The 57,671-nt window shown below is 26.1% G+C and carries 46 protein-coding genes, 7 tRNA genes, 2 rRNA genes and 1 other annotated feature (1 of these 56 running past the window's edge); of the genes, 44 read left to right on the forward strand and 11 right to left on the reverse strand.

Going from position 1 to position 57,671, the window contains the following annotated elements; translation table 11 throughout:
* The 9 genes from CLTHE_RS10835 to serS form a co-directional block, all read left to right on the forward strand.
* Window positions 1–125 (forward strand): 23S ribosomal RNA (locus tag CLTHE_RS10835); the annotation flags it as partial.
* Between the two features lie 57 nt (window positions 126–182).
* Window positions 183–299, forward strand: a 5S ribosomal RNA gene (gene rrf, locus CLTHE_RS10840).
* Between the two features lie 3 nt (window positions 300–302).
* Window positions 303–379 (forward strand) — tRNA-Ile (locus CLTHE_RS10845).
* Window positions 380–383: 4 nt separating this feature from the next.
* A tRNA-Ala gene (locus CLTHE_RS10850) sits at window positions 384–459 on the forward strand.
* 290 nt (window positions 460–749) lie between these two features.
* Window positions 750–1,298 (forward strand): HD domain-containing protein, encoded by a 549-nt coding sequence (locus CLTHE_RS10855; RefSeq protein ID WP_080023440.1) that lies wholly within the window; start codon window positions 750–752, stop codon window positions 1,296–1,298.
* Between the two features lie 35 nt (window positions 1,299–1,333).
* Window positions 1,334–1,840, forward strand: a complete 507-nt coding sequence (locus tag CLTHE_RS10860; RefSeq protein WP_080023442.1) for a transcription repressor NadR — start codon at window positions 1,334–1,336, stop codon at window positions 1,838–1,840.
* Window positions 1,841–1,883: 43 nt separating this feature from the next.
* Entirely contained in the window at window positions 1,884–3,293 is a 1,410-nt protein-coding gene (locus CLTHE_RS10865) for an NAD(P)/FAD-dependent oxidoreductase (protein ID WP_080023444.1), read from the forward strand.
* A 14-nt stretch (window positions 3,294–3,307) separates the two neighbouring features.
* Window positions 3,308–3,535, forward strand: coding sequence for a DUF1667 domain-containing protein (locus CLTHE_RS10870; protein ID WP_080023445.1), 228 nt, complete (start codon window positions 3,308–3,310; stop codon window positions 3,533–3,535).
* A 110-nt stretch (window positions 3,536–3,645) separates the two neighbouring features.
* Window positions 3,646–3,846, forward strand: a binding site (T-box leader).
* A 78-nt stretch (window positions 3,847–3,924) separates the two neighbouring features.
* A complete protein-coding gene (gene serS, locus CLTHE_RS10875) occupies window positions 3,925–5,202 on the forward strand; it encodes a serine--tRNA ligase (RefSeq protein WP_080023446.1) in 1,278 nt (425 codons plus the stop codon).
* Between the two features lie 83 nt (window positions 5,203–5,285).
* Here the strand turns inward: serS and CLTHE_RS10880 are convergent, their stop codons facing one another.
* On the reverse strand, window positions 5,286–6,107 hold the full coding sequence (locus CLTHE_RS10880) for a Cof-type HAD-IIB family hydrolase (RefSeq protein ID WP_080023448.1): 822 nt from the start codon (window positions 6,105–6,107) through the stop codon (window positions 5,286–5,288).
* 289 nt (window positions 6,108–6,396) lie between these two features.
* Between CLTHE_RS10880 and CLTHE_RS10885 the strand changes: the two genes are divergently transcribed.
* Together CLTHE_RS10885 and CLTHE_RS10890 are read left to right on the forward strand one after the other, a co-directional pair.
* Window positions 6,397–6,487, forward strand: a tRNA-Ser gene (locus CLTHE_RS10885).
* Window positions 6,488–6,523: 36 nt separating this feature from the next.
* Window positions 6,524–6,614 (forward strand) — tRNA-Ser (locus CLTHE_RS10890).
* A gap of 102 nt (window positions 6,615–6,716) precedes the next feature.
* On the opposite strand, the gene CLTHE_RS10895 is transcribed toward CLTHE_RS10890, so the two are convergent.
* On the reverse strand, window positions 6,717–7,073 hold the full coding sequence (locus CLTHE_RS10895; RefSeq protein ID WP_002599123.1) for a C-GCAxxG-C-C family (seleno)protein: 357 nt from the start codon (window positions 7,071–7,073) through the stop codon (window positions 6,717–6,719).
* 502 nt (window positions 7,074–7,575) lie between these two features.
* Entirely contained in the window at window positions 7,576–8,907 is a 1,332-nt protein-coding gene (locus CLTHE_RS10900) for an FAD-dependent oxidoreductase (RefSeq protein ID WP_080023450.1), read from the reverse strand.
* Window positions 8,908–9,207: 300 nt separating this feature from the next.
* Here CLTHE_RS10900 and CLTHE_RS10905 point away from each other — a divergent pair.
* From CLTHE_RS10905 to addA, 4 genes are all read left to right on the forward strand, one after another.
* Window positions 9,208–9,298, forward strand: a tRNA-Ser gene (locus CLTHE_RS10905).
* A gap of 24 nt (window positions 9,299–9,322) precedes the next feature.
* Window positions 9,323–9,413 (forward strand) — tRNA-Ser (locus CLTHE_RS10910).
* A 294-nt stretch (window positions 9,414–9,707) separates the two neighbouring features.
* On the forward strand, window positions 9,708–13,166 hold the full coding sequence (addB, locus tag CLTHE_RS10915; RefSeq protein ID WP_080023452.1) for a helicase-exonuclease AddAB subunit AddB: 3,459 nt from the start codon (window positions 9,708–9,710) through the stop codon (window positions 13,164–13,166).
* The gene (gene addA, locus CLTHE_RS10920) at window positions 13,147–16,848 is read left to right on the forward strand and encodes a helicase-exonuclease AddAB subunit AddA (protein WP_080023453.1); all 3,702 of its coding nucleotides are present in this window, start codon (window positions 13,147–13,149) and stop codon (window positions 16,846–16,848) included. Before addB ends, addA begins: the two co-directional genes overlap by 20 nt.
* A 103-nt stretch (window positions 16,849–16,951) precedes the next feature.
* Here the strand turns inward: addA and CLTHE_RS10925 are convergent, their stop codons facing one another.
* Together CLTHE_RS10925 and CLTHE_RS10930 are read right to left on the reverse strand one after the other, a co-directional pair.
* Window positions 16,952–18,298 (reverse strand): CCA tRNA nucleotidyltransferase, encoded by a 1,347-nt coding sequence (locus CLTHE_RS10925; RefSeq protein ID WP_080023455.1) that lies wholly within the window; start codon window positions 18,296–18,298, stop codon window positions 16,952–16,954.
* 75 nt (window positions 18,299–18,373) lie between these two features.
* Window positions 18,374–19,126, reverse strand: a complete 753-nt coding sequence (locus CLTHE_RS10930; RefSeq protein WP_080023457.1) for a hypothetical protein — start codon at window positions 19,124–19,126, stop codon at window positions 18,374–18,376.
* Window positions 19,127–19,273: 147 nt separating this feature from the next.
* Here CLTHE_RS10930 and CLTHE_RS10935 point away from each other — a divergent pair, with 147 nt between their 5' ends.
* The 9 genes from CLTHE_RS10935 to CLTHE_RS10975 all read left to right on the forward strand — a co-directional run bounded on the left by CLTHE_RS10935 (window position 19,274) and on the right by CLTHE_RS10975 (window position 26,780).
* Window positions 19,274–20,110 carry a DUF1189 domain-containing protein gene (locus tag CLTHE_RS10935; RefSeq protein WP_080023459.1) on the forward strand — a complete coding sequence of 279 codons (837 nt, stop codon included), beginning with the start codon at window positions 19,274–19,276 and terminating at the stop codon, window positions 20,108–20,110.
* A gap of 166 nt (window positions 20,111–20,276) precedes the next feature.
* Window positions 20,277–20,351, forward strand: a tRNA-Arg gene (locus CLTHE_RS10940).
* A gap of 141 nt (window positions 20,352–20,492) precedes the next feature.
* A complete protein-coding gene (locus tag CLTHE_RS10945; RefSeq protein WP_080023460.1) occupies window positions 20,493–21,542 on the forward strand; it encodes a glycosyltransferase family 2 protein in 1,050 nt (349 codons plus the stop codon).
* A gap of 131 nt (window positions 21,543–21,673) precedes the next feature.
* Entirely contained in the window at window positions 21,674–22,396 is a 723-nt protein-coding gene (locus CLTHE_RS10950; protein WP_080023462.1) for an IspD/TarI family cytidylyltransferase, read from the forward strand.
* Window positions 22,386–23,405 (forward strand): zinc-binding dehydrogenase, encoded by a 1,020-nt coding sequence (locus CLTHE_RS10955; RefSeq protein ID WP_080023464.1) that lies wholly within the window; start codon window positions 22,386–22,388, stop codon window positions 23,403–23,405. Before CLTHE_RS10950 ends, CLTHE_RS10955 begins: the two co-directional genes overlap by 11 nt.
* 53 nt (window positions 23,406–23,458) lie before the next feature.
* A complete protein-coding gene (locus CLTHE_RS10960) occupies window positions 23,459–24,604 on the forward strand; it encodes a CDP-glycerol glycerophosphotransferase family protein (RefSeq protein WP_080023466.1) in 1,146 nt (381 codons plus the stop codon).
* A 1-nt stretch (window position 24,605) separates the two neighbouring features.
* A complete protein-coding gene (gene pssD / locus CLTHE_RS10965; RefSeq protein WP_242945643.1) occupies window positions 24,606–25,085 on the forward strand; it encodes a PssD/Cps14F family polysaccharide biosynthesis glycosyltransferase in 480 nt (159 codons plus the stop codon).
* The gene (gene pssE, locus CLTHE_RS10970; protein WP_002599111.1) at window positions 25,085–25,552 is read left to right on the forward strand and encodes a PssE/Cps14G family polysaccharide biosynthesis glycosyltransferase; all 468 of its coding nucleotides are present in this window, start codon (window positions 25,085–25,087) and stop codon (window positions 25,550–25,552) included. Before pssD ends, pssE begins: the two co-directional genes overlap by 1 nt.
* A gap of 103 nt (window positions 25,553–25,655) precedes the next feature.
* Complete coding sequence (locus CLTHE_RS10975) at window positions 25,656–26,780, forward strand: Card1-like endonuclease domain-containing protein (protein ID WP_080023470.1); 1,125 nt, start codon at window positions 25,656–25,658, stop codon at window positions 26,778–26,780.
* A gap of 29 nt (window positions 26,781–26,809) precedes the next feature.
* Here the strand turns inward: CLTHE_RS10975 and CLTHE_RS10980 are convergent, their stop codons facing one another.
* Window positions 26,810–27,700 (reverse strand): phosphatidylserine decarboxylase, encoded by an 891-nt coding sequence (locus CLTHE_RS10980; RefSeq protein WP_080023471.1) that lies wholly within the window; start codon window positions 27,698–27,700, stop codon window positions 26,810–26,812.
* 336 nt (window positions 27,701–28,036) lie between these two features.
* Between CLTHE_RS10980 and CLTHE_RS10985 the strand changes: the two genes are divergently transcribed.
* The 11 genes from CLTHE_RS10985 to CLTHE_RS11035 all read left to right on the forward strand — a co-directional run bounded on the left by CLTHE_RS10985 (window position 28,037) and on the right by CLTHE_RS11035 (window position 42,285).
* The gene (locus tag CLTHE_RS10985; RefSeq protein ID WP_080023472.1) at window positions 28,037–29,764 is read left to right on the forward strand and encodes a ferredoxin hydrogenase; all 1,728 of its coding nucleotides are present in this window, start codon (window positions 28,037–28,039) and stop codon (window positions 29,762–29,764) included.
* A 95-nt stretch (window positions 29,765–29,859) separates the two neighbouring features.
* Window positions 29,860–30,648, forward strand: coding sequence for a Cof-type HAD-IIB family hydrolase (locus tag CLTHE_RS10990; protein WP_080023474.1), 789 nt, complete (start codon window positions 29,860–29,862; stop codon window positions 30,646–30,648).
* Window positions 30,649–30,828: 180 nt separating this feature from the next.
* Window positions 30,829–32,310 carry a glycan biosynthesis hexose transferase WsfD gene (gene wsfD / locus CLTHE_RS10995; protein WP_080023475.1) on the forward strand — a complete coding sequence of 494 codons (1,482 nt, stop codon included), beginning with the start codon at window positions 30,829–30,831 and terminating at the stop codon, window positions 32,308–32,310.
* A complete protein-coding gene (locus CLTHE_RS11000) occupies window positions 32,291–33,142 on the forward strand; it encodes a diguanylate cyclase domain-containing protein (RefSeq protein ID WP_080023476.1) in 852 nt (283 codons plus the stop codon). Before wsfD ends, CLTHE_RS11000 begins: the two co-directional genes overlap by 20 nt.
* The gene (locus CLTHE_RS11005) at window positions 33,135–34,460 is read left to right on the forward strand and encodes a DUF2334 domain-containing protein (protein WP_080023477.1); all 1,326 of its coding nucleotides are present in this window, start codon (window positions 33,135–33,137) and stop codon (window positions 34,458–34,460) included. Before CLTHE_RS11000 ends, CLTHE_RS11005 begins: the two co-directional genes overlap by 8 nt.
* Before the next feature lie 14 nt (window positions 34,461–34,474).
* Window positions 34,475–35,719: a glycosyltransferase family 2 protein gene (locus CLTHE_RS11010; protein WP_080023478.1), complete on the forward strand. Its 1,245-nt coding sequence runs from the start codon at window positions 34,475–34,477 to the stop codon at window positions 35,717–35,719.
* A gap of 17 nt (window positions 35,720–35,736) precedes the next feature.
* Window positions 35,737–37,881: a cellulose biosynthesis cyclic di-GMP-binding regulatory protein BcsB gene (locus tag CLTHE_RS11015; protein ID WP_080023479.1), complete on the forward strand. Its 2,145-nt coding sequence runs from the start codon at window positions 35,737–35,739 to the stop codon at window positions 37,879–37,881.
* Between the two features lie 189 nt (window positions 37,882–38,070).
* On the forward strand, window positions 38,071–39,417 hold the full coding sequence (locus tag CLTHE_RS11020) for a hypothetical protein (RefSeq protein ID WP_080023480.1): 1,347 nt from the start codon (window positions 38,071–38,073) through the stop codon (window positions 39,415–39,417).
* 38 nt (window positions 39,418–39,455) lie between these two features.
* Window positions 39,456–40,232, forward strand: a complete 777-nt coding sequence (locus CLTHE_RS11025; protein ID WP_080023481.1) for an ABC transporter ATP-binding protein — start codon at window positions 39,456–39,458, stop codon at window positions 40,230–40,232.
* Between the two features lie 56 nt (window positions 40,233–40,288).
* Window positions 40,289–41,635 (forward strand): sensor histidine kinase, encoded by a 1,347-nt coding sequence (locus tag CLTHE_RS11030; protein ID WP_080023482.1) that lies wholly within the window; start codon window positions 40,289–40,291, stop codon window positions 41,633–41,635.
* The gene (locus CLTHE_RS11035) at window positions 41,626–42,285 is read left to right on the forward strand and encodes a response regulator transcription factor (protein ID WP_080023483.1); all 660 of its coding nucleotides are present in this window, start codon (window positions 41,626–41,628) and stop codon (window positions 42,283–42,285) included. Before CLTHE_RS11030 ends, CLTHE_RS11035 begins: the two co-directional genes overlap by 10 nt.
* A gap of 27 nt (window positions 42,286–42,312) precedes the next feature.
* On the opposite strand, the gene CLTHE_RS11040 is transcribed toward CLTHE_RS11035, so the two are convergent.
* Complete coding sequence (locus CLTHE_RS11040) at window positions 42,313–43,902, reverse strand: ABC-F family ATP-binding cassette domain-containing protein (RefSeq protein ID WP_002599097.1); 1,590 nt, start codon at window positions 43,900–43,902, stop codon at window positions 42,313–42,315.
* 344 nt (window positions 43,903–44,246) lie between these two features.
* On the opposite strand from CLTHE_RS11040, the gene CLTHE_RS11045 reads away from it, so the two are divergent.
* The gene (locus tag CLTHE_RS11045) at window positions 44,247–45,146 is read left to right on the forward strand and encodes a CPBP family intramembrane glutamic endopeptidase (protein WP_080023484.1); all 900 of its coding nucleotides are present in this window, start codon (window positions 44,247–44,249) and stop codon (window positions 45,144–45,146) included.
* A gap of 105 nt (window positions 45,147–45,251) precedes the next feature.
* Entirely contained in the window at window positions 45,252–45,731 is a 480-nt protein-coding gene (gene ybaK / locus CLTHE_RS11050) for a Cys-tRNA(Pro) deacylase (RefSeq protein ID WP_080023603.1), read from the forward strand.
* 38 nt (window positions 45,732–45,769) lie between these two features.
* Here ybaK and CLTHE_RS11055 read toward each other — a convergent pair whose 3' ends face one another.
* From CLTHE_RS11055 to trhA, 3 genes are all read right to left on the reverse strand, one after another.
* Window positions 45,770–46,573, reverse strand: a complete 804-nt coding sequence (locus CLTHE_RS11055) for an ABC transporter ATP-binding protein (RefSeq protein WP_080023485.1) — start codon at window positions 46,571–46,573, stop codon at window positions 45,770–45,772.
* A gap of 14 nt (window positions 46,574–46,587) precedes the next feature.
* Window positions 46,588–47,856 carry an ABC transporter permease family protein gene (locus tag CLTHE_RS11060; RefSeq protein ID WP_080023486.1) on the reverse strand — a complete coding sequence of 423 codons (1,269 nt, stop codon included), beginning with the start codon at window positions 47,854–47,856 and terminating at the stop codon, window positions 46,588–46,590.
* Window positions 47,857–48,029: 173 nt separating this feature from the next.
* Window positions 48,030–48,677: a PAQR family membrane homeostasis protein TrhA gene (trhA, locus tag CLTHE_RS11065; RefSeq protein WP_080023487.1), complete on the reverse strand. Its 648-nt coding sequence runs from the start codon at window positions 48,675–48,677 to the stop codon at window positions 48,030–48,032.
* A 217-nt stretch (window positions 48,678–48,894) separates the two neighbouring features.
* Here trhA and CLTHE_RS11070 point away from each other — a divergent pair, with 217 nt between their 5' ends.
* The 3 genes from CLTHE_RS11070 (at window position 48,895) to CLTHE_RS11080 (ending at window position 52,701) form a co-directional block, all read left to right on the forward strand.
* Complete coding sequence (locus CLTHE_RS11070; RefSeq protein ID WP_080023488.1) at window positions 48,895–49,458, forward strand: DUF1836 domain-containing protein; 564 nt, start codon at window positions 48,895–48,897, stop codon at window positions 49,456–49,458.
* Window positions 49,458–51,161, forward strand: coding sequence for an ABC-ATPase domain-containing protein (locus CLTHE_RS11075; RefSeq protein WP_080023489.1), 1,704 nt, complete (start codon window positions 49,458–49,460; stop codon window positions 51,159–51,161). Before CLTHE_RS11070 ends, CLTHE_RS11075 begins: the two co-directional genes overlap by 1 nt.
* 109 nt (window positions 51,162–51,270) lie before the next feature.
* On the forward strand, window positions 51,271–52,701 hold the full coding sequence (locus CLTHE_RS11080; protein ID WP_080023490.1) for an MDR family MFS transporter: 1,431 nt from the start codon (window positions 51,271–51,273) through the stop codon (window positions 52,699–52,701).
* Between the two features lie 50 nt (window positions 52,702–52,751).
* Here CLTHE_RS11080 and CLTHE_RS11085 read toward each other — a convergent pair whose 3' ends face one another.
* Window positions 52,752–54,101 carry a YjiH family protein gene (locus CLTHE_RS11085; protein WP_080023491.1) on the reverse strand — a complete coding sequence of 450 codons (1,350 nt, stop codon included), beginning with the start codon at window positions 54,099–54,101 and terminating at the stop codon, window positions 52,752–52,754.
* Window positions 54,102–54,320: 219 nt separating this feature from the next.
* Here CLTHE_RS11085 and CLTHE_RS11090 point away from each other — a divergent pair, with 219 nt between their 5' ends.
* The 4 genes from CLTHE_RS11090 to CLTHE_RS11105 form a co-directional block, all read left to right on the forward strand.
* Complete coding sequence (locus CLTHE_RS11090) at window positions 54,321–54,515, forward strand: hypothetical protein (protein ID WP_080023492.1); 195 nt, start codon at window positions 54,321–54,323, stop codon at window positions 54,513–54,515.
* A 209-nt stretch (window positions 54,516–54,724) separates the two neighbouring features.
* Window positions 54,725–55,534 carry a glutamate 5-kinase gene (proB, locus tag CLTHE_RS11095; RefSeq protein WP_080023493.1) on the forward strand — a complete coding sequence of 270 codons (810 nt, stop codon included), beginning with the start codon at window positions 54,725–54,727 and terminating at the stop codon, window positions 55,532–55,534.
* Between the two features lie 15 nt (window positions 55,535–55,549).
* Window positions 55,550–56,794 (forward strand): glutamate-5-semialdehyde dehydrogenase, encoded by a 1,245-nt coding sequence (locus tag CLTHE_RS11100; protein WP_080023494.1) that lies wholly within the window; start codon window positions 55,550–55,552, stop codon window positions 56,792–56,794.
* 300 nt (window positions 56,795–57,094) lie between these two features.
* On the forward strand, window positions 57,095–57,671 hold the 5' portion of the coding sequence (locus CLTHE_RS11105; RefSeq protein ID WP_080023495.1) for a TraB/GumN family protein. It continues 335 nt past the right edge of the window; only the first 577 of its 912 coding nucleotides appear in the window; the start codon lies at window positions 57,095–57,097; the stop codon falls past the right edge of the window.

Raw genomic sequence — 57,671 nt, forward strand, 5'->3', positions numbered from 1 at the left:
AAGATTAGATTTCCCATAGCGTAAGCTAGTAAGATCCCTTGAAGAACACAAGGTTGATAGGTTAGGGGTGTAAGCATGGTGACATGTTCAGCTGACTAATACTAATAGATCGAGGGCTTGACCAATAAAAATATCAACAGAATTTGATGTGTAATTTTCAGAGAACAATAAATTTCTGAATATCTAGTGATGATGGCATAGAGGAAACACTCCTTCCCATTCCGAACAGGAAAGTTAAGCTCTATAACGCCGATGGTACTGCATGGGAGACTGTGTGGGAGAGTAGGAAGTTGCTAGGTAATGGATCTTTAGCTCAGTTGGTTAGAGCAACCGGCTCATAACCGGTAGGTCCGGGGTTCGAGTCCCTGAAGGTCCACCATTTTGGGGGTATAGCTCAGTTGGGAGAGCACCTGCCTTGCACGCAGGGGGTCAGGAGTTCGAATCTCCTTACCTCCACCAAAGAGGTGGAAAAGTCATGAATTTTATTCATGGCTTTTTTTTTATAAAATTTTATATAGAAATTGATATGCAATATATATAATGATATTATATATATAATGATAAAAGTAAGTATAAATTTATAAAAACATAATTAAGGCATAATAAACTAGATGTTTATATGGTCTATAATAGAAAAATAATATTCAAAGGAAAATAGATTAATTAAAAAAATACTACCAAAATTATTATAGTTATACATTAAGAAAAATATCAGATATATAATTTAATATTATTATGAGGAGAAGTATATGTATAGAGTTAAGCAATTCATATGGGCTATAACTGGTGCGGTTAAACGCGTAGATTATGAGTTGGTAGAAAAATATTTAGATAAAGAAGAAATGCTTATATTTAAGAAATTAAAAAAATCAGAACAACATCACTGTATTAGAGTATGTAATGATGCAATACAAATGTTGAAAGATCATAATAAAAAATTAGAAATGAAAATTTCCAATAAAATACAAGAAGAGACAACAGTTAGTATTAATCAATACAAATTAGGTAAAATTGCATTATTGCATGATGTTGGCAAATCAATTTTTCCTATAACAATTATTGATAAATCAATAATTGTTATATTAGATAAATTAACTAAAGGTAGGCTTAGAAACTATGATAAATATGAAAAGGTAAGTTCTTATTATAATCATCCAATAAGAGGGGTGAAAATACTTTCACAATTGAAAAAATATGATAATGAATTTTTAGATATCATAGGTAATCATCATAAAATTTTAAATGAGAATGATAACTTATATTTAAGAATTATAAAAAAGTGTGATGATATGAATTAATTATTTAATGTAAAAGGGAATATAAGGTGTTTTTTATGAATTCTAAAGAGAGAAGAGAAAAATTAATTATTAATCTTAAGACCAGTAATTATCCTATTAAGGGGATTAAACTAGCAAAATTATATGGTGTAACTAGACAAGTAATAGTTAAAGATATAGCTATATTGAGAGCAAAAGGGGAAAATATAATAGCTACTCCTGATGGCTATAGTCTAATTGAAAAAAATAATAGATATAGAGATGTAATTGTTACAAAACATTCTAATGAAGATTTAAAAAGAGAAATGGAGATTATAGTTAAATATGGTGGTATTATAGAAGATGTTATAATTTCTCACTCTTTTTATGGTGAAATAACTGGATCTATAATGGTTAAAAATTTAAATGATTTAAATAAGTTTTTAGAGAGATATAATTCTAATGCTACAATACCTTTATCAATGTTAACTAATGGAATTCATATGCATACCATATCATCTATAGATAAAGAGTCTATGGAGTTAATAAAAAAAGAATTAAAAGATGAAGGATTTTTAATTTAATATAAATTTTAAATATAAAATTTTAATTAAGGAGGAATATATAGTGGATTATGATGTTTTAATTTTAGGAGGTGGAATCGTAGCTTGTGCAGTTGGCTATGAATTGTCTAAATATAATTTAAATATAGCTGTAATTGAAAAAGACTATGATGTAGCTGATGATATAGCTGTAGTAAATACTGCAATTGTTTATGATGGATCTGAAACATCTAATGCATTAATGGCAGGACTTGAGAATATAGGTAGTGAACTTATAAGAGAAACTTGTTCTAAATTTAATATTCCTTATAGAAAAATTGGTTCATTGAGATTGTCCTTAGATGAAAAAGAAGATATTAAAATAAGAAATATGTATTCTGTAGCAAAAGATAGAGGAATTTTAAATGTTGAGCTTATAGATAAGCAAAAGATAAAAGAAATAGAACCAGAGCTTATTGATGAATATGATAGTGCTCTTTATTCTAAAAATACTGCTATAATTGCTCCTTATGATTTAGCAATTGCTTATGCAGAAGTAGCTTCTGATAATGGAGTTAATTTTAGATTTGAAGAAGAAGTATTAACTATTAAAAAGATATCAAAGGGATTTGATGTAACTACTAATAAAAATAAATTTAAATGTAAATTTGTTATTAATACTATTCCGGATGAAATATATATTGATGAAGAAGATGAAGTTAAAGAAATTATTCCAGAAGATAATGGAGTTAGAAAAAGTATGAATTACTTATTTACTGAAGGAAAAGTTGAAAAAAGTTTAAGTAAAATAATAACAAAAGTTATTGATGATGATACATTTATTATAAGCTCACCTATGATTAATGGGGATACAATGATATGTATTAAGTACACTGATAAACTTAATATTGATAGAGGAATAGAGATAACTAATCTTGTTTTACCTAAGTTAAAAAAATGTAATGTTAGTGATATGGTAAGAGAGGTCTATAAAAAAGATGAAGTATTAATTGATGATAGCAAAATAGATAGTGGATATATAAGAGTTACTGGAAAGCATTATGGAAAACTTACAATTGCACCAGCTATAGCAAAAAGCATAAAAGGAAGACTAGTAAATAGTTTAAATGCTAGTTTAAAAAAGAACTTTATTGATAAGAGAAGAGAATCCTATAGAATAAGGGAAATGACTAGAGAAGATGCGAATGAAATAATTAAGCTTGATAAGAGATATGGAAACATAATATGTGCATGCAATAATATCAGTGAAGGTGAGATAGTAGATTGCATTAGAAGACCTTTAGGAGCTAGAACTCTAGAAGGTGTTAAAAAGAGGACAGGAGCTGGATTTGGAAGTTGTCATGGTTCTTATTGTACAAGAAAAATAATGAGCATATTAGCACGAGAAATGGACAAAAATATTATAGATATAGTTAAAGACTCTAATGATTCCAATATTGTATACGGGAGAATTAAAGAGTTTGATGAAGTTTAATGGAGAAGATTTTTATGAATAGTGAAGTTTTTACAAGCATAGTTAGAGTAAAAAGTGACCCTAAGCATAGAGTTGTTTCTGTAAAAAGCACAGCTCCTATAGAGAAGACATTATGGAAAGAATTATCTAAAGTTATTAGTAGACTTTATGTTAGTACACCTATAAATATAGGAGATACAATTTGTAAGAATATTTTAAATACAGGAATAGATATTGTATGTACTAAAAAAATAACAAGATAATTATTATATTTTATAAATTGTTTATTTTAACAATTTATTATGTTAAATAGTCTAGTAAAATATTGACAAAGTAATTAAATTTGTAATATATTAAATGTAGATTTATAATATATAAACCTGTGAAGAGGCTAAGTAGTTTTAATTAGGTTTTTAGAGAGTCAGTGGTTGGTGTAAACTGATAATTCTAATTATTACGAATCCACCTTGGAGGGACTGTGAATTAAGCAGTACGGGAAACCGTTAAATTTTTGAGTGGATAAAGCATATGCTTTATCAATTAGGGTGGCAACGCGGAGTCTTTCGTCCCTTTTATAAGGGAGAGAGGCTTCTTTTTTATGTCCGTAAATAACTAGTATTTATTATTAAATTAATATAAGGAGGAAACTTAAATGTTAGATTTAAAAAGAATTAGAAGTAATACAGAAGAAATAAAAGTTGCACTTACAAATAGAGGAGAAGATTTTGATGTAGCTGTTATTGATGAGTTAATTAAGCTTGATGAAGAAAGAAGAAATATATTAGTTGAGGTTGAAGCTTTAAAGAGTAAAAGAAATCAAGTTTCATCTGAAATTCCTAAATTAAAAAAAGTAGGAGAAGATGTAACTTCTATAATGGCTGAAATGAAGGAATTAGGAAATGAAATAAAAGAACATGATTCAAGACTTTCAGAAATAAATGAAAAAATTGATTATATTATGTTAAGAATACCTAACATACCAAATCCACAAGTTCCAGAAGGAGCAAGTGATGAAGACAATGTAGAAATAAAAAGATGGGGAGAAACTCCAAAATTTGAAGGAGAGCCAAAAGCTCACTGGGATTTAGGTGTTGATTTAAATATCATAGATGCTGAAAGAGGAGGAAAGGTTGCTGGTTCAAGATTTACTTTCTATAAAGGTATGGGAGCAAGACTTGAAAGAGCTGTATTAAACTACTTTATGGATAAACATTCTGATGATCATGGATATGTAGAAGTATTACCTCCATATATGGTTAATAGAAATAGTATGACTGGAACAGGTCAATTACCTAAATTTGAAGAAGATGCATTTAAAGTAGAAAATAATGGATTCTTCTTAATACCAACTGCAGAAGTACCTGTAACTAATATGTATAGAGATGAAGTTTTATCAGGTGAAGAATTACCTATAAAACACGTTGCTTATTCAGCTTGTTTTAGAGCGGAAGCAGGTTCAGCTGGTAGAGATACTAGAGGACTTATAAGACAACACCAATTCAATAAAGTTGAATTAGTTAAGTTCTGTAAACCAGAAGATTCTTATGATGAATTAGATAAATTAGTTAGAGATGCAGAAGAAGTTTTAGAAGAATTAGGATTACCATATAGAAAAGTTAGAATTTGTAAAGGTGACTTAGGATTTACTGCTGCTTTAAAATTTGACTTAGAAGTATGGATGCCAAGTTATAATAGATATGTAGAAATTTCAAGTTGTTCAAACTTTGAAGATTTCCAAGCTAGAAGAGCTAATATTAAATATAAAGAAGATCCAAAAGCTAAACCACAATTTGTTCATACATTAAATGGTTCAGGATTAGCAATAGGAAGAACAGTTGCAGCTATATTAGAAAACTATCAAAATGCAGATGGAACTGTAAGAGTACCAGAAGTATTAAAAAGATATATGGGAATAGATGTAATAAAATAAATTATAAAATAAAAAAGGTATCATAATGGAAAGTATTTTTCCAAATGATACACTTTAGAGTGTCGGCTTTGTCGGCACTTTTTTTATAATCTAAACTCATTTAATAAGAATTTTGCTACGCCATTATCATTATTTGAATTTATAACTTTAGTTGATAGTTCTTTAAGTTTTTGAACTGCATTTTTTACCGCAATTTTATTTTCAGCAAGCTCAAACATTGGAATATCATTTAAATTGTCTCCGAATACTGTTAAATTAGTAAAAGAATTTTCTTTCATCAATCTTTTTATTGAATTAGCTTTTGAAGATTTATGACTAAAAATCTCTAAAATAAAGCAGTCTCCTCTATCATAAATATCTTCATATGCATAAGCAGATATATTTTTTATTTTTTTTACTTCTTCATATAAAGAAAGTACTTTAGATTTCTTGTCCATTACAAAGAAATATAAAACATTAGAGTCAATAGGAAGAGGTTCTTTAATAAAACTCTTTAATTTGCTACCTTTTCTCTCATTCATAAATTTTATTTGATTGCTGCTTAATTCTTTATCAAAATAAACATAAATATGATTTTCTTTTAATGTGTAAGTGAAATGTGAAATGTTAGATTTATCTAATATATTTTTTATAATTTGAACTGAATCAGATTCTATTGAATTATAGTGAATATATTTACTTTCTTTTAAGCTATATGTTGCAGCACCATTCATAACTATTACAGGTAATTTTAAATTTAAATCTTTTAATAAGGGTACAACAGTTGCTGGAGTTCTTGCGGTAGCTATGGAAAAGTTCATATCTGTATTTTTAAGAAGCATATTGATATTATTTATAGTATACTGTGATAATTGAGCATCAGAATTTAAAAGTGTGCCATCTAAATCTGAAATATATAAATTCATTCTAATCTCCTTTTAAATATAAATTTTTTATAATTATAGTCTAAATATGGATATATAACAATAATTTATTAGCAAAAAGAATATATAAAATAATAAAAAGTTATTTTTGATAGGATTAACATAATAATTAAATAATACTATTAACTTAATATGTTGATATATTGATTTAAATTATAAAAATTAAATAATAAATTATCAAATAAATTATGTTAATAATAAAATTATAAAAAAATAAAAATAATATATTGACACAAATATAGAACGTTGATATAATAAATCCTGTAATCGCGGAGAGATGGTCGAGTTGGTTTAAGGCACCGGTCTTGAAAACCGGCGTACCTTTACGGGTACCCAGGGTTCGAATCCCTGTCTCTCCGCCATTTTTTTATATAAAAATAGTCGAGGGCACATGATATGGAGAATTACTCAAGTGGCTGAAGAGGCGCCCCTGCTAAGGGCGTATGTCGGGCAACTGGCGCCCGGGTTCAAATCCCGGATTCTCCGCCAAAACACTTAACATTTGTTAAGTGTTTTTTTATTAAATAAAATATATATTTATTTTTAATAAAAAAAGATAACTATAAAATTTTATAGTTATCTTTAAAAATATTATACAAGATCATTTACTTTATTATATGCAAACTCAATTATATCATCACATGATATTCCATTTCTTTTTAAATCTATACATTTAATTGAACCAAATTCATTAATTACAGATTTAACTAAGTTTTGAGTTATTTCTCTAGCATTATTCTTTTCTTCACTAGATTCTCTACCTTTTTCAGCTCCTATAATCATTAAGGCACTTACTACAGCTCCACATGTATTTCCTGTAGACATACCAGCTCCAAATGGAGTTCCAAGTGATACTGGTATATTAAGATTTTTCTCTTCGTTTATAGTCTTTATAATTGATTCTGCACAATTAAATCCTTGAGAGTGAAATTCTAATACTTTACTCATTTTTATATCTCCTTAAATTATTTTTTATTTTTCTTAATAAAGAAATAAATCACCAATAATACTTAATTTATAAAAGTTAATTTTAATAAAATTATTAGAGGTGTTTTACTACTAATTACTGCTTGTCACACTATATGATATCTTTTTTATTTATCTAGAAAATTTATTATGATTTTTATATGAGTTTGCTAGATAAATACTTTAGTATATTTATAATTTTCTTAAATGTTAATTAAACTAATATTATTAAGCCATATGAAAATAAAATTTATATACATTATATAATAACTTTTCTTAAAGAAATGAGAAAAATAAAATTAGTTTCTATATAAATTTATATATTCAAATAATACGATATAAATTTGTATAAGTCAATGTTAAAAATAGATAGAAGTGAATTTGAATAACAAATTCACTTCTATAAAATATGCTTAAAAGCTTATGCTCATATATTAAATTTTGAGGGTATTTAAATTTTCAGGATTTAATAAAGGGTGTAATTTTATAGCGCTTGTAATGCTACTGCATTTAATAATCCCCAAGGTTTATTATAATTAGGTTGGAAGAAGAAGTCTGTCATAGCTAATTCTTCAACTGTCATATCATTTTGAATAGCTACTGAAAGTGTATTCATAAGTTCAGTTAAATCATAATCTGAAACTATTTGTCCACCTAAGATTCTTCTACTATCTTTATCAAATACTAGTTTAACAAGTGCTTCACAATTAGTAGGCATAAATTCAGGTCTATAGTTATCTTTATAAATTACTGATGCAACATTATATTTTGTAGTAGATTTTGCAATCATTTCAGTCATACCAGTTGATGCTATATTATGATTATAAATTTTTATTCCTGATGTACCTTGAGTTCCCATATATTTTAAAGTTGGTTCAACTAAATTTCTAGCTACTAAAGTACCCATTCTTACAGCATTTGTTGCAAGTGGGATATATCTTTCATCTTTAGCTGGATTATATCTAACAACACAACAATCACCAGCAGCCATTACATCTTTGTGGCTAGTTCTCATATATTCATCAATTATAATAGCTCCATTTGGAAGCATATCAAGTTGACCTTTTACAAGCTCAGTACTTGGTCTAAATCCTATACAAAGAACAACTAAATCTCCTTCATATGAACCTTTATTAGTTACTACTTTAGATACTTTTCCGTTAATACCTTCGAATTTTTGAACTAATTCACCAGTAACAACATTTATTCCATGTGATCTAAATGCATCTTCTGCTTTAGAAGTAAATTCCTCATCAAGATATTTACTCATTATTCTTTCTTCAGCATCAATTAAAGTTACATTTTTACCAAGAATTTCGAAAGCTTCTGCTAATTCAACACCAATATAACCAGCTCCGATTACAACGATATTTTTAGCTTTTTTAGCTTTTTCTATAATAACTTGTGAATGATTAAAGTTCTTTGAAAGAACTATATTTTCTAAATCTATTCCTTCGATTCTTGGTACAATTGGCCATGAACCAGGTGTAAGAACTAATTTATCATATGAATCAATAAATTCTTCGTTAGTTAAAAGATTTTTAACTGATACTTTTTTGTTTTCTATATCTATATTAGTTACTTCATGTTGCATCCTTGTTACAACTCCAAGTTCAGCTAATTTTTCAGGTGAGCTATAGAATAGTCCTTGAGGGTCTTTAACAACATCAGCCACATGTAATGCTATACCACAAGATAAGAATGATATATTATCATTTCTTTCATAAACTGTTACTTCACTTTCAGGGTGAAGAGCTTTAATATTACTTATTGCTGCTGTTCCAGCATGTGTACATCCAACAACTACTACTTTCATAATTAAAATCTCCTTTTTAATTTAAATTTAAGATAACTATATTATGCCAACATGCGATTTATATTAAACATATAGATAACTTAAACATGTTTAATGTTGACATAATTACTCTGGTTTATTTGATAATAATATAACATAATAAAAAAAACTATTCAATAGTAATTATCCTATAAAAGTTTATTTTAAATAATTATTCATATTATTAAAAATAATCCTATAAAAAGTTTTTTTGAAAAAATTTTTAGATAAGTGGTTGACATATTAAAATCAACTTGTTATAATGATAACTGTCTTTGATATGGAGAGATGGTCGAGTTGGTTTAAGGCACCGGTCTTGAAAACCGGCGTACCTTCACGGGTACCTAGGGTTCGAATCCCTATCTCTCCGCCATTTAAATATTTTTAGAGGGCACATGGAGAATTACTCAAGTGGCTGAAGAGGCGCCCCTGCTAAGGGCGTAGGTCGGGCAACTGGCGCCCGGGTTCAAATCCCGGATTCTCCGCCAAAACACTTAACATTTGTTAAGTGTTTTTTTTATAAATTTATATATATAAATTATAGTTGAAATTAAATTATAAATTGAAATAAATATTAAAGTAATAGTATTGTTAGTTTAAAAAATTAAGAGATAAATGAAATAAAAAAGGAGATTATAAAATGATTTTTATTGATTATTTTATAGTCTCCTTTTTATTAGATATTGAAGTTACTAAACTTTAATTTTAGATTTTTTATGGAGATAAAAAAATATTTGTAGGATATAATTAAAATAAGTCAAAATTTAGAAAGGAGCTTTAATATGGGAATTAGATTTATATATGGTAGAGCAGGTAGTGGAAAAAGCACCTTTTGCTTAGAACAAATAAAAAAGAAGTTAAGCAATAATAATGGAAATAAATTAATTATAATAGTTCCAGAACAATATACATTTCAAAGAGAAAAAGATTTATTGAGAGTAGTTGGTGAAGAAGCATTATTAAGATCTGAAGTTATTAGTTTTAAAAGAATGGCTAGAAAAGTTTTTGATGAATGTGGTGGAAGAGTTCATAGAATAATAAAAGATGAAGGGAAAAACATGCTTATTTATAAGCTTTTACAAGAAAAAGGAGAAGACTTAAGTTATTTTAATAGAATTTCCAAACAACAAGGATTTATAGATATAATTTCAAAAACAATAACTGAATTTAAAAAATACAATATTTCCAAGGAAATATTGTTAGAGGGTGTAGAAAAAACAGAAGATATTGATTTAAAAGATAAGCTCTTAGATTTAGCTAATATATTTGAAGAATATAATTCAAGAATTGAAAATAAGGTTATTGATGGTGATGATGAACTTACTATTTTATCTAAAAAACTTAGAGGTTGTAATATTTATGAAGGAGCTGAAATTTGGATAGATGAATTTACAACTTTTACACCTCAACAAATGGATATAATAAATGAACTTTCAAAAACTGCAAAAATAATTAATATAACTCTTTGTATGAGTAATTCTTCTAATAAAGAAGAGGATGTAACAGATATATTTAATGCAATTAAGAATACTGAAAAAAGAATTGTTAAGATGATGGAAGAAAATAATATAGGATATTTAGAACCTATAGATTTAAATAAAGGAGTTCCTTATAGATTTCGAAATTCAAAAGAACTTGCTCATCTAGAAGAGCATTTTTTTACTTATCCATTTAAAATATATAATGGAGAAAACAGCAATATAAGACTTTATAAAGCTAATAATAGTTATGATGAAATAGATACGATTGCTAAAGATATAATTCGTTTAGTAAGAGATAAAAACTTCAGATATAAAGATATAGCAGTGATATGCAGAAATATAAACGATTATGAAAAGATAACATCAGTAATTTTTACTCAGTATGGCATACCGTATTTCTTAGATAAAAAAATACAAGTTCTTAGTAACCCAATAGTTATTTTAATTATGTCAGCAATAGAAATATTAACGAAAAATTGGAGTTATGAAAGCATTTTTAAATACTTAAAAAGTGGTCTTATAAATATGGAAAGAGAATACATAGATAAGCTTGAAAATTATGTATTGGAAAATGGAATCAAAGGATATAAATGGACTACTGAAGACGTTAATAATGGATTCTTTAATAGAGAGAATGATATTTCACAGGAGGAATTAGAGATAAAAGAAATAATGGAATATATAAGAGAACCTCTAATGGGTTTCCATAATAAAATAAAAGGAAATAAGCGAGTAAAAGATATTTGTACTGCAGTATTTGAATTCCTTTTAGAATTAAAGGTTTTTGAAAAAATAGAAGACTGGATTAAAGATTTTGAGGCAGAATCTTTAGAAATAAAAATAAAAGAGTATGAACAAGTTCCCAAAATTATTATGGAAGTTTTGGATCAGGCAGTTGAAGTAATGGGAGAAGACAAGGTATCACCTAAAGAATTCTATAAAATACTTAATGCAGGATTTGAAAGTAAGGAAATAGGTGTTATTCCTGTTGCTTTAGATCAGGTTAATATAGGAGATATAGCTAGAGTTAAAGGAAGAGAAGTTAAAGCACTTTATATTATTGGAGTTAATGATGGAATACTACCTTCAGCAACAAAAGAAGAGGGTATAATTTCAGATAGAGATAGAGATTTATTAAGAGAAATGGATATAGAACTTGCAGCTACAACAAAAGCTAGAGCTTTTGAAGAACAATATATGGTTTATACTGCACTAACTATTTCTAGTAAATATATGATGATTACTTATCCAATGGCAGATTTTGAGGGAAAATCTTTACGTCCTTCTATAATAATTCCAAGATTAAAAAGAGTTATGAAACCATTAAAAGAAGAAAGTGAATTATTTAATTATTTCAATAGAGATAAGTATAGTAAAATAACAACACCTACTCCAACTTTTAATGAGTTAGTATTAGCTTTAAGAAAGCAAGTTGATAATGAAAATATAGAAGAATATTGGCAAGAAGTATACAAATGGTTTTTAACTAGAGAAGGATTTGTAGAAAAAACTAAAAATATTTTTGATGGTATAAATTATACAAATTTAGAAAATGAAGTTTCAAGAGAAAAGCTTATTTCACTTTATAAAAATAATTATGGAAATTTAAGATTTGATGTATCTAGATTAGAACAATACGCAAGTTGTCCATTCTCTTATTTTGTTAAGTATGGACTTAAGGCTAGAGATAGAAAAATATATGAATTTTCAGCTCCAGACTTAGGAAGTTTTATGCATGAAATATTAGATAATTTTACTACTAGAGTTAAAAATGAAAATATTTCATGGAGTGAGTTAAATAGAGAAAAATGTAGGGTTATAGTTGATGAGTTAGTAGATAAAAAATTAAAAGAAGATGTTAATTCTATTTTAAATAGTAGCAATAGATATAAGTATTTTACAAATAGATTTAAGAGAGTTATTACAAAGTCTGTATCTGTAATTTCAGAGCAAATAAAGCGTGGACAATTTGAAGTTTTTAGTAATGAATTTTCATTTGGAGATGTAGGGTCTGGAGAACCTATAAAATTAGATTTACCTTCAGGAGAACGTGTTTACTTAACTGGAAGAATTGATAGAATAGATACATTAATAATGAATGGAGTAACTTACCTTAGAGTTGTAGATTATAAATCAAGTGCTAAAAAATTTGATTTAGCAGAATTATTTGCAGGAATTCAAATGCAACTTTTAGTTTATATAGATGCTTTAATAAGAAATTCAAAGTATATTTTAGAAACAGGAGCAGTCCCTGGAGCTATTCTTTACTTTAGAATTGATGACCCAATATTAAAAGGTGAATCTATTTTAGATGAAGAAAAATTAAAGGAAGAGATTTTAAAATCATTAAAAATGGAAGGCCTTTTATTGAAAGATGCTGAAGTAGTCCGTGCTATGGATAATGATATGAGTTCATTTTCTCTTGTTATTCCAGCTAAATTTAATAAGAATGGTGAATTTGATAAAACTAGTTCAGTAGCCACAGAAGAGGAATTTAATCTTTTAAGAGAATATGTAAATATAAAAATGATAGAACTTTGTACAGATATGTTAAGTGGAAATATAAAAATTCAGCCTATTAAGTATAAGGATAGAGATAATTGTGAGTTTTGTGATTATTCATCTATTTGTCAGTTTGATACAAGTATACAAGATAATAATTATAATCTTATATTTAAGAAAAGTGATGATGAAATTTGGAGTAAGATAAGAAAATGCGTAAAAGGAGATTGTGTAGAAGATGACAACGAAATGGACTAATGAACAGCTTGAAGCTATTGTAACTAGGAAATGTAATCTATTAGTTGCAGCTGCAGCAGGATCAGGTAAAACTGCTGTTTTAGTAGAGAGAATTATAAGAATAGTAACTGATGAAGAAAATCCAGTTGATGTAGATAGACTTTTAGTTGTTACTTTTACAAAAGCAGCTGCAGCAGAAATGAGAGAAAGAATAGCTGCTGCTATAACAAAAGAATTGGAAAGTAACCCTAATTCTAAAAATCTTCAAAAGCAACTTACTCTTTTAAGTAGAGCGAATATAACAACAATGCATTCATTTTGTTTAGATGTTATAAAAAATAATTTTCATGTTATAGATTTAGACCCTTCTTTTAGAATTTCTGATGAAACTGAGGGGATATTACTTAAAAATGAAATTATAGATGAGCTTTTTGAAGATTTGTATGATGAAAATGATGAAGAGTTTTTAAATTTAGTAGAAGCTTTTTCAAATAGTAAAAGTGATGATAATTTAAAAGATATTATAAAAGATTTATATAGATTTTCTATGAGTGGACCTTGGCCTGAAAAATGGCTTAAAGAAAAATCAGAAGAGTTCAATTTGGAAGAGGGCTTTGATGGTTCTATATGGGTTAATATTTTAAAAAGAGAATTATTAGTTGAAACTGAAAGTTATATAAATTTATATAATAGAGCATTAGAAATTATAAAAGAAACAGATGGATTAGAACCATATATACCTCAATTTACTGATGAATTATCTAATCTTATAAATTTAAGAGACTCATTAAATGGTGATGTTAAAAATATAGAAAATGCTATTTGTAATTTACAATTTGCAAGACTTAAAACTGTAAAAAAATCTAGTGTATCTGATGAAGGTGCACAAGAATTTGTAAAAAGAATAAGAGATGATTGTAAAAAGAAAATGTGTGCTATAGCAAAAGATCCTATATTTAATAATATAGGTGAATCATTAGATACAGTTAGAAAATGCTATCCTTATATGAAAAAATTATCTGAAATAACTTTAGAGTTTGGAAAGAGATTTAGTGATAGAAAAAAAGAAAGAAATATGCTAGATTTTAATGATTTAGAGCATTTCTGTTTAAAAATATTAAGTGGAGATACTATTGGAGAGCCATCTCAAATTGCTTTGAATTTTAGAGAATTTTTTGATGAAGTTTTAGTTGATGAATATCAGGATTCTAATAATGTTCAAGAAGCAATTATAAATTTAGTTTCAAGAAAAAATACAGATAATCCAAATGTATTTATGGTTGGAGATGTCAAGCAAAGTATTTATAGATTTAGACAAGCGAAGCCAGAGTTATTTTTAGAAAAGTATAACACTTATTCTAAGGTTCCAGGAGAAAAAACTAGAGTTATTCAGCTATATAAAAATTTTAGAAGTAGAAAAGAAGTTATAAATGGAGTTAACTTTATATTTAAAAAACTTATGTCTGAAACTGTTGGGGAACTTGAATATACAGATAGTGAAGCTTTAAATTTAGGAGCTAATTTTCCAGAAATAGAAGAAGGACTTGTAGCTGGTGGAAAGATTGAAGTTAATATATTAGATAAATCTAATAATGTTATTGAAGTTAAAGAGACAGAAGATGATGAAGAGGAAGAAGATATTGAGTGGATAAATTTAGAAGCTAGAATTGTTTGTAGAAGAATTAAAGAACTTATGTCAGAATCTAATAATTTTAGAGTTTTAGATAAAGAAACAGGAGAATATAGAAAACTTAAATATAAAGATATTGTTATACTTTTAAGAGCAACTAAGAACTGGGCAGAAGCTTTTGTTGCTGAATTTGGAGTAGAGGGAATTCCTGCATATGCTGATACTGGTTCTGGATATTTTGAATCTATAGAAGTTAGAACAATAATGGCATTATTAAAAATTATAGATAATCCAATGCAGGATGTTCCTATGATTGCTGTATTAAGGTCACCTATTTTTGGATTTAAAGCAGAAGATTTTACTGATATAAGAATTATAAATAAAGATAAATATTTTTATGAAAATATATTAGATATAGCAAAAGGTGAAGTAAATATTAGAGAAGAACTTATTGAGAAATGTAGATCATTTAATGAAAGGTTAAATATATGGAGAGATAAGTCAGTATATATGCCGATTGATGAATTTATATGGCATTTATATATGGATACTGCTTATTTTGCCTATGTAGGAGCTATGCCAAATGGTATGCTTAGACGGGCAAATCTTAAAGTATTATTCCAAAGAGCCAGAGTATATGAAGAAACAAGCTTTAAAGGATTATTTAATTTCATAAATTTTATAAATAAACTTAGAAAATCTTCAGGTGATATGGAAAGTGCTAAGATTCTTGGAGAAAATGAAGATGTAGTTAGGATTATGAGTATTCATAAAAGTAAGGGATTAGAATTTCCAGTAGTATTTTTATCTGGAGCAGGAAAAAACTTTAATTTAATGGATATGAATAAAAGCATTTTATATCATGATGATTTAGGATTTGGACCTAATTATGTGGATTTAGAAAAAAGATTAAAATATTCTACATTACCTAAAGAAGCTATAAAGAAGAAATTTAAATTAGAGACTTTATCAGAAGAAATGAGAATTTTATATGTTGCTTTTACTAGAGCAAAAGAAAAGTTAATAGTTACTGGAGCTGTTAATGATATAGAAAAAACAGCTAAGAAATGGGTTAAATCAGCTTCAATAGAAAAGGAAAGGATTGTTCCATCAGAAGTATCTAGTGGAAAGTCATATATAGATTGGATTGGTATGGCACTTTGTCAACATATTGATGGAGAACCTATAAGAGAAAAAGTAGATGGGGATAAAAATATAGTTAGTGATGACTTATCCACATGGGATGTTAAGGTATGGAATAAAAATGACTTTTCTGTGGAGAAAAATTTAGAGCCTGTGGATGAAAATGAAGATAAAGAATTGTTTATAACTTTAACAGAAGGAGCTGTGGATAAAGAAGTTGAACGTAGATTAGGGTTTAAATATAAATTTGAAGCTTTAACAACTATGAAGAGTAATCTTTCAGTTTCTGAATTAAAAAGAGCAGGATATGAAAGTTTAGAAGCTGATTATGATGGGGAAGTTTTATTTAAAGATAAACCTGTAATTAAGCCAAGATTTTTACAAGAAACTAAAGGACTATCAGGAGCTGAACGAGGAACAGCAGTACATTTTATTATGCAAAAAATTGATTATGATAGAGTTTCCACTATTAATGAGATAAAAGAGCAAATAAAAGAAATGTATGATAGTGAGCTTATAACTACAGAAGAATATGAAGCAATAAATCCATTTAAAATAAAAGCATTTTTTGATAGTAATATAGGAAAAAGAGTACTAAATGCTTATAATTCAGGAAAGATGGTTAGAAGAGAGTTTCCTTTCTTTTTAGAATTAGATGTATCTGAAGTTAAGGAAGAACTTCAAGGAACTAATTTTGAAGAAACAGTAAGAATTCAAGGAATTATAGATTTATTCTTTGAAGAGGATGGAAAAATTATATTAGTTGATTATAAGACTGATTATATTGAGGCTAATGCAGAAAAAGAAATGAAAGATAAATATTCAATACAAATAAAATATTATAAGAATGCATTAGAAAGAATAACAAAAAAAGAAGTAAGTGAAAGTATTTTATTCTTATTTTTCAAAGAATCAGAAGTTATTATGTAGATATAAAAAAGATGTCTTAAAAGACATCTTTTTTCTTTTCTAATTGGTTTTAAGTTTATGTTTATTTTGGAGATGATTTTATATTTAAAATTTTTAGAATAATTTAGTTTTGATATGATTCTACTATTTTTTTAGCTTCTTTTAGTAAATCTTTTTTATTATTTAAATCTGGATAATCTAAGATAATATTAAATAATTTTTTTAATACATCTCCAATAATTTTTCCTTTGCTTAATCCTAATTCGTTTATTAAATCATTTCCTGTTATAGCTAAATCCTTTAAAGATAGTGGTTCTTTAGAAATTAAAATATTATTTGTTACTTCTCTCATCTTAACTATTTTATGTGTTGCCACAGAAGGGTCTTTTAATGATAATATATCTGCTTCTTGAAGTGAATATAAATTTTCTATTGAATCTAAACCAACTCTAGTAATTAATCTTTTAATATTAGAATTATTAGGATTATCTAAAACATTCATATGCTCCCTTATTAATTTAAGAGTTTCTTTTATTGTTTTATTATCAAATCTAAGTCTATTTAAAATTTTTCTAGATATTTCTTCACTCTTAGTATTATGACCATAAAAATGACCAATTCCTTTTTCATCTAAGTTAAAGCAACTTGGTTTTCCTATATCATGGAGAAGAGCAGCTAATCTAACTGTGAGTATACTTGGGGTTTTTTCTACTACAGAAAGGCTATGTTCAAATACATCCTCAAAATGATGAGGATTTTTTTGGTCAAAACTAAATGTATCTTTAAATTCAGGAATAATATTTGTAAGTAATTCTGTATTTTTTAATAGTATTAATCCTTTTCTTGGGTTATTAGAAAGTAGGATTTTAGAAATTTCATCTCTAATTCTTTCAAAGCTGATATTATTAATAAGAAGATTATTTTTTTCTATATTAGATAATGTATCTTTAGCAATATCAAAATCTAATTGAGATGAAAATCTAATAGCTCTAAGCATTCTTAGAGCATCTTCATTAAATCGTATATCACTATTACCTACTGCTCTTATAATTTTATTTTTTAAATCTGACTTACCTTCAAAAAAATCTAACAATCCTTTTTTATGATTATATGCAAAAGCATTTATAGTGAAATCACGTCTAGATAAGTCCTCTTTTATATTTTTAACAAATTCAACTTTTTCAGGGTGTCTATTATCTATGTATTCTGACTCTGTTCTATAAGTTGTAACTTCAAAATTTTCATTTTCTATAACAACAGTTACAGTCCCATGTTGAAGACCTGTAGGAATAGTTTTTTCAAATAAATATATAGTTTGGTCAGGGGTTGCAGAGGTTGCAATATCATAATCTTTTGGTGTTTTATTTAAAAGATAATCTCTTATACATCCGCCAACTAAAAAAGCTTCAAAACCATTATTATAAAAAGTATCTATTATAAACTGAACTTTTGCGGGAATATTAAAATTCATATTAATCCTCCTAAAAAAATACCTTATTTAATCTATTATAATAAATTAAATAAGGTATTTGAAATAATATATTAATTATTTACCATCTCTTTCTTGAATATACTTATCACGAGCAGTTTTAAGTTCCTCTATCTTATCAGATATTTTAGTGCTATTATCTAAAAGCTCTAAGTTTTCTTCTAGAAGAGTGATTGATTTAGAATAATAATGTTCAGCAACTAAAGTGTCCACTTCTTTTAGGAGATAATTAGTGTACTCTTCTTTACACTTAGGAATATAAGTGGCAGCTGTATTGTAGCCTTCATTATTACTAGGAATTGATTTAAAAATGGTTAATGCTTCTTTAAAATTTTTCTTTTGATATTCTGAAATACCTTTTGTTAAAGTGCTTGAACTAGAAATATTATTAGATAATACTCCAACTGTTTCATCAATTTCTTTATCTAATAAGTTATATCTATTTATTTCATTTATAATAACTAATGCTTCATCACTAGTTATTTCACCATTATTTAATTTTTCAGTAATAGATTTAAGTTTATCTTTAAAATAAGATGTTAAATCATTATTTATTTTAAATGATTTTAAAATGTTCATATTACCTTTAGTTACAACTAGATTATTTGCAGTACTATAGTGAGCATTATCAAAATAATTTTTAAAGTTAACTACTAATGATTTATAGGATAAAGTAGTAAAACTAAATAATATTCCAATTAAAAGTACAGATGATAATACTATAGTTATTAATTTTAAATTTAATTTTTCTTTTGTAGTATTCAAATTTTCTTCTGGCTGTTTAAAACTTTCATTATTTAATTCGTTCATAATATCACCTCTTTATTTTAAAATATTGCCATTAAATGTAAAAAATAAACATAATAATTTAATATTTTAAATAAGTATGATAAGATAAATCTTGATGGTTAAAATATAATTATATTAATATATATTTTTATTGAAAGGAGGGAAAACATGAAAGATAATTTTTTTGTAAAGTTTAAAAATTGCTTACATAGATTAGATAAATTTCCTCAATATATAGACCAAGGAATAGGAAAAGCAATATTCTATGGTTTTTTAATAAGTCTTATATTTGGTGGGATTTTAGGAATATATAATAGCTATATGACTAATGGATTAATAAATAAGGAAACAACTGAAATAAATAATCCAGAATATGCTTTTAATATAAAAGATAATACATTTACTATGGCTAAAAATCCTATAATAATAAATCAAAATGGAAATCTTATTTATATAAATGATAAGAAAACATTAGATGATGCAAATGATATAATAAATGAATATCCAGAAGATGATTCATATATGCTAGTTTTAAAGAATGGTGTTAAAATTCAATCTTTGGGTATGGGTGGAAACTATGACTATAACCAAGTAAATAGTAAAATATTTAATGCTAAAGAAGTTAATAATGAAACTTTAGCTCAAACAATACAAAGTGCTAAAAAATATTATTTTGGTTTTATAACTATTTATAGTATTATAAATAGATTTATAAACTTAATAATAGATAGTTTATTTGTAACAGTAGTAGGATTAATAGTTTCAATATTCTTAGGAATGATGGTTAAGCCAACAGCCTTATATAGCTTATCTATTTATGCGGCTACAGTACCATTTTTATTATCATTACCAATAGGAATATTATATCCAAGCATAAGCTTACAATACCCATTAATTATTGCTACTGCAATATATGTGGCTATAATACTTAAGCATATTAAAAATGACTTAGTAAATAGACAGAGAAATAATAAGAGTAATAACAGATTAAATAGATTTCTATAATAAAAATACTTTCTTAAATAAAATAATTTAAGAAAGTATTTTTTTGTGTATTATATTTAGAATTTATGATAAGACTTATAAAATAATGAAATTTAAATCGTATTCCTAATAAATATTTGCACAAAATCTTCAATTGTGATAATATAATTTTGTTAAAAGTATATAAGGGGCGTTAGTTAAATGGATATAACTTACCGCTACGGACGGTACATTATGGGTTCGATTCCTATACGCCCTACCAAAATATGATTTAAATTTCAAAAGTAATTTTACTTTTGAAATTTTTTTTTATTAAAAATAAGTTATTTTGATAATATTAGACTAATTATAGTAAAATATTGAATATAATTAAATTTGTAATTAGAACTAGGAGGATAAATTAGTGAGTAACTATAAGATAAGTGTCATAGTTCCTGTATATAATGTAAAAGAATATATAGATGAAACTATTAAATCAATATATAATCAAACTCTTAAAGATTTTGAATTAATACTTATTGATGATGGTTCAACTGATGGAACTTATGAGATGCTTAAAGAATATGAAAGTAAGCATAATAATATAAAACTTATTAAACAGGAAAATTCAGGACCTAGTAAAGCAAGAAATGTAGGGCTTAAAGAAGCAGAAGGCGAATATATAATTTTTGTAGATTCAGATGATTTATTGCCAACAGATTCTTTTGAGTTTAGATATAAATTAGCAAAAGAAAAAAATGCAGATGTCATAGTATGTGGAACTGAAAAAACTACTGATGGAATCGAAAGAAAGCCAATAGCAAGACATATGTTTAATGATGGATATAGAGTACTTGGAAAAGATAATGATATATTATGGGCTTTAGGTCCTTGTAATAAAATATTTAAAAGAGAAACCATAGAGGGAATATTTTTTCCTTTAAATATAGATTATGCAGAAGATCAAGTATTCATGATGGAGGCATTTTTAAAAGCAAATAAATTATATGCAACTAAACATGTTGTTTATTATTACAGAATGAGAAAAAATCCCGGTGAATCATTAACACAGCAAATAAGTGTAAATGCTACAAAAATATTAAAGCAAGTTTGTACAGTATGGAAAATGGTATCAAAAATTATAGATGAAAACACTTCAAATAGAAATTTAGCTAATAGCATAAAAGTAAATTATTTTTATAGATTGATGATAATAGATGTTTGGCCATCACTAGATAGGATTTTTAGAGGAAAAGATGAAATAACTAAAAATGAAAGTTTAAATGAAATAAATTCAATAGTAAGTGATGTAACAGATGAGCAGTTAAAGAAGTTAGGTGGAATAAAAAGATTTGCTTTTGAAAAAATCGTTAAAAATAGTAAGTTAACTGGAGCTAAAAAAATCAAGAAGATAAGAAATTTAATGTTTATGTATAAGAGTGTAGTTAAAGCAAAATCATTAGTAAGATTATAGTAAATTAATAAAAGAGGCTATTTAATCAAATAGTCTCTTTAGTTTTAAATAAATTTAAAATGTGATAAAATCAATTTAAGTATAAAAACTTTTAATTAAAGAGATTAAATTTATGTTAGGGGAGTTAATTTATGATATATGCAGAGATATTAGCAGGCGGAAAAGGCACAAGAATGGGTAATACAGAAATGCCAAAACAATTTTTAAAAATCGGAGAAAAGCCAATAATAATACATACATTAGAGACTTTTTTATTAAATTCAAGATTTGAAAAAATAATAATAACAACGCCAAATCAATGGATACAACATACAAATGACTTAATAAATAAATATATACCAAAAGCATTTATAGAGAAAATAAAAGTATGTGCAGGTGGTTCAGATAGAAATGAATCAATAATGAGTGGTATAAAATTTATAGAAGAAAATTATGGACTTAATGATGATGATGTAATAGTTACTCATGATGCAGTAAGACCATTTTTAACACACAGAATAATAAATGATAATATAGATAGTGCTTTAGAGTTTGGGGCTTGTGATACAGTAGTTCCAGCTTTTGATACTATAGTTGAATCTAAAAATGGAGAAGATATAAGTGATATTCCAAGAAGAGATTTTATGTATCAAGGACAAACTCCTCAAAGCTTTAACATAAGAGAGCTTATAAATCTTTATAATTCATTAACTAAAGAGGAAAAACAAATATTAACAGATGCAGCTAAAATATTTGTTGTTAAAGGAAAAAATGTTAAGCTAGTTCAAGGAGAAGTTTATAATATGAAAATTACTACTCCTTATGATTTAAAATTAGCTAATGCTTTAGTGAGGGATGATTTAAATGATAAATAAAATTTATAGATTAGTAGCTCCAAAGCAGATAGTAGTTGAGTTTAAAGATAAAAATTTAGATGGTGAAGGAATTATAGTAAAACCAACTAGACTTTCAATATGTGCAGCTGACCAAAGGTATTATACAGGTACTAGAGGAAAAGAAGCAATGAGAAAGAAACTTCCGATGGCTTTAATCCATGAAGGAGTTGGTGAAGTTATATATGATCCTAAAAATGAATTCAAACCAGGGGATACTGTTGTAATGATTCCAAATACACCAACTGAAGAGGATGATATTATTGCAGAAAATTATTTAAGAACTAGTAAGTTCCGAGCTAGTGGCTATGATGGTTTCATGCAACAATATGTTTTTATGGGACGAGACCGTATTATTAAATATAATAATATAAATCATGATGTAGCTTCATTTATAGAGCTTATAAGTGTTTCAGGTCATTCTATAGATAGATTTGATAAAAAAGCACATTCAAGAAGAGATGTTATTGGAGTTTGGGGAGACGGAAATGTTGGATTTATTACTTCATTAATCTTAAAAAAGAAATTTCCAAATTCAAAAATAGTTGTTTTAGGAAAAAATGAAGAAAAATTAAGCTTCTTTTCATTTGTAGATGAAACTTATCAAATAGATGATATTCCAAAAGATTTTAAAGTTGACCATGCTTTTGAAGCTGTAGGTGGAAAAGGATCAGAAAATGCAATAGATCAAATAATTGATTATATAAATCCAGAAGGAAGTATTTCTTTATTAGGAGTATCTGAGAATCCTGTACCTATTAATACAAGAATGGTATTAGAAAAAGGATTAAACTTAATTGGAAGTAGTAGAAGCGGAAGAGTTAATTTCCAAGAAGCAGTAGATTTCTTAGAAGCTCATGAAGATGCTCAAAATCAACTTCAAAAACTTATATCAGCAGTAATTGAAGTAAGAAGAATTAGTGATATGGTTAAAGCATTTGAACATGACTTAACAACTTCTTTTAAGACTATATTAGAATGGAATATATAAAATTTTAGGGCCATTTTTAAATGGCCCTTTAAAAATGAGTGAGGTGTAATATTTTGAAAACCTTAGAAAGACTAGTAATAAAATATATACTAAAAATAATATATTGTCTTTCATATATATTTAAAATAAAAAAAAGAATTGTTTTTGCTACATATAGACCAGATTATATGGAGGGAAATTATAAATATATATTAGACGAAATCAAAAAAAGAAATTTAGATTACGAGTGTAAAATATTATATGAAAAACCTGGAGCAGGTTTAGCTGGAATGCTAAAATATTTAAAGCATATGTGTATAGCAGAACATTATCTTGCAACTTCAGAATTTTTTATAGTTGATGATTTTTATTTTCCTGTTTACGCAGTAAATAAACTTAGAAAAGGAACAGAAGTTGTTCAAGTTTGGCATGCTTGTGGAGCATTTAAGAAATTTGCACTTAGTACAGTTGATGAAAATTATTCAAATGGAAATGAATATATAAAATATATTCCAATTCATACAAACTACACTCATGTAACAGTAACATCTAAGGAAGTAGCAAAACATTATGCAGCTGCATTTAATATGTCAGAAGATAATATTGACCCAATTGGAGTTCCAAGAACAGATATATTCTTTGATGAAAAGAAAAAAGAAGAACCTAAAGAAATACTTTATAAAAAATATCCAAAATTAAAGGATAAGAAAATAATTTTATATGCTCCTACTTTTAGAGGAACAGGACAAAGTGATGCAAATAGTGGAGTAGCTTTTGATTTAGATAAAGTTGTTAATGCTTTAGGAGAAGATTATGTTTTAGCAATAAAAATGCATCCATTTGTAAAATGGAGATATGAAAAAGAAAGTGATAAAGTAATAGATATGTCAGATTATAAATCAATAAATGACATACTTTTAATAACAGATATTCTTATAACAGATTATTCTTCAACTGTTTTTGAATTTGCTCTGTTAGATAAACCAATGATATTCTATGCTGATGATTTAGAAACTTATATAAATGATAGAGATTTCTATTATGAATATACAAGCTTTGTTCCAGGGCCTATAGTAAAAACTACAGATGAATTAGTAGATTTAATAAAAGAAGATAATTATGACTTGGAAAAAGTAAGAGAATTTAAAGAGAAATTCTTTGATTATACAGATGGATGTTCAAGTAAGAGATTCGTAGATAAAATAATATTAAAGAAGTAAGGTGATTAGCTTGAAAAAGGTACTTTTTATATCTTCAACAGGTGGGCATTTATCAGAGCTTATGGAGCTTAAGCCACTATTTTCAAAATATGATTATCATATAATAACAGAAAAAACTGATACAACAATAAAGCTTAAAGATAAATATAAAGGAAAGATAAATTACCTAGTTTATGGAGCTAGAAACTATATGTTTAGTTATTTATTTAAGTTTTCATATAACATAATAAAATCATTGGTATTATATGCAAAGATAAGACCAGATGTAATAGTAACAACAGGTGCTCATACTGCTGTTCCAATGTGTTATATAGGAAAATTTTTTAAGAAAAAGATTATATTTATAGAGACATTTGCAAGAGTTAATTCTACTAGTATGTCAGGAAGGATGATTAATAAGATAGCAGATGTATTTATAGTTCAACATCCTGAAATGGAAAAGGTATATGAAAATGCAGTTTATAAAGGAGCGTTATATTAATGATTTTTGTTACTTTAGGAACACATGAATTAGGATTTAAAAGAATGCTTGAATACTTAGAAAAAATGGACATAGAAGAGGAAGTATTTATACAATCAGGTAATACTGAGTTTAAATCAGAAAAATATAAAATAACACAATTTTTATCACCAAGTGAATTTGAAGAGTGTATAGAAAAAAGTGATTTAATAATAACTCATGGAGGGGTTGGGTCTATACTAACAGCTTTAAAGAGGAAAAAGAAAGTCATAGTAATGGCAAGACTTCAAGAGTATAATGAGCATAATGATAATCATCAATTAGAAATATGCGAAAAATTACAAAAAGATAATTATCTAATAAGTTGCAAAACATTTGAAGAGTTTAAAAATGCTATTGAAAACTATAAAAATATAGAACTTAAAGAGTACAAATTTGATAATAGTAACTTATTGAATTTTATAAGTGAAACAATAGATTCGATTTAATAATAAAGCTATTTTGCTTAAAAGCAGAATAGCTTTATTCTATTTATAAAAATAAGATTATATGGGTAAATTAATATAAATTAAGCTTTAAGGAGTAAAAAATATGTATGACTTATTAGTTACACCTATTGATGAACATAATGATAGCATTGTTATATTAATTAAAAAATATAAATTTAATAAAGTTATAGTCTTGGTAAATGACAATTGTAAAGATATATTGAAAGAGAATATTATTAGAGTTTCTAATGAGAATAATTCAGAAGTAGAATTTATAAAATCTAAAATAGATGATTTTTCTTTACTTAATAAACTAAAAGAAAAGTACAATAATATACTTTTAAACTTAACTGGTGGGGAAAGAATACAATCTTTAAATCTTTTAAATTTTTCTATTAACAATAAAATAGAAAGTATTTATATAGATATTTTAGGCAAAAAGAAATATATTTTTGGCAAAAATAATGAAAAAGTAAATGAGCATTTATTAGATTTAAACATTGAAGATATGATTAAAGCTAGTGGAAATGAAATATTAGAAGATTCTTCAGATTTAATAAAAGAAAGATATATTTTAGATATAGCAAAAATTATTTATGAGAATATAGAATTATGGAATAAGTACAAAAAGAGATTATATGATATAAATATATTTTCTCATTTTTATGGAGATACAAAAAAAGTAGTTATAAATCAAAAATTACTAGAAAAAGATGAGATAGAACTTCTAGAAAAAGTTCTTAAGTGGGCAGTTAATAAAAAGTTAATTGAGGTAAAAAGAGAGTTTGACAAAACAATTGTTTCTTTTAAAGATAAATATTTAAAAGGTTTTATTTTTAAGATAGGAACTTGGTTAGAAGTATTAACTGAATATGTTGTTAAAAGTATAGATGTAGTTGACCAAGTTAAAAGTGGAGTTGTTTTTACTTGGAATAAAAATGATGAAAATTTAAAAAATGAGCTAGATGTTGTTGCAATAAAAGATTCTAATATAGTAGTTATATCTTGCAAAGATAGTGAAAAATATAATGAAATAGCTTTAAATGAATTAAAAGTTTATAGTGAAAGAATTGGTGGAGATAAATCAAAAAAAATATTAGTAGCTACAAAGCCACCAATTAAAGAAAGTATAATGGATAGAGCTAAAGAGATGGGAATAAATATTATTATATTAGATAAAGATTTAAATAAATTTAAGGAAGACTTAGAAAAAGCAATAAATAATTAGAAAAAAAGCGTGTTATAAAACACGCTTTTTTAATCAACTTTTCTTCCTATAGTTTCGCCCATTGATACTCTAGTTTCGTATCCAAGATTAGTTTGTTCTAATATATCAGAATCTATTTTAACAGTATCTTTTTCAAAGAATAAAACTACTGTTGAACCTCCAAATTTAAAAAATCCTTTTTCGTCTCCTTTAGAAACTCTTGAGCCAGGTTCATATGTTTGTACTATTGTCCCAACACAAGTTGCGCCAACTTCAACATATAAAATATCTTTAAAATTATCTGATTCAAATAAAGACCATTCTCTTTTATTTTCACAGAATAATTTAGGAATATTTTTTAATGCTATTGGATTTACTGAATAATATCTTCCTGGAATAAATGTAGATTTGGCAGTAACTCCAGAATCGATAAAATGATATCTATGATAATCAATTGGAGATAATCTAAAAATAATACAAGTTCCATTCTCAAACTTTTTTGCAACTTCGTCATTATTAATAAGCTCTCTAAGACTATAAGTAAAACCTTTTATTTGAACTAAGTTATCTAATTCTATGTTTTCATAAGCCAAAGCTCTTCCGTCAGCAGGTGATATTAAATCTTTTTCATCTTTAGAAAAAGGTCTAGCATTTGGTTTAAGTTTTCTAGTGAAAAAATCATTAAAATTTGAAAATTCTTTAGGCTTTTTTTTGCAAACGTTCATATCTATATCAAAATCTCTTATAAAGTGCTTAATTTTTTTTCTACTAAATTTAGTGTCACAAAAAGCCCCATAGACTTTTGAGCAAAGTTTTTTCTTAAAAATAAGTTCCGTTAACTTCTTACCTTTTGGTGATTCATAACACCAAACTAAGTATTTTTTTCCAGCTATATTTTCTTCTTCATATCGCTTTGTTTTTCTATTATATACTAATAACATAGTAACTCCTTCATATACCCAATAAAACTATATTTAAATCATATAGTAAAGTAATATAATATGCAAGTTAGGAATATAATGTTAATTGTAATGTTTAATATGAATTAAAATATTTAATGTTAATTATAATATTTAATATGAATTTGATATTACATCTATAATATTGTAAAATTAAATTATGTTCAAAAATTTCATGCGAAAACATGGATAAAGTTTTATAAAAAAATGCTCATTAATTTAAATATTTATAATCGTATTTCGTTAAAACTAGTTAAAAAAATAACAAAGTTTGGATAACGAGGAACTGAATTGTATTCATGGAGGTAAGTTTAAAGGATGAAAAAATTATTTATCAATGACAGAGAAATCCAAGTTGAAGAGGGAACTACAATATTAGATGCAGCAAGACAAAATGGTATAGATGATATAGCAACTCTTTGTTACTTAAAAGATTGTAGTAATGTAGGTAAATGTGGAGTATGTGCTGTAGAAGTAGAAGGGAAACCAAATTTAGCTTTAGCTTGTTTAACAAAAGTTGAAGATGGTATGGTAGTAAAAACTAATACTGAAAAAGTTCAAGAAAGAGTTAAGATGAGAATATCAACTATTTTAAATAAGCATGAATTTAAATGTGGTCCATGCCCTAGAAGAGAAAACTGTGAGCTTTTAAAATTAGTTATAAAGACTAAAGGAAGAGCAGCAGCCCCTTTCTTACCAGAAGATAGAGAAGCAAACGTTGATAGAAGAAGTAAATCAATAATAATTGACAGAAATAAATGTGTATTATGTGGAAGATGTCAAGCAGCTTGTAAGCAAAAGGCAGGAACTGAAATAATTCAAATAAGAAATGTAGATGGAGTTAGAATGGTATGTCCTCCAGATAATAAAAGTTTTGATGAAGCAAAATGTTTATTATGTGGACAATGTGTTGCTGCTTGTCCAGTAGGAGCTTTACAAGAACAATCACACTTAGATAGAGTTAAAAATGCTTTAGCAGATGAAGACAAGCATTTAATAGTTGCAATAGCTCCAGCTATAAGAACAGCTATGGGAGAACTATTCAAAATGGGTTACGGACAAGATGTAACAGGAAAATTATATGCAGCTTTAAGAAGATTAGGATTCAACAAAATATTTGATATTAACTTTGGAGCAGATATGACTATAATGGAAGAGGGAACAGAGTTACTTGAAAGAATCAAAAATAATGGCCCATTCCCAATGTTTACTTCATGTTGTCCAGGATGGATAAGAGAAGTTGAAAATTACTTCCCAGAATTTTTAGATAATTTATCATCAGCAAAATCACCTCAACAAGAGTTTGGTGCTGCAAGTAAGTCATATTATCCTTTAACTGAAGGTATAGATCCAAAAAGTGTATTTACTGTAACAATAATGCCTTGTACAGCTAAAAAGTTTGAAGCTGATAGAGAAGAAATGCAAAATGATGATTTAAGAAATATAGATGCAGTTTTAACAACAAGAGAATTAGCTAAATTAATAAAAGATGCTAAAATAGATTTTGCTAACTTAGAAGATGAAGAAGCAGATCCAGCTATGGGAGAATATACTGGAGCAGGAACTATCTTCGGAGCAACAGGTGGAGTTATGGAAGCAGCTCTTAGAACAGCTAAAGATTTATCAGAAAATATTGATTTAGAAGAAGTTGAATATACTCAAGTTAGAGGATTAGATGGAATAAAAGAAGCTACTGTAACTTTATCAGGAAAAGAATATAATATAGCCGTAATTAATGGAGCTAAAAATATGTTTGAATTTGTTAAGAGCGGAAAAATGGATGAAAAACAATATCACTTTATAGAAGTTATGGCATGTCCAGGAGGATGTGTAAATGGTGGAGGTCAACCACATGTAAATAACTTAGATAGAGAAAGAATAGATATTAGAGCAGTAAGAGCATCAGTTTTATATAATCAAGATAAAGTTCTAACTAAGAGAAAATCACACAAAAATGCTGCATTATTAAAAATGTATGATTCATATATGGGTAAACCAGGACATGGTAAAGCTCATGAATTATTACATCATAAATATACAAAATAATTTTATAATGTATTAAATTGAGAGCTATATGAAGGCTGGATAAGTATTTCTAGGCTTTATATAGCTCTATTTTTATAAATAAGGGGGATTAAGATATGAAGATACTAGCGAGTGATATGGATGGAACATTAGTTGTAAATGATGAAATAAATCCTAAAGATATACAAGCTATAGATGAACTAAAAAAAGAAGGGCATAAATTTGTGATTTCTACAGGAAGAACATTAAAAGGAATGGATAATATTTTTCAAAAATATAATGTGCCTTATGATTATATGGTTTTATGTAATGGGGCTTTAATAATTGATAGAGATAAAAAAATAATATATAGAGATTCAATAAAGAATGAAAAAATTAAAAAAATTATAAAAGCTTTTGAAGACAAAGAAAATATTATGATGTATATGGATGATGGAGAAAATTTTTATATAATAAAAAATGATAATGCTAAGAAAAATGAGATAAAATTTTTTGATAGCATAAATTATACAAAAATATCTGCTCAGGATGCTTTTAAATTAGAGCAAGATTTTATAATGGCAAGTGTATTTGCGACAGATAGAGAAGTCTTTAGAGCAATAGAAGCTAAAAAAATATTAGATGAAATATTAGATGAAAAAGAAAGCTGTAGAAATGAATTTTTTGTTGATATAATTGCCTCTGGATGTTCAAAAGGAAAAGGATTAGAACAATTACTTAAAATAGAGAATAAAGAAATAGAAGATTTATATGCAATTGGTGATTCTTTTAATGATATATCTATGTTCGAATTAACTAAAAATAGTTATACATTTAATAGAGCAGAAGATGAAGTTAAAAAGCATGCCCAAAATAATGTTGACTATATTTATGAAGTCGTAGATGACATTTTGAATAAAAGATAAATATTATTTCATAGTAAGTTATATAATATTGAAAAAAAGCACCTCATATTTATAATAAATATGAGGTATTTTAACAAAATTTAAAAATACAATTAATAAAATACACATAGAATGAAAATAAATAATAATATTGATAATTATTTAATATTTTTATTAAATACGGGAGGAGGTGGGTTAGATTTGAATCTTATAAATAAAAAGCTAGAAAACCTAAACTTTCCAATAATAGCTGTTATATTAGCAGCACTAATAGGTATAAATACTTTATTTATAAAGCCTATAGTTGGAATGGCTAATAACGGAGACTATTTCAGAATCATGGTATCAAATAATTTATATTATTTGAGAGAAGAACCTAATCATGAGCCTGAGTATTTTAAATATTTTCAGCCCTATTATGGGGTAAATAATTTTTATAATGAACAAAAAAAATTATTGGTGTCTACTCAATCTTTATTAATAAAACCAGCAATGCTTTTAGATAGATTAATAACTGGTAATGATAAAGTTTTTGATTTAAGATTCTTAGGTGGATTATTGTTAGTATTTCAATTAATAGCGACTTATTTAATTATTAAAGTATTTTGTAGTTATTTACGGACTGGAATAGGTAAAGCAGTAATAACATTTATGTATTTGTTTGTATTTATGGATACAGGCTATATAGCATATTTAAATTCTTTATTTGGAGAAGGAGTTAACATTCCTTTTTTTCTGTTAAGTATAGGAATACTACTCTATATGATAAGATTTAAAAAATTTAATTGGTATATGATTCTTTTATTCTCTTTTACTACTTTTATATTCTTTGGAGCAAAACAACAATTAGCTCCAGTTGGGATATTAGTTGCAATTTTACTTTTTAGATTTATGTATTATAAAAGAAATTTAGAAGTAAAAGTAGTTTCTATATCATTAATAGTTTTATTAGCAGCTTCGAGTGTATATTTATATAGCGCAATAAAAGGTGATTTCCAATATATAAATAAATATCATGCATTAAATAGGGGTATATTATTAGAAAATAATAATCCAGATAATGCACTTAAAAGCATTGGTATAAATGAGCAGTATTCATTGCTTGAGAATACTATATACTTTAATTCGGTTACTCAAGTTAATCTAAAAAATAAAGATTTAATAAAAAATTATTATGACAAACTTGGAGTAGGAGCAATAATAAAATATTATATTTTTCATCCAAAAGATATGATAAAGATGTTAAAGTTAGGATTTAATAATGCTTATCAAATTAGACCACATGAACTTGGAAATTATACAAAAGATTCAGGTAAGCCACCAGTATCTAGAAGTTATTTTTGGTCAGGTTGGAGTTACTTTAAATATAAATTTCTTCCTAATAATTTAGTAGCGTCATTAGCTTATATAGGGATTTTCTTTTATTTTTCTATAAAAAGATATTATAGAGCATATAAAGATGGAGATGATGATACAAGATTTACTGAAGAAGTTTATTACTATATTTTTCTTATAGGAATAAGTCAGATTGCAGCATCTTTAATTGGAGCTGGGGACGCCGACTTAGCAAAACATGAATTTATGTATAATATGACATTTGATTTCTTATTTTTAGTTTGTATAAAGAACTTAATATTAAAAATTGAAAGAAGGTGGTTAAAAGATGGAGAAATTGGACATTAGAAAAAAAATTGACTTAATAATAACGCTAATGACTGTTTTCTTTTTTGCATTAGGTCTTACATTTAGTATGTTTGAATTTAAGTCTAGTTATGAAAACTATATAATGTTTTTAATACTTATGATAGTTTGTATAGTCAGTTATTATTTAGGAGTTACAGTATCATTGGTATTAACATTAGTGGTAGATTTTGCTTATATAAGTGTGAAAATTTATCAATTTTTTATGTCAGGAACTTTAGCTAATGTAGAAACATATTATTGGCTTATAATGATAGTATTAGCAGCCCTTGTATCATCACAGTTATCAAAGAATATTGTTGAATTACAATATGAAATTTCAGAATTAAAGGATAAAAATCAAAAACTTGTAATGATTGATTCTGAGGTAGGTATAAGAAATATGAAAGCTTTCATGAATGAAATGCCTATTTATATAAGTATGGTAAAAAGACATAGAACCATTCCTTTAACTTTAATGGTTACAAGAATAAAATATAGTAAAAATATCAGAAAAATAATAGGTGATGAAGAATACGGTAAGCTAATAAAGTTAATAGGAACAAAAACATCAGATATGTTACGAGATGAAGATAGAAAATATATTTTGAGTGATGATACTTTTGCATATATTTTAATAACAGATGAAAATGGATCAAATATAGTAAAAAATAGAATGAAACAAAGAATTAATGAAATAGTAATTGAAGAAAGCAAAGTACTTGGTGGAGTTAAAGTAGAAATCCAAGTTGGAGTTTGTGAATGGAAAGAAGAAATAAATAATTCCATAGAATTTTTAAGATTAGCAGAAAGTGAATTAGATTACGATGTTTAAAAAAATAAGTATAAGCTTTTTGTTAATGATTATGGTAGCAATACTTTTACCAAGTTATAAAGCATTTGGAGATACTATAAATAAAGTTTTAGTTATATATGATTCTTATAATATTTATGGTCAAAATGATAACATTTTAAATGAAATCAATAATGACTTAATGCTTAATAATGTTCAAGTATCATTAGAAAATATGAATAATATAGATGATAAAAATTTAGATAATTATTCTAAAATAGTATTTTTAAATTGTAATACAGAAAATTTTAATCAAAATTTTATAGATAAAATAAATAAAGTATCTAATAAACTTATATATATATCTAACATAAATAATGGAGAGATAAAGTATTCTAACTCATTATCAATAAATTATTTGAAAAATAATAGTTTTAAATTTAGACAGGATTTAATTGATTATACTTTAGGCAAAAATGTTCAATCAAATAAATTTTTAATGATAAATAATGTAAATCCTTTTATAAATTTAAATGACCTTGTAGCTAAAATAAAATACTTAAATGAACAAGGCATTCCTTTTATATTGAATACAATCCCAGTGTTTGAAAATCCAAATTTTGATGCTATGAAACGATTCACGGAAGTTTTAAGATATGCACAAGCTTCTGGAGGATATATAGTTTTGAGTTGCCCATATATTGAAAATGAGAATGCAACATCAGAGGAAATTTTCAATCCTATGGAAGAAGGATATAAAAATTATATAAATTATTTAGTCTATCCAATAGCTATTTCTATGCCAAGATATTTATTGTATAGAAATGATATGAAAGAATATGTTGAAAAATCTAATACTATATTTATAGAAAACTCAAATGTAGGAATGATTAATTTTGGATTTGAAAATGCAACATTTAAAAATGTAATAAACCAAATTCAATATAAAGAAATAGATTATAAAAATATAAATTCTAATTTAGGAAATATAGCTATAACTATAGAAAACTCTACTTCTTTAAATGAATTTAAAGAAGATGTTCAGAATTTAATTAATAATAGAATATTTTTTAACTCTCCAACGATATTAGATTCTAATATAAATATAAATGGAGTAGATGTAACTTGTAGTAATAGAGGATTATATTCAAATAATAAAGATGTACAACAAAATACTTATATATCTAATAAAGATTTAGAAAAAGGAAATACCTCAAACCAAGTAAGTATTGATAATAAACAAATAGATATATCAAAAATAAGTAATAAAGTTATGCTTCTTGCGTTTATTGCATGTGTTTTATTTATAATAATAACAATCTTAAGCAGAAGGATTGATAAAAGGAAGTACTTTAAATAGAAAAGGGGGTACTTATGGCAGATTATTTAGCTATATATTCATTAATAGTAATATGGGTAATAATTTTTATAAATGTGGTTCTTGTTGTAGCAGGATATATTTATTATGAGAAAGTTCAAAAAGTTGAATTAAAAGAAGAGTTAGAGTATTATCCTTTTGTTTCTGTTATGGTTCCAGCTCATAATGAAGCTGTAGTTATTGAGAAGACTGTTAAATCACTATTAAATTTATCTTATCCTAAAGATAGATATGAAATAATAGTAATAAATGATAATTCTAGTGATAATTCAGCTGAAATATTAAAAAGGATACAAGATAATAATAAAGATAGAAATCTTATAGTAATAAATACAGATAGTGTAAATGGTGGTAAAGGAAAATCAAATTCGTTAAATATAGGATTTGAAAAAAGTAAAGGAGAGTTACTTGCTATTTATGATGCAGATAATACTCCAGAAAAAAATGCATTAAAATATTTAGTTCAAACAATATTAGAAGATGATAAATTAGGTGCTGTTATTGGAAAGTTTAGATGTAGAAATAAGAATGTAAATTTACTAACTAAATTTATTAACATAGAAACACTTACTTTTCAATGGATGGCGCAAGCTGGAAGATGGCAATTATTTAACTTATGTACTATACCAGGAACTAACTTTGTTATAAGACGTTCTATAATAGAAAGTATGGGAGGTTGGGATACTAAGGCAGTTACAGAAGATACAGAAATAAGTTTTAGAATGTATAGAATGGGTTATAAAATTAAATTTATGCCTAAAGCAATAACATGGGAGCAAGAACCTCAAACATTAAATGTTTGGATTAGGCAAAGAACTAGATGGGCTAAAGGAAATACCTATGTTGTAGTTAAAAATTTTAAATATCTATTTAAAAGAAATGCAGGTGTAACTAGATTTGATATACTTTATTATTCAATGACATATTTTTTATTCTTATCAGCGAGTATTCTATCAGACTCTTTATTTTTATTAGGATTGCTTGGAGTTATACATTTAGATATAACAGGATATAGCACATTATTTTGGGTTATGGCAATATTAGTTTTTATAATGTCTATTCAAGTTGCTATATCAACAGAAAAAGGAGAGCTTAATATACAGAATGCTGGAATAACATTTATTATGTATTTTGTTTACTGTAAGTTATGGGCTGTAGTAGCAACTTTAGGATTTTATAATTATATGAAAGATACGATATTGAAAAGAGAGGCGAAATGGTATAAGACTGAAAGGTTTTAAAGAAGGAGGGATTATATATGAAAAAACGACTTATGCATATATTTTTAACTTTAGGAATATGCGCAGTATTTGTTTTAATAAGTAGTAGCGTGATAGCAAGTGCAGCACCAAATAATGATAATCAAAAAACTTTTTCTTTAAATTCGGATATAGTATTTAGAGGAGATTTTTCATCACATGAGATATATTTTAATGTTAGTAAGTGGTGGGATGTAAATGGAGCAGAACTTCAGGTTAATTATACTAGAAGTCAAATAAGTACTCAGAATGCTCAAACATTTTTTGTTTTTTATATAAATAATATTCCTTTTAGATCACAAGAGATTTTTTATAAAGGAAATGATGAGGTTCAAACACTTAAAATTAATGTTCCTACGAGACTTTTAAAAAGTGGAAATAATACATTAAAGATAGAAGCATATATGAGAATATCAGACTTACCTTGTGTAGATGATGTAAACCCAGCTAACTGGGCTACCATAAATAAAGGTACAGGTATAACTGTAAGTTTTAATAATAAACTAGCTAATGATAACATTGGAAATTTTCCATATCCTTATTTAAAAGAAAATAATAATCCACAAGTTAATACTCAAATAGTAGTTCCAAATAATTATAAAGATTATGATATTTCAAATGCTTTAATGATGCAATCTTATTTAAGTAGATTATTTACAACAGGAGATTATAATGGAACTATTGTAAAAGAAAATGATATAAATAAAGATAATAATATAATTTATATAGGTAGCTATAATGATTTACCAGCAGAACTTAAAAAATCAGTTGGTAGCGTAAATGGAATTGATTTTAATAAAGAAGCTTTAATACAACAAGTAAATTCACCATATACCAATAATCAGAATATAAAAGCATTAATGATTTTATCAGATAATCAAGATATGCTTTCTAAAGCTGTAAGACTTATGATGAATGATTCATTAGTTATGCAATTAGATTCACCTAGATATGTTGTTAATGATAATGTAAAAGAACTTCAAGAAATTCAAGGTGATAAAGATACTTTAACTATGCAAGATCTAGGATCAGATGGTATTTATCTTCAAGGGCCTTTTACTAGATCAGTTAATTTAGGATATAAAATGCCTAAAAATAAAGTTTTAGCATCTGGTGGAAAAATTCATTTAAATATGAGATATTCACAAAATCTAGATTTTAATAAAGCTTTAGTTACTGTTTATATAAATAATGTACCAGTTGGAAGTAAAAAGTTAAGTTATGATAAAGCAAATGGAGATACACTTGAACTTACAATTCCAAGAGATATTCCTAATTCAGCATATTTGAATATAGAAATAGCATTTGATTTGGCAATGCCAAATACTTGGTGTGAAAAAAGACAGGAAAAAACTCCTTGGGCATATGTAACTCCAGATTCATATATTTATTTACCATCAGTTCAATCTAAAGATTACAATTTCCAAAGGTATCCTAATCCATATGTAGAAAATTATGCTTTCAATAATGTATTAGTTGTAACACCAGATAATATGAATTCAACTGATTTAACTAAATTAGGAAATATGTTTGCTCTAATGGGAACAGGGACAAAATACAATACAGGAAATATTACTGTAGAAAGTGGAAGTTCAGTTGGAAATTTAGTAAATGATAGTAACTTAATAGTATATGGAACACCAAATAACAATCCTTTTATAAAGGAAATAAATAATGATTTATGGTTTAAATATAATTCAAATTATAGTGGATTTGAGTCTAATGCAAAGCAATATTTAACAACACCATTTAATGAAAATATAACAACTTTCCAAATGTGTAAATCACCATTTAATAGTCAAAGGGGAATGCTTGTAATTACATCTCCTAAAGAGAAAAATTTACAAGATGCAACTTTATATTTAAGTGATTCAAAGAAAATATTAGATTTAACAGGAGATTCTGCGATTGTAGATCAATATGGAAATCTACAAAACTTCCAAATGATAAAACCAGAAAATAATGCTCCTAGCTTTGATATGTTTAAGCAAAGTAATTTATTAACTAAAGGATTAATGGGACTTTTAGTTTTAATAATAGTTTTAGTTGGAGTTTCAATATTCCTATACTTAAATAAATATAAAAAAGAAAATAAAAATGATTCTGATGATATACCTTATAGAAAAAGGTTTAAAAGAAGATAAAAGAGAAATAAACTACTTCAAAGATTGAAGTAGTTTATTTTTTATTTTAAGTGTGAAAAAATTATAATTTCATAATCATTTCATATTAGAAGAATATTATAAAATTAAAATTTATGGAGGTTTTAAAAATAAAAAGGTGAATATATTAATTTAAAAGAAATTTGGAAATTAAAGGGGGAAGAGAATGGAATGGGGATAAAATTATTTTCTAAGAAAATATATGAGAGTGAAATAAAAAAGAATAAGTCATTTATATTAATGATGACTGCCACAATAATATTTATGTATGGAATTATAAGTATTTACTATAATGAAAATATATATCCAAATGTAAGAGAATTTAAGCAAATTAGTTATTGGGATCAATCTCAGAATTTAGTTGAATTTGAATATCCTGTTGAAGGATTAATGAAGACAAATTTATTTTTTATTTTAGCTGTTGCAACGGCTGTTGTTATATTATGTACTTTTAAATATATAAGAGAAAAAAGCAAAAATATTGCATGCATAATGTACAGTGGAGGAGGATATAGAGAAGCTTTTAAATTTTTGGTTTATACTAGTTTAAAAAGTTTTTCAATAGCTACTATATTAGGTGTGTTAATAGGAATACTCATTTCTCCTATAAATAATTTTATTATATATAAAATAGTTCAAAATGAAGGAAGTCTATTTACATTTAACTTAGAAGGCTTTTTAAATGTATTATTATTCATTATTATCCAGTTTTCAACTATAGTAATGATAAACTTTGGATATATATATAGAAAAGATGTTATGGGTCTTATAAATATAGATGGGGCAAAAACTCTTGATGATAAAAGAGTAATAAAAATACCTAATATAATCTATATAATTTTATATGTTCTCCCTCTATTTTACATGCTGACTTTCCCAGATTACAAAGATGCAGGAAAAATAAGTTTGGTATTAAGTATAATAAGTATGCTTGTACTGCACGGATTTATAAAATATGGATTAGACGGAATTTATAGAAGCTTAAAAAAGAGAAAGTTTATGTATAAAGGTACGAGAATATTATATATAAGCAATTCAGTTAAAACTATAAAAGAATCTTATGTATATATACTACTATTGATGTTAACAATGTTAAGCGCGGCATACACTATGCTTGGAGTATTAGATTTTACAGGTATGAAGGAAATTATACTTATTTGTATAATGGGGTCAAGTATAGTTATCTCACTTTCTGTGGGATATAAATTTATAGTTGAAGCAAGAGAAATAGAATTTAGAGCAAAGCAAATAAGGCTACTTGGATTTTCAAATGAAAGTATATTAAGTTGTGTAACAAAAGAGATAATTTTAACTTTTACATTAACTAATATAATACCTTTAATGATTTTAGCTTCAACTATCTATATATTCACAATATCAGGATTATTAAGTTTTAAATTTGGAGCTAGTTTAATATTGAGTATTTTGATTCCTTCAAATGTTATTGGAGTAATCTGTTCATTTGTATGTAAAAATAAAATCAGTGATAATTTAGAGATATATTATAAAAAGAATTAAAAGAAAAATTGATAGGTATAAGTTTAAGGGGGATATAAATGGAGAATATAATAAGTGCAAAAAATATATATAAATTTTATGGAGAATATGATAGTAAATTTGAAGCATTAAAAGGTATAAATTTAGATATTAAAAGAGGGGAATTTATAGGAATAATGGGACCGTCAGGCTCTGGTAAAAGTACACTTATAAACATATTATCAACTTTAGATAATCATACTAAAGGTAATTTATTTATAAATGGACAAGATATAAGTAAAATAAATAATAAAGAATTAAGTGATTTTAGAATGAAAAATATAGGATTTATTTTTCAGAATCATAATCTTTTAGATACTTTAACAAATAGAGATAATATTTTAACTCCTTTAATAATTGCTGAAAGAGGTAGAGATGAGAGTAACAGAATAGTTGAAGAACTTGCAAAAAAGCTTGGTATAGAAGAGCTTTTAGACAAATATCCAAGTGAGTGTTCAGGAGGACAAAGAAGAAGAGTTGCAATAGCAAGAGCACTTAGCAATAAGCCTAATATAATAATTGCAGATGAGCCAACAGATTCTTTAGATGTAAAAATGGCAATGGAAGTAATAGAAACTCTTAAAAGGCTTAATATAGAAGATGGAATTACAGTAATTTTAGTAACCCATGACCAACTTATAGGAAGCTATTGTGATAGAGTGGTTTTAGTGAAAGACGGTAAATTGGACAATGAAATAGTTAGAGAATATAAAAATGGGGAAGAACAAATAGAGTTTTATAGAAAGGTAGTAAATTTAACATCAAAAAATATTGAAGATTTACTTGGGGTTATATAAGCTTGATTTTAAGGATTGCATAAATGCAATCCTTAAGCTAGTTTGAGGAGGAATTTATGAGAATAGGGATGAGAGCTAAAATTTTCTTTTTTACAGTAATCATATCTTTAATATTTATTTTATTTGCAAGATTAGCGTTAATTGAAATAATCCCAAATAAATATAGAGAGTCTAAAGAAGAAGTAATACATAACAAGATAGCATTCATTATTAATTCGGTTCAAGAAAATAGTGATAATAAAAAGGATGAAATTATCACAAATATAAAAAAGTTAAAAGAAACAGTAGATTTCATAGAAGATATACAAATTTTAAAAAATGAAGATTTAGATTTATCAAGCTTTAGTTTTAAAAGTTATGGAAGTTATAATATAGGGTATTATAATGGAAATAAATTTGAAAAAAATCAAATTATATACTCTTTAAATCAAATTGATATGATTATAAAAATTATAACAAATGAAATTTCTGAAGAAGAATTAAAAGCTTCAATGGTATTAGCTTTTAAATTGGTAAGTATATTTTTATTTATATTTGCTTGTATATTTTCTATTTTAATAAGTAAGCTGATAACTAATAAAGCAAATAATATAAATAAGTTATCAAGAAAAATGCTTGAAGGAGATTTTGATACGATATTAAGCAAAGATATAATTACAGATGAATTTGATGATTTGGTAGAAACGATAAATGAGTTAACTAAAGAATTTGGAAGAAATTTTAGAGATCTAGAAAGAGAAAAACTTTATAAAAAGCAATTAATGCTTAGCCTTTCTCATGAAATAAAAACTCCAATAGGAGGATTGAATGGAATATTAGAAGGAATGCTAGATAATATACCACCATATACAAATAGAGATAAATATATAAGAGAATGTAGAAAGCTATCATCAAGATTAGGACAAATAGCAAATGAAATGTTAGATGTTACAAAACTTGATTCAGTTCCAACAGGTAGAGAAGAAGTTTGTGTAAGAATAATGGTAGAAGAAATTGTAGAAGGGCTTAGCTCCATAGCATTAAGCAAAGGCGTAGAAGTTATTATTGATTTAGATTATAGAATATCTATATTTACTGATGAAAGAATTTTTAAAAGAGGTATAACAAATATAATTGAAAATACTATAAAATATAGTAACTCAAATAGTAATGTAATGATAACATCTAATGGATTTAAAATAGATTTTTATAATGAATGTGATAGCTTAACTAAAGAGGATTTAGATTTTGTATTTAATCCTTTATATAGAGGAAGTAATAGGAAAGATGTAAATGGAAGAGGAATTGGATTATATATAGTTAAAGAATGTTTTATAGCTTTAAATATACCTCATAAAATTGAAAATTATAAAAATGGTGTTTTATTTAGAATAGATTTAAAAGGGGAAGAAAAATGGGATTAAAAATATTAATATTAGAGGATGACAAGTATTTAAATGAAATAATAAAAAGTTATCTTTTAAGTAAGGGATATGTGGTAACAAATGTTTTTGATGCAGAAGAAGCAAAAAGTGCTATATATAAACAGATATTTGATTTATATATATTAGATATTATGGTTCCAAAAGGGAATGGAATAGATATACTAAATAATATTAGGGATATGACAGATAATCCAGTTTTAATAATAACGGCATTAGATAGTGAAAATACTGAAATAAAAGCTTTTGAAAAAGGAACTGATGATTATATAAGAAAACCATTTTCTCCTAATAAATTATTGATTAGAATAGAAGCTATTTTAAGAAGAGCAAATAAATTAACTAATGATGAAATAGTATTTAAAGATTATAAAATAAATTTAAAAAACTATAATGTTAATTATAAAGGTGAGGATTTATGTGTTTTAAAAAAGGAATTTGATATTCTGAAAATATTGATTGAAAATAAAGGGATAATACTTTCAAGAGAAAAAATATTAGATAAAGTATGGGGATATGATTATTTTGGAAATGATAGAGTTGTTGATGCTCAAATAAAAAATTTAAGAAAAAAATTAAAAACTGATATTATAAAAACTGTTAAAGGAATAGGTTATATAATAGAAGATTAAAAAAGGTGCCTAAAGGCACCTTTTAATTTATAGATTTAAATCTAAATACTCATCATAAGACATTGTTCTGTCAACTATTGATCCATCTTCTTTAATATCAATTATTCTATTTGCTATAGTTTGAATAAACTCGTGGTCATGTGAAGCAAATAATACAACACTACTGAAGTCTTTAAGACCATTATTTACAGAAGTTATTGATTCAAGGTCTAAGTGGTTAGTAGGTTGGTCTAACATAAGAACATTAGCATTTGAAAGCATCATTCTTGAAAGCATACATCTAACCTTTTCTCCCCCTGATAATACAGAAGCTTCTTTTAATGCTTCTTCTCCTGAGAATAACATTCTTCCTAAGAATCCTCTTATATAACTTTCAGCTTTTTCATCTGAATATTGTCTAAGCCAATCAACTAATGAAAGGTGACAATCATTAAAGTATTCAGAGTTATCTTTTGGGAAGTAAGCTGTTGTTATAGTTATACCCCATTTAAAAGTACCAGCATCAGCTTCCATTTCTCCATTTAATATTTTGAAAAGAGTTGTTATAGCTATTTCATTGTCTCCAATTAAAGCTATCTTATCTCCTTTATTAACTCTGAAACTAACATTATCTAAAACTTTAACTCCATCAATAGTTTTAGTTAATCCTTCTACTGTTAATATATCATTCCCAACTTCTCTTTCTGGTTTAAAACCAACGAAAGGATATCTTCTAGTTGAAGGTTGGATATCTTCTAAAGTTATTTTATCTAAAAGTTTTTTACGAGAAGTCGCTTGCTTAGATTTTGAAGCATTAGCACTAAATCTAGCAATGAAGTCTTGTAATTCTTTAATTTTTTCTTCTTTTTTCTTATTTTGGTCTTTAGCCATTTGAAGAGCAAGTTGGCTTGATTCATACCAGAAATCATAGTTACCAACATAAATTTTAATTTTTCCGAAATCAACATCAGCCATTTGAGTACAAACTTTATTTAAGAAGTGTCTATCGTGAGATACAACGATAACTGTTCCTTCAAAGTTTATTAAGAACTCTTCAAGCCAGTTTATTGATTTTATGTCTAAGTGGTTTGTAGGCTCATCTAGGATAAGTACTCCTGGGTTACCAAATAAAGCTTGAGCTAAAAGAACTTTAACTTTTTCAGCACCAGTTAATTCAGACATTTTTTTATAATGAGCATCAGTTCCTATTCCTAAACCTTGTAATAAAGATGAAGCCTCAGATTCTGCTTCCCATCCATTAAGTTCAGCAAATTCACCTTCAAGTTCAGAAGCTTTTATTCCATCTTCATCAGTAAATGGATCTCTAGCATAAATTTCATCTTTTTCCTTCATTATTTGATATAATCTCTTATTACCCATGATTACAGTTTCAAGAACTTCAAATTCATCAAATTTAAAGTGGTCCTGAGATAAAACTGACATTCTAACATTAGGAGCTAAACTTACATCTCCAGTGTTAGGTTCAATTTCTCCTGAAAGTATTTTAAGAAAAGTACTTTTACCTGCTCCATTTGCTCCGATTACTCCATAGCAGTTTCCTGGAGTGAACTTTAAGTTAACATCTTCAAATAACTTACGTCCACCAAATCTTAAACTAACATTTGATACAGTTATCAATATTATTCAACCTCATTTCATAAAATTTCGTTATTTGATTATTATAACATATAAGCTTTAAAAATGAATAGAATTAATGTTCAATTATGTTGACAAGCTATTTTATGAAATGGTAAAATTAAATCATATAAGGTTGGAATAATTAGTCATGTTCACTGCATTAACCTAAAGTTAATATAGAAAAATTTGACGATATAGAGAGTCCCACATAGTTAGCTATGTGGTATTTTTATGTCTTAAAATAGAGGCCATTTTTACTACTTAATTTTTAAGAAGTAAAAATGGTCTTTTTTTATATTAAATAGAATATAAGTTAAATAAAGCAGGAGATTATAAGGAGATTTATGGGAAATTTATTTAATTTAAATTCTAATATTTTTAAGGGAGCTAAAGAAGGAAAACTATCTAGTGTAATTTTCACTTTACTATCACCAGTAATAATTATTATTTTGTCATCTATTCCTGTAACTTTAATTGGACGAGCTATTTTTAGTTTTGTTAAAGATATAAAGTTTATACAAACATATATGTATCAAATAATGCTTATCTTAAATACTGGCTCAGCAATTATAATTTGTTTTTTAATAGTTAAGTTCAAAGAAAAAAGAAGCATAAAAGGAATGGGATTTGGGTTAAGAAAAAAAGCAATATCTGATTATTTAGAAGGCTTTGCCTTAGGAATAATAATGATAGGAATAGCTTGGATAGGGATAATATTATTTGGTAATTCTTTATTTGAATTACAACTAAAAAATATATCAAAAGCTAGTTTTATAATGCCATTTTTATTAATGCTGTTAGCTTGGATAATACAAGGCGCATCTGAAGAAATTATGTTAAGAGGATACATGTTACCTGTCCTTGGTGTTAAAGTTGGTCCTAAATTTGCAATATGTGCATCTTCACTTATATTTAGTGGATTACATTTATCAAACAATGGAATTACACCATTATCTATAGTTAATTTAGTTTTATTTGGGGTATTTGCAGCTTTTTATGCAATAAAAAATGAAAATCTATGGGGAATATGTGCTCTTCATAGTTCATGGAATTTTGCACAACAAAATATATTTGGAACATTAGTAAGTGGTGGAGCAGTATATGATAGCTCTCTAATTAGTACAACATATTTAGAAAATAATCTTATTAATGGAGGAACATTTGGACCAGAAGGAGGAATTATGGTTACTATAGTATTATTAGTAGCTATAACGGTTCAAATTCTTCAATCAAGAAAGAAATAAATATATTTTACTCATCATAAATTATTTATAACTAAACTCTTATAAATTTGATTAATATATTTTTATAGATTAAAATTAAAAAATATATTAGTAACTTATATGGAGATGATTAAAATGCAAAAAACAAATGCAATGAGAATTTTAGATAAAAATAAAATAGAATATACTGCATTAGAATATGATGCTAGTGATGGTCATATAGATGGAGCTGCTGTTGCTAAAAAAACAGGTCAAGCACCAGAAACTGTTTATAAAACTCTAGTTACAATGGGAAATTCAAAAAATCTTTATGTATTTGTTATACCAGTACTTTGTGAATTGGATTTAAAGAAAGCTGCTAAAGTATCTGGTGAAAAAAAAGTAGAAATGATACATGTTAAAGATATAAATAAATTTACAGGATATATCAGAGGGGGATGTTCTCCAATTGGTATGAAAAAGGAATATAAAACTTTCTTCCAAAAAGATGCTTTAGAACTTGAAAAGGTAGTATTTAGTGGTGGAAAAATAGGATTACAAATAGAAATGAATCCAAAAGATTTAGAAAAAGCAATAAGAGTAGAATTTTGTGAAATTATTAAATAAATGAAAACCTCAATGAATTTAAATTCATTGAGGTTTTTTTATTTAAAAAGCATACGTGATTCTTTAGAATTTATTTCAACTATTTTATAGAAAAATTCGCTTTGAGATAAATTTCCTCTTAAAAGTTCATGCTCTATCTTTCCATCTCTTAAGAAGATAACTCTTTTTCCGTAACTAGCAATCATATTATCATGAGTTACCATAATTATAGTTTTATTTTCTTTTTCATTTAAATCTTTTATTATAGAAAGAATCTCATGCGAGTTTTGTGAATCAAGATTCCCAGTTGGTTCATCAGCAAGAATTAATTCTGGATTATTTACTAATGCTCTTGCAATAGAAATTCTTTGAACTTGTCCACCTGAACACTCAGAAGGATATTTAGATAGTAAATGTTCTATACCTACTTTTTTAGAAATTTCGGTTACTATTTCATTTACTTCAGCAGAAGTTTTATCTCCAGAAACGCTTAAAGGTAATGATATATTTTCTAAAACAGTTAAATTATGAAGAACATTAAAATTTTGAAATATAAAACCTAATTCTTTAGATCTAAAATTTGATATTTCATGCGTTAGAAGCTTATTAATATTTGTTCCATTAATAAGAACTTTACCTTTTGTAGGAATATCTATTGTAGAAATAGTATTTAATAGAGTACTTTTTCCAGAACCAGAAGGCCCCATTATTATAGTAAATTCTCCTTTTTTAACTGTAAAATTAATTTTATCTAAAGCAACAGTTTGTATGACTTTCTTATTTTTTTCAGAAATTGCAAGACCTGTTTTGGGTTCTTTTCTTTTATATATTTTACATAAATCTATACATTCAATAATATTCATAAAAACACTTCCTTTTAACTAATTTGATTTAAAAATTTAATACTTAAGCTGTAGATTATTGAAGTTGATATTAAAAATAGTGCTATATAACTGCCTATAAAGATTATAGAAAGTCCTAAGCTGAAATCTAAATATAAAACTAAAAATGCTGTGAAAACAGAAGTAAAAAATAATGGTAATGCAAGTAAAGTGCCATAAAGTAATAATATTTTATTTCTCACTATTTTTAATAAATCTTCTTTAGAGTATCCTAAAACTATCAAAGATTTTAATGTTTTAATTTCATCAATTGATGTAGAAAGACCATAAAAAATAATCATAAATGTGATTAGTAATATGCAAATTAGAAAGCTTAAAGAAATAAATAAATTAATTAAAGAAGTTCCTTCTAATAGAATAGGAAACATAGGAAATACTGTACCTATAACTAATAAGGGTTGAAAAACTACTTTATTTTTTTCAAGAGAAGTTTTAAAATTGCTTAATACTATAACGTTTATTTTATGATTTAGATACTTATTTTTCTTTAATTTATCAATATAAAGTGGAAGAAATTTGTTATAAAATAACGTACCACCTATAAGAGGAATTAAAAATAAAAAACTAATAATATCTTTAATTTGCGTAATTGAATTAGGTGACATAAAGAATAGAATAAAAACTGAAAACATAAGTGGAAAACATATATAATGCTTTAATTTTAAAGTTTCTTCAAAACTATTTGATGTAAATTGGCTTTTATCGTTTATTCCTAATAATACTTTTATATCATTTCTATATCCAAATCCTTGATTTACTAGACCTAGAATAATTGTTTGGAAACAAGCAAATATAAAGCAATAAAGGAATGTTGTTAATGAAATATAAAATCCAAATTTACCAAATATAAATAGATAAAATAAAGGTGAAATAATAATTCCTAAAATTGTACCTAAAGTACATCCTATGATATTTAATATAGTTATTTGAATGGTTAGGAGAATACCTAGCTTATAGGGAGAGGCACCACTTAAAACTTGAAGTGCAAACTCATCACTTTTAATTTTTGTAAGATAATTATCTGCATTATAAAGAACAAAAAGAGATTCTCCTAAAATGAATATTAATAAATAAGAAAGTATAGTTTTTTCTGAAGGACTTGAGTAGGTAACTTCAGAAATCAGTGTAAGGTTTGTAAAATTAAAAATTAAAGCAGAAACTAAAGTTAATATAGTGATAAATAAACTAGTTTCTTTACCACTTCTCTTAAGTAAGGTTAGAGTAAGCTTAATGCTATTATTCATGAATATCTCCTTTCTATTTAAAAATTTTTATTTTTTATGTATCAAATAAAAATGTATGTAATAAATTTTATTCTATAAAAAGGTAAATAATCCTTTATTTTGAAAAATAAAAAAGAACTATGAAAATAATTTTTCATAGTTCTTTATATATAGAATTTATTTGTGTTAACTAATTATAAAAGGTAAGCAAAAACTGCAATAAAATGTGATAGACTACCAAGCATTATAAAGATATGAAATATTTCATGGGTTCCCAAAACACCTATTTTTATTCTATCATCCTTAAATGCGTAAATAACTCCACCTATTGTATACAATATTCCTCCTAATACTAATAGGAAAAAAGCATTTTCATGTAAAACTTGTGATAAAGGATAAATTGCAAATACTGCAAACCATCCAATTGCTATATACATAACACTAGAAATCCATTTTGGACAAGTAACCCAAAATAGTTTAAAAATTATTCCGAGTAATCCTGATATTAAAACAGCTCCAAATAATAGAAAACCAGTATTATTGTTAAGTGCTATTAAACAAAATGGTGCATATGAACCTGCAATTAATACAAATATCATAGAGTGGTCAAGTTTTTTTAGTTTATATAATACTTCTTTAGATGATATTACTGAATGATAAGTTGCAGATGCACTATATAGAAGTATCATACTTACCCCAAATAAAAAAACTGAAAACACCTCTATAGCTGATCCATCTGTTAAAAAAGCTTTAGTTAATAAAGCAATTAATCCTATAAATGACAATATAGCCCCTGTTAAATGAGTTAATCCGTTAACAGGCTCTCTTAAATATTTCTCCATATTTTAGCCTCCTATAACGATAAGTAGTTTTATAAACTACGTATTATAATGTTATTATATGTTTTTATATTAAAAAAGGTCAAAGCTAGTATTTCCTTAAATATTGAAATTAAACTTTATTTTTATGTAAAAATATTGAAATATCTCTTAAATACTATTATTATTAATATAGATATAATAATATATAGTTTTTAAAACTAGATATGGAGTGATTAACTTGGATAAAGATAAAATATTAGAACTTATTAAAAATTTGAATTTAGATAAAAACATAGAATTAGATGAAATTCCTGAAATTGACCTATATATGGACCAAGTAATTCAAATGTTTGAATCAAAATATTCAGATATGAGAAGAAATGAAGATGAAAAAGTATTAACTAAAACTATGATAAATAATTATGCTAAAGGAAAACTTTTAATGCCAATTAAAAATAAAAAATATTCTAAAGAGCATATTATTTTAATGAATCTTATATATAATTTGAAAGGAACTTTATCTATAAGTGATATAAAGCTAGTATTAAATGATCTTGTAAATGAATCAGATAGCGATCATATAAGAGATTTATATTCTAAGTTTATAAAAACATCAGAAAGTGATTTAAGACACTTCGAAAAAGAGAATATTGATAGATTTGAAGAAATAAATTCTAATGATAATGATAAATTTGATAAGAATTTTCTTATGCTATGTTCTGTTATAAATATGAGTAATATGTATAGAAAACTTGGAGAAAAATTAATAGATGAGCTTTTTGATAAGGGGGATGAAAATTAATGAAAAATTCTGATGATTTAAGAAAAAGTATTACAAAGATAGATGGAAGAGGATATAAAGCATATAAAGATTTAGAAGGAGATTGGGAGTTTAAAGATTATATTCTTCATATTGACCATGTTCAAGGAGATCCATTTGCTTCTCCTTCAAGAATTAGAGTTAGTGTGAAAAATAAAATTAATAAATTCCCAATAGAACTTTTTAATGAAAATCATAAAAGAATAGCACTTCAAGATTTCTTAACTAGATTATTTAGTTTAAACATAAATAAGAACTGTTCTAGAGTAATGGGATCAGGTAAAAGTGGAATAATTAATATAAGTAGATGTCCACAAGAAATATTAGATAGAACTGCAATTATAATAGATAAAGATAAAATAGAAGCAAGATTTGAAGTAGGATTTCCCGCAAGAGGTAGAACAGTTTTAGGAAAAGAATTAGAGAAAATTCTTTATGATTTTTTACCTAGAATAGTGGATTTATCTTTAAAATATGAAAATATAAATAAAGAAAAATTGAGAAAATCAATTGAATTAGTTCAAAATCAAGAATTTGTAAGAGAAGAACTTAATAAAAGAGGATTAATTGCATTTATAGGAAATGGATCTATATTGCCAAGAGAAAGTGGAATATCTACTAAACCTTTAAAAGAAGGAATAAAATTTATTTCACCTAAATCTATGGAAGTTGAAATGGATTTACCTTATGGTGGAATTATAAAAGGAATGGGAATAAAAAAAGGTATAACATTAATTGTAGGTGGAGGATATCATGGAAAATCCACTCTTTTAAATGCATTAGAACTTGGGGTGTACAATCATATAGAAGGTGATGGAAGAGAGTATGTCATAGCAGATAGAACAGCTATGAAAGTAAGGGCTGAAGATGGAAGATGTATAATAAAGGATGATATATCTCTTTTCATAAATAATCTTCCTAACGGAAAAGATACAAAGAAATTTATAAGTGAAAATGCAAGTGGAAGTACATCACAAGCAGCTAATATAGTAGAAGCTTTAGAAACAGGAGCAAAAACATTACTTATAGATGAGGATACATCAGCTACTAATTTTATGATAAGAGATGATGTTATGCAAAGTCTTGTTTCAAAAGAAAAAGAACCTATTACACCTTTTATAGAACTAGTAAAAGGAATTTACGAAGAATGTAATATTTCAACTATAATAGTTGTAGGAAGTTCAGGAGATTATTTTGATATAGCAGACACTGTAATACAAATGGATTCTTATGAAGCTAAAGATGTTACTGAAAGAGCTAAAGAATTATCTAAAGGAATAATTTTAGAAAGAATAAAAAATAATAATACAGAAATAGATATTAATTTAAAAAGAGTTTTACTAAAAGGATCAATTGATAAAGGACCTAAAGGAGTAAAAATAAAAGTATTAGGAACTGATGGATTTATGATAAATAAAGATGAAGTAAATCTTAGATTAGTAGAACAAATTGTAGATAGAGAACAAGTAGCAGCTATTGGAAATATATTAAAATTAGTAGATGAAAAAATAGCTAATAATAAATATACTTTAAGTGAAGCAGTAGATATTGTTTTAGAAAATATAAATAAGGATGGGCTATTATATTTAAGTTTCGCAAAAGGTGGAGTGGGAAGCCTAGCTCTTCCAAGAAAGCAAGAAATAATGGCTGCATTTAGCAGATATAGAAAATTAAAGATTAATTAGTTCACAAAAAAGAGGTTTTAATAAAAAAATTGTTTTAACCTCTTTAATTTTGTTTAAAATATGTTAAACTACTATAATTAAAAGAATTTTATAAACAAAGGAGAAAAAAATGGAAAAGCAAAAGAAATTAGTAGTAGTAGCATTAATGCTTGTTACGTTCTTAGCTGCTTTTGAAGGAACGGTTGTAAGTACAGCTATGCCGACAATAGCAAGAGATCTAAATGGTTATAATCTTATAAGTTGGATATTCTCTGCATATCTTTTAACATCAGCAGTTTCAACACCTATATATGGTAAATTATCAGATTTATTTGGTAGAAAAAAGATAATAACAATTGGAATTTTAATATTTTTAGTAGGAACAACTTTAAGTGGATTATCAAGAGATATGGTTCAGCTTATCATATTTAGAGCAATACAAGGATTAGGCTCAGGAGCAATTTTAACACTTACATATACAATAATAGGAGATTTATTTGATACTTCAGAAAAGGCTAAAATGCAAGGTTTTTTAAGTACTGTTTGGGGAGTTGCTAGCATCTTAGGACCATTTGTTGGAGGAGCAATACTTGCAAAACTTTCATGGCATTGGATTTTCTTTGTTAACATCCCATTTGGATTAATTGGAATGTATATGATAAATAAATACTTCCATGAAAAAGTGGTTAAAAGAAAAGCCTCAATAGATTATTTAGGTTCATTATTCTTAACAATAGCAATAGTAGCATTATTATTTAGTTGTTTAGAATCTCATAATACAAAGCTTTTAACTGGTTTAATAATAGTTTCTATTGTTAGTATTATAATATTCTGCATTGTTGAAAGCAAAGCAAAAGAACCTATAGTACCTAAAAAAATATTTAATAAGACAACTATTATAGTAAATATATTATGTTTTATAGTATCTATAATTTTAATATCAATTCAATCATATATGCCAATATATACACAAAATGTATTAGGCTATAGTCCTCTTTTATCAGGATTATTTTTAGCACCAGTTTCAATATCATGGTTCTTAACTTCATTTATACTTTCAAGAACTTTACCTAAATATGGTGAAAAAATAGTTATGACTGTAGCTATAATAATTTTAATAGTAGCAAATATTATTGTTAACTTATTAGGAATAAATTCAAATATAATAATTCTTATAATAGCAATGTTTATAATGGGATTTGGTTTTGGTGGAGTATTAAACTCTTCAATAATAGTAGTTCAAGAGCAAGTTGAACCAAGAGATATTGGAGTATCAACTTCAACAATAGCTTTAATAAGAACTTTAGGACAGACAATAGGAGTTAGTGTTTTTGGTGCAATAATGAATTTATCAATAACAAATCATTTTAAAGCACAAGGAATAAATGGTGTTACTCCAGATAATTTAAGTCCGACAAATAATATTTTCCATTTATCTAATGCTCAAATAAAAAGTGGATTCTTTGCAGGAGTACATAGTATATTCTGGGCATTACTTATAATAGCAATAATAACTTTAATAATAGGACTTATTTTACCTAAGAAAAAAATAAAAGAATAAAATTAAGCCTTTATACAATTATTTAAATAATTGTATAAAGGCTTTTATGTTTAAAATATTATATTTGCCATTAATACTATTATAGGTAATGTTACAAGTGTTCTAATTAGAAAAATTAAAACTAAATCTTTGAAATTAACAGGAATTTTTGAACCTAATAAAAGGCCGCCAACTTCTGACATATAAACTAATTGAGTTACAGAAACTGCTGCAATTATAAAACGAGTCATATCAGAAGCTATATTTCCAGCTAAAACTGAAGGTAAAAACATATCTGCAAATCCAACAACCATTGTTTGTGAAGCAGCAGCTGCTTCAGGAACTCCAAGTATTTTTAAAATTGGAATAAAAGGTGTTCCAAGTACTTGGAATATTGGAGTATATGTTGAAATTATAAGTGCAAGAGTTCCCATTGCCATAACTATTGCAAGAACTCCAATCCACATATCTAATACATTTTTAATTCCTGATATAACAAATTCTTTTGGATGTGCTATTAAATCAGCTTTTTCTACAGCTTTTTCTAAACCAAAAGAAAAAGGAGTATAACCTTCAGGAATAGTCTCAAGATCCTTATTATCTTGACCATTTATAAATGTGTCAGGTTTCCTTGATAATGGTGGTATTCTTGGAACTATTATAGCTGCAACAAGACCTGCAAGTGAAACTGTTATGTAAAATGGTACAAATAAGTGATCAAGTCCAACTTGAGCAAGAACAACTAAACAGAATGTGATTGAAACTGCAGAGAAAGTTGTCCCAATAACAGCAGCCTCTTTTTTTGTATAATATCCTTCTTCATATTGTTTAGAAGTAAGTAAAATTCCAATACTTCCATCTCCAAGCCAAGATGCTATACAATCTATTGATGAACGTCCAGGTAATTTAAATATTGGACGCATAAATTTTGTAAGTAAAGCCCCTATAAATTCTAAAAGACCAAAGTCTAATAAAAGTGGCAATAAAAATCCTGCGAATAAAAATACAGATATTAGTATAGGTAATAAATCATTTAATATAAATCCCCCTGTGTCAGCTGACCAAAATGCTTCTGGTCCTATTTTAAAATTAGCACATATTACAAAAATCATTCCTAATATTCTAGCAATTAACCAAATTGGAGTAACATCAAATAAATGTTTTAAATAATCATTTTTCATTATAAATTTTGGTTTAACTGTCTTAGCTAAGATACTTCCTATTGCTGATAAAGAGATTAATATTACTGCAAAGTGAAGTAAGTATTCATTAAAGAAAGAAACTGTTTTATTAGCTAAAAAAGCTATTGGAATCGTCATTCCTTCTCCTAAATTAATAGGTGTCATAAATAATATAACTCCAATTAATGAAGGGATTATAAATTTTAAAAGTAGTTTAAGTGATTTTGTTTTTTTATTCATAATTAACCCCCTATATATAAATTTATGCATAAAATTTAATGATTATGCAATTTAAATTTATAATAATACATTTGTGAACAAAAAGAAAGAGTTTTTATAAAAAAATATAAAAAATATACATAAATTTTCTTTACATATATACCTTAAAAAGGTACGTATTAATTTCTCTTTTAGACAAATACTATTTTTGTAAGTTAAATTAAAGGGAGTTGAATTAGAATGAAAAATGCTATCGAAAATGTAAATTGCTCATTAAATGAATTAAATGAAGCTAAAGCTAGTTTAGAACAAGCACTATCAACTGTTGAAAAACCAGAAAATAAAAAATTAATTCAAGATTCTTTAAATTCAGTTTGCGAATCAATTGAATGTGTACAAAATGCAGTAAAGAATTATAAAGAAAGTTCAAAATAATTTTTAAATAAGGTTACTAAGAATTTTCACCCCAAAAATAAATGCATCATACCCTATGTAATAAGTTTAAAATTTATTACATAGGGTATTTTAATTATAAAAATGCTTTATAATTAAATAGTAATAATATATTATATTTATTAAAGCAAAGGTTAGTAATTATATTTTAATGATTATAAAATAGTATTTTGATTGAGGAGTAAATAAAAATGACATATAGACAAGAGATTAAAAATGCAAAAAGAATAGTTATAAAGGTTGGAACTTCTACTTTAACTCATGGAACTGGAAATATTCATTTAAGAAGAATCGAAAAACTTGCAATGGTTATCTCAGATATAATGAATGAAGGAAAAGAAGTTGTACTAGTAACATCAGGAGCTATAGGTGTTGGAAGTAGTAAATTAAAGTTAAAGGAAAGACCTAAAACTATAAGAGAAAAACAAGCTGTAGCAGCAGTTGGTCAATGTGAATTAATGCATATATATAGTAAATTTTTTGGAGAATTTAGTCATGTTGTTGGACAGGTACTTTTGACTAGAGATGTTATTGAAGATGATCATATTAGAGAAAATGTTTGCAATACATTTGAAACACTTTTAGATAAAGGAATATTACCAATAGTAAATGAAAATGATACTGTTTCAATTGATGAGATAGAAAATATAGTTAAATTTGGAGATAATGATAATCTTTCAGCTATAGTATCTACATTAGTTAATGCAGATCTTTTAATAATACTTTCAGATATAGATGGTTTTTATGATAAAGATCCAAGAGATAATGAAGATGCAAAACTTTTAGATATTGTAGAAGAAATAACAAAAGAAATTGAAGAAGCAGCTGGAGGAGCAGGAACTTCATTTGGTACAGGTGGAATGATAACGAAACTTACTGCAGCTAAAACTGCTAATAGTGCTGGAGTTCACATGGTATTGGCAAATGGAGAGAATCCAGAAGTTATAATAAATATTTTAAAAGGTGAGAATATAGGAACTTTATTTGTAAAAAGTAAATAAAAAGGGGGTAATAGTATGACAAAATTAGAAATTATGGGAGCTAAAGCTAAAGAAGCAAGCTATGTTTTAGCTAATATTACTACAAAAGAAAAAGATAATGCGCTTTTAAAAATGGCAGAAAATCTTATAAAAAATACAAATTTTATTATAAATGAAAATAAAAAAGATTTAGAAAAGGCAAAAGAAAAAGGAATTTCTGACTCAATGATAGATAGATTAGCATTAGATAAAACTAGAATTGAAGGTATGGCGAATGGATTAAGACAAGTAGCTAATCTTCAAGATCCAGTTGGAGAAGTTCTTGGAATGTGGAATAGACCAAATGGGCTTCAAATAGGACAGAAAAGAGTTCCTATGGGAGTAATAGGAATAATATATGAAGCTAGACCAAATGTAACTTGTGATGCAGCAGGACTTTGTCTAAAAGCAGGAAATGCAGTTATTTTAAGAGGTGGAAGTGAAGCTATAAATTCAAATTTATCTATAATAAAAGTTCTAAGAGAAAGCTTAGTAGAAGTTGGATTACCAATAGACTCTATCCAATTAGTAGAAGATACTAGTAGAGATGTTGCAACAGAAATGATGAAGCTTAATGAATATATAAATGTGCTTATTCCAAGAGGTGGAGCAGGACTTATAAATGCAGTTGTAAAGAATGCTACAGTTCCAGTTATAGAAACAGGAACAGGAAATTGTCATATTTATGTAGATTCAAAATGTGATTTTGAAATGGCAAAAAATATTGTTGTAAATGCTAAAACTTCAAGACCATCAGTATGTAATGCTGCTGAAAGTTTAGTTGTACATTCAAAGGTTGCTAAAGATATATTACCTATATTAGTAGATGCATTAAGAGAAAAGGGTGTTTTATTAAAAGGTGATGAAAAAGCAAGAGAAATTATAAAAGATATGGAAGAAGCAACAGAAGAAGATTTTTATACTGAATTTTTAGATTATATAATGAGTGTGAAAATAGTTGATAGTATTGATGAAGCTATATCACATATTAATAAGTATAATACAGGACATTCAGAAGCAATAATTACTGAGAGTTATGAAAATTCTCAAAAATTCCTTCAAAGAATTGATGCAGCAGCAGTATATGTAAATGCATCTACTAGATTTACTGATGGAGAAGAATTTGGTTTTGGAGCAGAAATAGGTATAAGTACGCAAAAACTTCATGCTAGAGGGCCTATGGGATTAAAAGAACTTACAACATTTAAATATATAATTTATGGAAATGGCCAAATAAGATAATAAAAAATAACCTGTAGATCGGACTTCTACAGGTTATTTTTTACCGTTTATTTTTAAGCGATTTGATAAATGAAAACAATGTTTAAAAATATAGGACTACATAGTAATTATGCAGTCCAACTTATAAATAATAAGTTAGTCAGTTCCTTAAGGGAGGTAACTGCTCTTATTAAAATTATCTGAATATTCAAATAAATTATACTATAAATAAATAAAAAAATCAAATTTATATAATATACTATACTATTATATGTAAAAATGTTACAATTTTTTATGATGTTAAAAGTTTAGGGGGATATTATGAGAGGGTTAAAGAAAAGATTATTATTGGTAGGAATGTCTATTTTCTTTATATTAGGAGCATTTGTTGGGTGTGGTAGTTCTGAAAAAGAAGATACTTCAAATGTTGCTAAGGGATATCAATGGAAAGTTGAAAAGGATGGAAAAGAATTATATTTAATAGGAACTATGCATCCTATTAATACTAGTTATGATTATTTTTCAGATAAAATATTAGAAATAATGAAAGAAACAGATGTATTATCTGTTGAAGTTAATATGAGCCAAGAAGATATGCTTTTGGCAAATGCTAGGCTAGTATATTCAGATGGAAAAACAATAGAAAATGAATTAAGCAAAGAGCAAATAAAAACTCTTAAAGAGTTGTGTAGTGATGCTGGGATTGATTATGAGAAACTAAAAGTATTTAAAGCTCAAGGAGTTATTCAAAATATATCATCTGTAATATATGAAAAAGCAAATCTAGAAATGGCAACATTTGATGATATGTTAAAGGATAGATATATAAAAGAAAATAAAAAAGTAGATCAAGTTGAAAATATGGAATTTCAACTTAATTTAATGGATAAAATTCAAG

It is taken from the genome of Clostridium thermobutyricum DSM 4928 (genome assembly GCF_002050515.1).
GTDB classification, from domain to species: Bacteria; Bacillota; Clostridia; order Clostridiales; family Clostridiaceae; genus Clostridium; species Clostridium thermobutyricum.

Coding starts and splice junctions, on each gene's coding strand:
- serS (WP_080023446.1), top strand. CDS start 3,925: ATGTTAGATTTAAAAAGAATTAGAAGTAATACAGAAGAAATAAAAGTT.
- CLTHE_RS11100 (WP_080023494.1), top strand. CDS start 55,550: ATGACAAAATTAGAAATTATGGGAGCTAAAGCTAAAGAAGCAAGCTAT.
- CLTHE_RS11035 (WP_080023483.1), top strand. CDS start 41,626: ATGGGATTAAAAATATTAATATTAGAGGATGACAAGTATTTAAATGAA.
- CLTHE_RS10980 (WP_080023471.1), bottom strand. CDS start 27,700: ATGTTATTAGTATATAATAGAAAAACAAAGCGATATGAAGAAGAAAAT.
- CLTHE_RS10930 (WP_080023457.1), bottom strand. CDS start 19,126: ATGAACGAATTAAATAATGAAAGTTTTAAACAGCCAGAAGAAAATTTG.
- CLTHE_RS10860 (WP_080023442.1), top strand. CDS start 1,334: ATGAATTCTAAAGAGAGAAGAGAAAAATTAATTATTAATCTTAAGACC.
- CLTHE_RS10900 (WP_080023450.1), bottom strand. CDS start 8,907: ATGAAAGTAGTAGTTGTTGGATGTACACATGCTGGAACAGCAGCAATA.
- CLTHE_RS10950 (WP_080023462.1), top strand. CDS start 21,674: ATGATATATGCAGAGATATTAGCAGGCGGAAAAGGCACAAGAATGGGT.
- CLTHE_RS10935 (WP_080023459.1), top strand. CDS start 19,274: ATGAAAGATAATTTTTTTGTAAAGTTTAAAAATTGCTTACATAGATTA.
- addB (WP_080023452.1), top strand. CDS start 9,708: ATGGGAATTAGATTTATATATGGTAGAGCAGGTAGTGGAAAAAGCACC.
- CLTHE_RS11010 (WP_080023478.1), top strand. CDS start 34,475: ATGGCAGATTATTTAGCTATATATTCATTAATAGTAATATGGGTAATA.
- CLTHE_RS11085 (WP_080023491.1), bottom strand. CDS start 54,101: ATGAATAAAAAAACAAAATCACTTAAACTACTTTTAAAATTTATAATC.
- CLTHE_RS10925 (WP_080023455.1), bottom strand. CDS start 18,298: ATGAATTTTAATATTCCCGCAAAAGTTCAGTTTATAATAGATACTTTT.
- CLTHE_RS11025 (WP_080023481.1), top strand. CDS start 39,456: ATGGAGAATATAATAAGTGCAAAAAATATATATAAATTTTATGGAGAA.
- pssE (WP_002599111.1), top strand. CDS start 25,085: ATGATTTTTGTTACTTTAGGAACACATGAATTAGGATTTAAAAGAATG.
- CLTHE_RS10880 (WP_080023448.1), bottom strand. CDS start 6,107: ATGAATTTATATATTTCAGATTTAGATGGCACACTTTTAAATTCTGAT.
- CLTHE_RS11045 (WP_080023484.1), top strand. CDS start 44,247: ATGGGAAATTTATTTAATTTAAATTCTAATATTTTTAAGGGAGCTAAA.
- CLTHE_RS10895 (WP_002599123.1), bottom strand. CDS start 7,073: ATGAGTAAAGTATTAGAATTTCACTCTCAAGGATTTAATTGTGCAGAA.
- CLTHE_RS10870 (WP_080023445.1), top strand. CDS start 3,308: ATGAATAGTGAAGTTTTTACAAGCATAGTTAGAGTAAAAAGTGACCCT.
- CLTHE_RS11030 (WP_080023482.1), top strand. CDS start 40,289: ATGAGAATAGGGATGAGAGCTAAAATTTTCTTTTTTACAGTAATCATA.
- CLTHE_RS11005 (WP_080023477.1), top strand. CDS start 33,135: ATGTTTAAAAAAATAAGTATAAGCTTTTTGTTAATGATTATGGTAGCA.
- trhA (WP_080023487.1), bottom strand. CDS start 48,677: ATGGAGAAATATTTAAGAGAGCCTGTTAACGGATTAACTCATTTAACA.
- CLTHE_RS10955 (WP_080023464.1), top strand. CDS start 22,386: ATGATAAATAAAATTTATAGATTAGTAGCTCCAAAGCAGATAGTAGTT.
- CLTHE_RS11015 (WP_080023479.1), top strand. CDS start 35,737: ATGAAAAAACGACTTATGCATATATTTTTAACTTTAGGAATATGCGCA.
- addA (WP_080023453.1), top strand. CDS start 13,147: ATGACAACGAAATGGACTAATGAACAGCTTGAAGCTATTGTAACTAGG.
- CLTHE_RS11080 (WP_080023490.1), top strand. CDS start 51,271: ATGGAAAAGCAAAAGAAATTAGTAGTAGTAGCATTAATGCTTGTTACG.
- CLTHE_RS10855 (WP_080023440.1), top strand. CDS start 750: ATGTATAGAGTTAAGCAATTCATATGGGCTATAACTGGTGCGGTTAAA.
- CLTHE_RS10985 (WP_080023472.1), top strand. CDS start 28,037: ATGAAAAAATTATTTATCAATGACAGAGAAATCCAAGTTGAAGAGGGA.
- CLTHE_RS11020 (WP_080023480.1), top strand. CDS start 38,071: ATGGGGATAAAATTATTTTCTAAGAAAATATATGAGAGTGAAATAAAA.
- CLTHE_RS10990 (WP_080023474.1), top strand. CDS start 29,860: ATGAAGATACTAGCGAGTGATATGGATGGAACATTAGTTGTAAATGAT.
- CLTHE_RS11090 (WP_080023492.1), top strand. CDS start 54,321: ATGAAAAATGCTATCGAAAATGTAAATTGCTCATTAAATGAATTAAAT.
- CLTHE_RS11060 (WP_080023486.1), bottom strand. CDS start 47,856: ATGAATAATAGCATTAAGCTTACTCTAACCTTACTTAAGAGAAGTGGT.
- CLTHE_RS11000 (WP_080023476.1), top strand. CDS start 32,291: ATGGAGAAATTGGACATTAGAAAAAAAATTGACTTAATAATAACGCTA.
- ybaK (WP_080023603.1), top strand. CDS start 45,252: ATGATTAAAATGCAAAAAACAAATGCAATGAGAATTTTAGATAAAAAT.
- CLTHE_RS11075 (WP_080023489.1), top strand. CDS start 49,458: ATGAAAAATTCTGATGATTTAAGAAAAAGTATTACAAAGATAGATGGA.
- CLTHE_RS11055 (WP_080023485.1), bottom strand. CDS start 46,573: ATGAATATTATTGAATGTATAGATTTATGTAAAATATATAAAAGAAAA.
- CLTHE_RS10975 (WP_080023470.1), top strand. CDS start 25,656: ATGTATGACTTATTAGTTACACCTATTGATGAACATAATGATAGCATT.
- proB (WP_080023493.1), top strand. CDS start 54,725: ATGACATATAGACAAGAGATTAAAAATGCAAAAAGAATAGTTATAAAG.